Source organism: Zobellella endophytica (assembly GCF_003012775.1).
GTDB classification, from domain to species: domain Bacteria; phylum Pseudomonadota; class Gammaproteobacteria; order Enterobacterales; family Aeromonadaceae; genus Oceanimonas; species Oceanimonas endophytica.
The window spans coordinates 1029250-1084004 of the sequence record NZ_PXYG01000001.1; the positions used below are offsets into that span (position 1 = coordinate 1029250).

Below are 54755 nucleotides of genomic sequence, written 5' to 3' on the forward strand. Positions count from 1 at the left end.
GGGCACCGGTGAGCCCCTGCCAGAAGGCGCCGAACACGTTGCCGGCGGCGAAGCCGATGTGCTGGAACAGCAGCCGGTCGAACTGGTCCAGACCGGCCTGCTCATCCGGGTTGGCCGCCGCTTCCAGCTCCTTCAGCACGAAGGGATGGCAGCGGGTGGCGCCCTGGCCGAAGATCATCAGGTTGCGGGTGAGGATATTGGCCCCTTCCACGGTGATCGCCACCGGAATGCCCATGTAGTTGTGGGCCAGGTAGTTCTTGGGCCCCATCTGGATGGCCTTGCCCGCGTGCACGTCCATGGCGTCGTCCATGGCGGTTCGGGCCATCTCGGTCATATGGTATTTGGAGATGGCGGTGACGATGGCCGGGCTCTCCTTCAGATCCAGGCCACGGGTGGTCAGCCGGCGCGTCGCCTCCAACTGGTAGGTGAGCCCGCCGATACGGGCCAGGGCTTCCTGTACCCCCTCGAACTTGCCGATGGACAGGCCGAACTGCTTGCGCACATAGGCGTAGGCGCTGGTGCTCTGTACCGCCAGGTGACCGCTGGCGGTGCCCAACGCCGGTAGGGAGATGCCGCGACCGGCAGACAGGCATTCCACCAGCATGCGCCAGCCACGACCAGCATAGCCGGGACCACCGATGATCCAGTCGATGGGGATGAACACGTCCTCGCCCCGAGTAGTGCCGTTCAAGAACGCCAACCCCATGGGGAAGTGGCGGTCGCCTATCTCTACCCCCTTGTGGCTGGTGGGGATCAGGGCACAGGTGATGCCAATATCCTTGTTGTCACCCATCAAGCCGTCGGGATCATAAAGTTTGAACGCCAGCCCTAGCACGGTGGCGCGCGGCGCCAAGGTGATGTAGCGCTTGTCCCAGTTGAGGCGGATGCCCAGTATTTCTTCGCCGTGGTACTCGCCCCTGCACACCACACCGGTGTCGGGGATGGCGCCGGCATCGGAGCCGGCTTCCGGCCCGGTGAGGGCGAAACAGGGCACCTCGGTTCCCCTGGCCAGCCCTGGCAGCCAGCGATCCTTCTGCTCCGGGGTGCCGTAGTGCATCAGCAACTCACCCGGCCCCAGGGAGTTCGGCACCATGACGGTGACGGCGGCGCTGATGCTGCGTGTGGCGAGCCTGGCCACTATGGTGGAGTTGGCGTAGGCGGAAAAGTCCCGGCCGCCGTAAGACTTGGGGATGATCAGCGAGAAGAAGCCTTCCTTCTTGATATAGTCCCATACCGGTTCGGGCAGTTCGCGCTCGTCGTTGACGATATGATGATCGTCCAGCATTGCGAGCAGGGTTTCCACCTGGTTGTCGAGAAAGTGCTGCTCTTCATCGGTCAGGTGGGAGGGACCGTAAGCCATCAGTTTGGACCAGTCGGGTTTACCGCAGAACAGCTCGCCGTCCCACCACACCGAGCCGGCTTCCATCGCCTCACGCTCGGTAGCCGACAGCGGCGGCAATATCTTCTTGAAGGTGGCAAAGGCCGGGCCACTGATCCATTTCTTGCGTAAACTCATGATCCCTCTCCTTAGTAACCGGGATGACAATTCAACAGGGCTTGGCGCCGACGCCACTGGCCAGGTAAGGGATCACCTTACGCACCAGCCCTTCCACATCTATCTCTTCGTTGAAATCGGTACGGGCGATGTCCCGCAACGCCTCGCTGGAGGCCATGGTGAACACCACGGTGCCCAGGGTGAAATGCAGCCGCCAGAACACGTCGGCGGAAGACAGTTCGGGTGCCGCCTTGTGGATGGCCAGGGTGAAGTGCTCCAGCACCTCGCCGTAATGATTGACGATAAACCAACGCAGGAAGCCCTGGTTGTCGATATAGCCCCGCCCCAGCAGTTGCAGGAAAATCTCGGGCCCGCGCCGCTTGATCCTGCTCAGCGCCATCAGCGGCGCCACAAAACAGTCGAATACCTGATGCAGGGTGATCGCCGGCTCCGCCAGCAGGCGCTTGAGCGCCTCGTCGGTACCCGGCATGAAGAGCGACAGGTAACGGTCCATCACCGCCTTGATCAGATCCTTCTTGGAGCCGAAGTGATAATTGACCGACGCCAGGTTGACGTCGGCCGCACTGGTGATCAGCCTGAGCGAGGTTTCGCTGAAGCCCTGCTCGGCAAAGAGCACCTCGGCGGCATCGAGTATCTTCTGCTTGGTATCTTTCTTGCTCACTGAGCACCTCGAAATAAAACAACTGTTTAAAATTTACGTTTCACTGCAGGTTGCTGTCAAGTTAAAAACGCATCGAAAATTTTTTACGTCCGGCCACACATTTTGCGGGAACCTTCTGCTTGATCCCCGCCCTAATGTAATGCCACTGCAATTAAGCACTAAGTCTTTGCCCAGCTCCGCTGGGCATTTTTTTGGGTAAAATGTGGTAATGAGTCCGGCTTGAACAGGATGGAGCGCATTATGACCTTGGCCGATGCCCCGGCAGAAGTCCAATTGGCGGTGGATTTGATTGAACTGCTGGAAGTGAATCAGGTAGATCCCGAGCTGGCATTGGCGGCGCTGGCCATCGTCACCCGGGATTTCGAACGTAAACTGGCACAGTTCAGCGACGGCGAAGAGTAGCCTCTTCCTGGTGTTACGCCGTTCCCGCGCCTCCCGGCACGCCAGGTTTCCCTTCCCGATCGGGCTGGCGCATCGGTGCGCCGGAGGATATGCTCTGGTGCACCGATGTTCGTCGAGTCCGCCATGTTCAAGACCTTGCCCGATAACCTGATTTCCCGCTGGCTGCTGATTTTCCTGCTGCTGGTGGCCATTTACTTTTTCCACGACTTTCTGGTGCCGGTGCTGGGGGCCCTGATCATCGGCTTTGCCAGCTGGCCTCTCTACCGCCGGCTCCGTTCCCTGTGCCGGAACAAGGACATGCTGGCGGCCAGCCTCGCCGTGATGCTGGTGATGCTGGTCCTGGTGGTGCCGCTGTCCCTGACCTTTGCCTACGCCTTCGGGGAGATCAAGGGCTGGATTGAGCTGCTGATCGAGGTCAATCGCCAGGGCGCGGACATGCCCGAGTGGATCCGGGCCTTGCCCGCCCTGGGTACCTGGCTGACGCCCTATTGGGAACAGTATGTGGCCGAGCCCCAGGCCCTCAGCGAACTGGTACACCTGCTCAGCGGCGAGCAGCTCGGCAACATCTACCGCTGGATGCTGGCCCTGGGCAGCCGGGCCTTTCATCTGTTCCTGATCCTGGTATTCATGCTGATCACCCTGTTCTTCGTGTACAAGGACGGGGCCCTGCTGGCCCGCCAGCTCGACCGGGTGGGCGAATCGGTGCTGGCCGGGCACTGGGCCCGTTTTTCCCGCATGGTGCCGGCCACCGTCAGTTCCACCGTCACCGGCATGGGGCTGATCGCCCTGGGCGAAGGGGTGGTGCTCGGCATCGCCTACGCCGTGGCCGGGGTCCCTTCGCCGGTGGCGCTGGGCGTGCTCACCGGCTTTATGGCGCTGATCCCCGGCGGCGCCCCGCTCTCCTTCACCCTGGTTTCCCTCTACCTGGCAGGCTCCGGCAACATGGTGGCGGCGGTGGGGCTGTTCCTGTGGGGGGCGGTGGAATTGTTCATCGTGGACAAGACCATCCGCCCCCGGCTGGTGGGCGGCCCCATCAAGCTGCCGTTCCTGCCGACCTTTTTCGGCCTGGTCGGCGGAGTGACCACCATGGGCATCGTCGGCCTGTTCGTGGGGCCGGTGCTGATGGCGCTGCTGGTGGCCATCTGGCGGGAATGGCTGCACAGCCTGGCACCGGCCGCGCAGGAATAAAAAAAGCGTACCGCCGAGGCGGTACGCTTTCGGGAACACGGCGGGCCGGTCCCGGGTTACAGTTCGTCTTCCAGATAGGCGTAACCTTCCAGCCCGGCGGACAGCTCCTTCAGCAACATGGCGCGGGTCTCCTCGTCCAGATCCGGGTGACTGGCCTGCAGCTCGTACTGGGCGTTGATCACACTGGGATCGATGTCCACATAGCGCAACAGCTCGGCCACGTTGCTGCCGGCCTTGATGTTATTGATCTGCACCTGGCCCTGCTCGTCCAGCACCACCTCGGCGCTGTGGGTATCCCCGAACAGGTTGTGCATGTCACCCAGGATCTCCTGGTAAGCCCCCACCAGGAAGAAGCCCAGGTACTGGGGCTGGCCGGGCACGAACTCCGGCATCGGCAGCGTGGTTTCCACCCCCTGGCCGTCTACATACTGATCGATGGCACCGTCGGAATCGCAGGTGATGTCCAGGATCACCGCCCGGCGGGTCGGTGGCCGGTCGAGGCCGTCCAGCGGCAGCACCGGGAAGATCTGATCGATACCCCAGGCATCGGGCAGGGACTGGAACAGGGAGAAGTTGACGAAGCACTTGTCCGCCAGTTTCTCGTTCAGTTCGTCCATGATGGGTCTGTGCGCCCGGTTGACCGAGTCCAGCCTGGCCTTGATGCCGAGGCAGATATTGAGGTGCACCTCTTCCGCCCAGGCCCTGTCCTGCAGGCTCATCAGGCCCATGTTGTACTGCTCGTGCACGTCGGCCAGCTCGGCCACGGTGTCGTGGTAAATCTCGAGCAGGGGCGGATCGTCCCGGCACAGATCTTCCCAGGTTTCCCACATGTTCTGCAGCAGGAAGGGGGCATCGTCCGCCGGCGCCGCCGGCTGGGTCGGGGTGGCCGACTCGATGCTGATCACATTGGCCACCAGCAGGGCGTGGTGGGCGGTAATGGCCCGGCCCGATTCGCTGATGATACGAGGGTACGGCAGGTCGAACTCACGGCAGACGTTACCGATGCCCCACACCACGTTGTTGGCGTATTCGCGTAGGTTGTAGTTGGCGGAACAGTAGCTCTGGGAGCGGGTCCCTTCGTAGTCCACCCCCAGGCCGCCACCCACGTCGACGATATCCACCGGCACATCCAGCCGGCGCAGCTCGGCGTAGAAGCGGCCACATTCGCGGATACCCTTCTGGATATCGCGGATATTGGCGATCTGCGAGCCCAGGTGGAAGTGCAGCAGTTGCAGCCAGTCGATACAACCGGCGGCCTTCAGCTGGTTGACCAGGGCCAGTACCTGGGAGGCGCTCAGGCCGAACTTGGACTTCTCGCCGCCGCTGGACTGCCACTTACCGGCGCCCTGGGACGCCAGCCGCGCCCGCACGCCCAGACGCGGCGTCACATTGATGCGCCTGGCTTCCTCCATCACCAGGGCCAGCTCGGACAGCTTCTCGATCACGATATAGACCTGGTGGCCCATCTTGGTGCCGAGCAGCGCCAGGCGCACGTATTCCTTGTCCTTGTAACCGTTGCACACGATCACCGACTCGGTTTCGTGGGTATGAGCCAGCACCGCCAGCAGCTCGGGCTTGGAGCCGGCTTCCAGGCCCAGCCGGGGCTTGTCCTTGTAGGCCTTGGTGACCGCGTCCAGCACGCCTCGCTGCTGGTTGACCTTGATCGGGTAGACGGTCAGGTAGTCGCCCTCGTAGCCATAGTCCTCGATGGCGCCGTTGAAGGCATTGAACAGGGCGTCGATCCGGCTCTTGATGATATCGGGAAAGCGCAGCAGCACCGGCGCGGCATAGCCTTCGGCCTTGAGCTGTTCGACCACCTCGGACAGCACCACTTTCGCCTCGGGCCGTGTCTTGTCGGGGGTGACAACGACCCGTCCCTGGTCGTCCAGATGAAAGAAACCCGCGCCCCAGTAAGGCAGGTTGTAAACCTTGAGCGCATCGTTTGCGGACCATTCAGCCATATTCTTTGTCCCCATCTATCGTGTAAGGGCCATAGAAGATCCGGGCCTCGGCAGGCCCGGTACGATAATTGTTTGACGCCTCGATGGTATCGAGAACCCGTTGCCCGGGGCAAATGTAACGAAGCTCGTTCGGTTTTATAGTAACGGGTTTTACTGCCATTGCCCCCGAAAGCCATCATGAAAATCGGGGCAGGCGAGTGTACACAGAGACATTCGCCATGACCAGCGCATGGCGGCAGCAGACTGCAATTTTATTGCGCGGCCGGGGACTCCGGTGCCGACCCGGGATATGCGGGAAGCAGGCTTGCCGGCACCGGTGCTCATGCCGCTACCTGTCATTGAATCATCACGGTGGCGCAACGCCATCGTCATCGGTTCCCGCTAGCCTGAGCCCCAATGCAAGGGAGGAACCCGCTATGTTATCCGTCGACACCCTGGCCGCCGAGTACCTGCCCAAGTGGCAGCATGTCCCCGGCTGCAAAGCCGTATTGCGCTATTTATTACACGAGCAGGCATTTATCGAATTTGCCGAACAGTACCCGCACCTGCGCGGCCTCGACTTTGTCGAGCAGGTGCTGGACTACTTCCGCTTTCAGGTGCAGTTGCGGGAGCAGGAGCTGGAGCATATCCCGGCCACCGGCCCCCTGGTGATCATCGCCAACCATCCGATCGGCTCCCTGGACGGCCTGGCGCTGCTCAGGCTGGTTTCCCGCCTCCGGCCGGACGTGAAGATCATGGCCAACCAGTTGCTGGCCAGGCTGCCGCCGCTGGCTTCCCTGCTGCTGCCGGTGGACAACATCAACGGCAAGACCGCCCGCGCCCAGCTCGGCGCCGTCAGCCACCACTTGTCCCTGGGCGGCGTGGTGATCGTGTTCCCCGCCGGCGAGGTCTCCCGCCTAGGGCCCAAGGGCATCCGCGATGGTCGCTGGCATTCGGGGTTCATCCGGCTGGCCACCAAGGCCAGGGCGGCCATCGTGCCCGTCCATATCCACGGCCGTAATTCCGCCCTCTTCTACCTGAGCTCCCTGGCCAGCCGCCCGCTGGGGGGGCTGCTGCTGGTGCGGGAAATGTTCCGCCAGCGGGACAAGCAGATTTCCCTGCGCATCGGCCAGCCCATCCCCTGGGAATCCTGCCGGCAGAGCGGGTTGCACGACAAGGGGCTCTGCCTGCTGTTCCGCCGTCATCTGTACCGGCTGGGCAAGGGCAAGTCCGGCCTGTTCGCCACCCAGGCGGCGATCGCACCGCCCGAACCCCGGCAGCAATTAAAGAAGGCGGTGGAACGATGCGAGTTGCTGGGCCAGACCCACGACGGCAAGCGCATCTACCTGACCCGGGCCAACCGGGCCGGCCATTGCGTGATACTGCGGGAAATCGGCCGCCTGCGGGAGCTGTCGTTCCGCGCCGTGGGGGAAGGCACCGGCAAGCGCCGGGATCTGGATCCTTTCGACGACGACTACTATCAGTTGATCCTGTGGGATCCCCAGGATCTGGAAATGATTGGCGCCTACCGCTTCATCCCCACCGCCGAACAACTGGTCCGGAAAGGGCCGGATGGCCTCTACAGCCATCACCTGTTCAACTACAGCGAGGCCATGCAGCCCTTCCTGGCCGAAGGCCTGGAGCTCGGCCGCAGCTTCATTCAGCCGGCCTACTGGGGCCGGCGCAGCCTGGACTACCTGTGGTTCGGCATCGGGGCCTTCCTCGCCCGCCACCCGCACTATCGCTACCTGTTCGGCCCGGTCTCATTGAGCGCCGCCCTGCCGGTGGCGGCCCGGGATCTGCTGGTGGCCTTCTACCGCCGTTATTTTCCCGCTGCCACGGCGCTGGCCCGTTCCCGTCGCCCACTGCCACCCACCTCGCCCACCCTGCTCGACACCTTCAGCGGCGAGGATTATCAGCAGGATCTGACGCGACTCAAACAGCTGCTGGACAATATGGGCGTGGCCATCCCCACCCTCTACAAGCAGTATTCGGAGCTGTGCGAGCCGGGCGGCGTGCAGTTTATCGATTTCGGCACCGATCCGGACTTTGCCGACTGCATCGACGGCCTGGTGATGGTGGATCTGCACCGGCTCAAGCCAAGCCGCTATCAGCGCTATATCGCGCCCCATTCAGCGGTCGACGTGGCCTAGATCCCGCTCCGGCGCTATCTTGTCCCGCAGCCGCCGCTTGATTTCCTTGGCTTCGGGAAAGCCCTCGTCCACCACCCGGCACCAGATGAGCTCGCCGTCCACGTAAATCTGGAACTGGCCCTTTTCCCCCGGGATCAGGGCCACCTCGCCCACCTCGTCGGCAAAGCTTGACAGTATTTCCTGCGCCAGCCAGGCCGAACGCAACATCCAGCGACACAGGGTGCAATAGCGAATTTCCACTCTGGGTTTCATGATGTCTCCTCCAAAAAGCGCCAGCATGCCCCAGGTCGTCGAGCGGGTAAAGTATCAACGGGCGCCGGCGGCGCCCGTTGATACTCAATACAGTGAATCCTGCGGCCAGACCAGCCAGAGGCTGAGCGCCCCCACCAGCAGGGTGGCGACCACCGCCGCCAGGGAGGCCGGCCAGGCTCCCCGACGGCGCAGGCCCTGTTCGACCAGAGGCGGCACCAGCGCCAGCAACACCAGCCACCAGTCCATGGGGATAAACTGCCAGCACAGGGTCAGCAACAGCACATAGGCACCGGCCATGGCGGCGTCGGCACTCCCCCTGGTCAGCCCCGCCAGCCACAGGAAGCCGGCCAGCACCGCCATGGCGCCCATGACCTGAGCCAGCAACAGGCTGCCGCCGAGGGCCACGACCAGGGCAAACATGCCCGCCCCCAGCACAACGCCCGGGCCCGCCCGCCCGGGCACGCCGCGCCACTCGCGCCAGCCCTGCCACAGCCAGAACGCCACCAGCCCCAGTATCGCCTCGGGATAACGGGGCAACAGCGTCCACAGCGCCAGCAGGAAGACCCCGCTGACCAGCCCCCAGTGGAGCAGCCGTCCCGCCTGGCCCGGTACCAGCGCCGCCAGGGCCGGCGCCCAGAACACGAAAGGCAGCCAGTGTATGCCCCGGCTCGGCCAGAAATACCAGCTGGATGCCCAGCCGATGGTGACCCATACCGCCAATCCTGCCACCCACCAGAATGCAGACGGGCGCCACCAACCGATGACGCCCGCTGCAATGGCCGGTAACAGGGTCTGAATCAGCAGATCCAAGCCCATATCACCCCCTCCGGTTACTGACGAATACCTTCGATGAACAGCTTGAGGGTGACCTCGTCGCCCACCCCGGGCAGACCGTAGGACATGCCGAAGTCACTGCGCTTGATTTGTGCCTGAGCATTGAAGCCGTTGCGGAAACCGCCCCAGGGATCGTCCCCTTCACCGATAAAGCCGACGTCGAAGGTGACCGGCCTGGTCACGCCGTGTACGGTCAGTTCGCCGCTGAGTTTGCCGCTTTCCTTGCTGCCTTCATAGCCGGTGCTCTCGAAGCTCAGGGTCGGATACTGACGGACATCGAAGAAATCGGGGCTGCGCAAGTGCTTGTCGCGCTCTTCATGGTTGGTGTCGACACTCTCGGCCTGAATGGTGAAACTCACCTCGGTGGCGGCGATGTCGTCGTCATCGACACTGTAGGTACCTTCAAATTCATTAAAGCGACCCATCAGGGTGCTGACTCCCAGGTGATTGATTTCAAACACGACGGTAGTGTGTGCCGGGTCCACCTTGAAATCGGCGGCCAGCGCGGTTCCGCTCAGCAATAAGGAGGACAGCAAGAGGGTGGCGGTGGTTTTCATGAAATTCTCCATTTTATTAGTCGGCGCGTTATCCACGCGTTTCTGTTCGTTTTCGATGGTAGAACGCCTTGAAAAAGAGAACAATCTCTTCTTAAATAAAACATTATTAACTATAGGTAAAAAATAATGGATCAGCTATCGGCTATCCGGGTCTTTTGTAAGGTAGTAGAGCTGCAAAGTTTTACCAAGGCCGCCCAGCAACTCGATCTCTCGGTGGCCATGGTGTCGAAGCAGGTCAATCTGCTGGAACAGCATCTCGATGCCCGGCTGCTGATGCGCACCACCCGCCGGGTCAGTGTCACCGAAGCCGGCCACCTCTATTACGAGAAATGCCATGCCATCCTGGCCGAGCTGGAGCTGGCCAACGCCCTGATCTCCGAACACAGTCGCCGGCCGAGCGGCAGGATCCGCATCTCGGTACCGATGGACTTCGGCACCCTCAAGGTGGCCCCGCTGCTGGCGGACTTCAACCGGCGCTATCCGGATATCCGGCTCGACCTGGAATACAGCGACCGGCTGGTGGCCCTGGTGGAGGAAAATTTCGATCTGGCGCTGCGTATCGGCACCCTGGCGGATTCGTCCCTGATCGCCCGTCCGCTGGCGCAGGTGACCATGGTCACCTGCGCCTCGCCCGGTTACCTGGCGCAACACGGCACCCCGACCCACCCGGATCACCTCGCCGAACACAGTTGCCTGCTCTATACCCTGAGCGAACCCCAATGGACCTACAGCCACGCCGGCCGCACCTATCACGTGCGACCCAAAGGCATCATGCGCGCCAACACCGGCCGGGCCCTGGCACTGGCCGCCAGCCAGGGCATGGGAGTGATCATGCAGCCTCATTTCATCGTCGACGACTACCTGGACAACGGCACCCTGGTGCCGTTGCTCGAGCGCTTCAAGCTGCCGGTGCTGACCCTCAACCTGGTCTATCCGCACCGGCACTTTTTACCCAGCAGAGTGAAATGCTTTGTGGATTACATGGAAAGCTGCTTCAGGCAGGCGGCGGGACACTCCCCCACCAATTAGCGAACCGCGCCGCTCAGGAATTCCTGGCGGGTAGCGGGACGGCTCTTGAAGATGCCGCCGAGCGAAGTGGTGGTGGTACTGCTGGTAGCGTCCATCACCCCCCGGGCCTTGACGCAGTAATGGGTCGCGGTGATGCTGACCGCCACGTCTTCCGATTCCAGCAGGGTCTGCAGCGCCACCAGCACCTGCTGGTTCAGCCGCTCCTGCACCTGGGGCCGGCGGGCAAAAAACTGTACGATACGGTTGATCTTGGACAGGCCGATGACTTTGCCCCGGGGGATGTAGGCCACGGTGGCGGTACCGTCTATGGTCACGAAATGGTGTTCGCAGGTGCTGGTGAGGGTGATGTCCCGCACCTGGACCATTTCATCCACCTTCATCTTGTTGTCGATCAGGGTTATCTTGGGGAAATGCGCATAATCCAGCCCCGAGAAAATCTCCCGGACATACATCTTGGCGATGCGCTCGGGGGTTTCGGCCAGGCTGTCGTCTTCCAGATCCAGCCCCAGCACATCCATCATTTCGGTCATCAGCCCGGCAATGCGCGTCTGTTTTTCATCCGGGGTCAGGTCATTGCTCCGCATGGGTGTTTCCAACCCGCGGGCTTCCAGGGCAGAACGGACCCGGATAGCAGCATCGCTCAAAGTGGTCATGGCAGTCTCCGTTGGAGCATTAGAACTGAACAGAATGGTAGTGCATTTGAGGCCCGCTGTGAATGGTGCATTATCATGCCAAGAAATATGACAAAAGTTGTTTGAGTCTGAAATAATAACCCTATGCCTTATATAACCAGGTAACCAAGATGGCCCTTACCGATTGCTGCAGCCAACCCGGCCTGCGCCCCTATCTCGACGCCAAGACCGAGATGCTCAACCGCCTCGACCCCGTCGTCGACACCAACATCATCCCGCTCGAGCAGGCCCTCAATACCATACTGGCCGATGCGGTGACCTCTCCCATCGACGTGCCCTCCTTCGCCAATTCGGCCATGGACGGCTACGCCCTGCGTGCGGAAGACGTGCAGGACGGCGTCGGTCTGCAGCTGGTCGGCACCAGCCTGGCCGGGCATCCCTTCGGCGGCAAGGTCAAGGCAGGGGAATGCGTGCGCATCATGACCGGGGCCGCCCTGCCTCTGGGGGCCGACACCGTGGTGATGCAGGAGAATTGCCATTCGGAGCACAATGTCGTCACTCCCCGCGGGCCGGTGACGGCCGGCCAGCATGTACGCCATCCGGCGGAAGACCTGGCCCAGGGCGAGCGGGTGTTCGAGGCCGGCGCCCGGGTCAATGCCCGGATGTTGTCGGTGCTCTCCTCCCTCGGGCTGGAGCAGCTCAGCGTCTACCGACCGCTGCGGGTGGCGCTGCTGTCCACCGGTGATGAACTCAGGGCCCCCGGCGAGCTGCTGGCCCCGGGGGACATCTACGACTCCAATCGCATCGGGGTGCAGGCGATGCTGGGCCGGCTCGGAATGGAAGTGCTCGATTACGGCATCATCCCCGACGATCCCGCCCTTATCCGCCAGGCCTTCCTGAAGGCTGCCATCGAGGCCGATGCCATCATTACCTCCGGCGGGGTGTCGGTGGGCGATGCGGACTACACCAAGCAGGTGCTGGAAGAGGTCGGTCACATCGGCTTCTGGAAGCTGGCCATCAAGCCGGGCAAGCCCTTCGCCTTCGGCCATGTCGGCGACTGCGCCTTCTTCGGCCTGCCCGGCAACCCGGTGTCCGCCGCCGTGACCTTCCACCTGCTGGTGCGCCCGGCCCTGGCCCGCCTCGCCGGCGAGCGGCTCGCGCCCACCCTGACCCTGCAGGCCCGAGCCCTGATGCCGTTCAAGAAGGCACCGGGGCGGATGGATTTCCAGCGCGCTTTCGCCAGGGTGTTGCCGGACGGCGGCCTGGGGGTGGTCTCGGCCGGTTCCCAGAGCTCGGCGGTGTTCAGCGCCATGGCCGAGGCCAACTGCCTGCTGCACCTGGAGCAGGACAGGGGCAATGTGGCCGAAGGCGAGACGGTCACCCTGGAGCTCATTGACGGGTTGTACTGGTAATGGCCGAACTCGGTGACCAGGAGTGGCTGCGCTACAACCGCCAGATAGTGCTGCGCCAGTTCGATATCGACGGCCAGGAGGCCCTGAAAAATGCCTCTGTGCTGATGATCGGCGCCGGCGGCCTGGGCTGTGCCGCCGGCCAGTACCTGGCGGTGGCCGGGGTCGGCCGCCTTACCCTGGTGGACCACGATGTGGTGGAGCTGTCCAACCTGCAGCGGCAGGTGCTGCACCAGGACGCGGATCTGGGCCGGCCCAAGGTGGACTCGGCCGCCGACAGTCTGCGCGCCGCCAACCCCTATCTTGAGGTGACTACCCATGCGGTTCGGGCCGACGAGGCGCTGCTGCGCTCACTTATCCCGCAACACCAGCTGGTACTGGACGGCACCGATAACCTGGAGACCCGCCAGCTGGTGAACCGGCTGTGTTTCGAGACCAAGGTGCCGCTGATATCGGCGGCGGTGATCCGCATGGAAGGCCAGCTCAGCGTCTTTACCTACGGCGAGGACGAGCCCTGCTACGCCTGTCTGAGCCGGCTGATGGGGGGCGCGGTGCTGAGCTGCGTGGAAGCCGGGGTGCTGGCGCCCATGGTAGGGGTGATGGGGGCGCTGCAAGCCCTGGAGGCGGTCAAGCTGCTGGCGGGCATGGGCCGTTCACCCCGCGGCAAGCTGCTGCTGGTCGACGGCTTGCAACTCGGTACCCGCGAACTGGCCCTGCCCAAGGCGCCGGATTGCCCGGTGTGCGGACAGTCGCCGTACCAGCCCTGACCGGCACGGCGTTCAACGCCCGGGGGCTACCACTTCTGGGCGGCTTGGGTATCGCTGTCTTTCGCCTCCACCCAACGCTCCTCGCCGCCGGCCGTGGTTTCCTTCTTCCAGAAGGGGGCCCGGGTCTTGAGGTAGTCCATGATGAAGTGGCAGGCTTCGAACGCCGCTTCCCGGTGGGCGCTCGCCACCCCGACGAACACGATTTGATCGCCGAGCTCGAGCCGGCCCACCCGGTGGATCACCCGGCAATCCAGCAGCGACCAGCGCCGGTGCGCCTCTTCCACTATCTGCGCCAGCGAGTGCTCGGTCATGCCAGGGTAATGTTCCAGCGTCATGCCGCTGACCGCCGCCCCCTGGTTCATCTCCCGTACCTTGCCGACGAAGGTCACCACGGCGCCGGTCTGGTGCGAGCGGCTGAGGGCGGCGTATTCGGCGCCCAGCTCGAAGTCTTCGGTCTGTACCCGGATCATCTCAGCCTCCCGTGACCGGCGGAAAGAAGGCGACCTCATCACCGGCCTGGATGGGGGTGTCCAGCGGCACTATGGTGTGGTTGACCGCCGCCAGCAGCCTGTCGTCGGACAGCGCCAGCGCCCACTTGTCACCGCGCCCGACCAGGGCCTGGCGCAGGGCCTCGACGTTGCCATAGTCCTCGGTCAGGCTGAGTTCATCCTCGCCCACCAGTTCGCGTACCTGCGCGAAAAATACCACCTTGATCATGACGCTTTAAAGTCTCCCGATTTACCGCCCCGCTTCTCCAGCAGGCGGACGCCTTCGATGCGCATGTCCTTCTGCACCGCCTTACACATATCATAGATGGTCAGGGCCGCCACCGAGGCGGCGGTGAGTGCTTCCATCTCCACCCCGGTCTGCCCCGCCAGCTTGCAGTAGCTCTCGATACGGACCCCGCCCCGCCCGGTGTCGGCATGCAAGTTGACTTCCACCTTGGACAGCGCCAGCGGATGGCAGAGGGGAATGAGATCGGCGGTTTTCTTCGCCGCCATGATGCCGGCGATACGAGCGGTGGCGAACACGTCCCCCTTGTGGTGTCGTCCGCCGAGGATCAGCTGCAGGGTGTCGGGTGCCATCAGCACCCAGGCCTCGGCCCGGGCCTCGCGCACCGTCACCGCCTTGGCACTCACGTCCACCATGTTGGCCTCGCCCGAGGCGTTGATATGGGTAAAGTCACTCATGAGGCTACACCAGGTGCTGCACGAAGTTGCAGGGCTTGTGGCGGGCGTCGAGCTGCTCGGCCAGGATACCGTTCCAACCGGTGCGGCAGGCGCCGGTGGAGCCGGGCATGCAGAACACGGCGGTGCGGTTAGCCAGGCCGCCGAGGGCCCGGCTTTGCACCGTGGAGGTGCCCAGCTCCTGGTAGGTGATATGGCGGAACAGCTCGCCGAAACCGTCGATCACCGTGTCCAGCAGCGGGCCCACCGCCTCGGGGGTGGTATCGCGGCCGGTGAAGCCGGTACCGCCGGTGATCAGCACCACCTGTACCTCTGCGCTGGCAATCCAGCGGGAGACCAGGGCGCGGATGTCATACTTGTCATCCTTGAGGATGACCTTCTCCACCAGATGATGACCTGCACCGGTCAGCGCCTCGGCCAGGAAGCGGCCCGAGCTGTCGGTGTCTTCGTTACGGGTATCGGAAACGGTCAGCACCGCGATGTTCAGGGGCACGAAGGCCGGGCTTGCATGACTCATGGTGTCCTCGCACTAATTTCACATAAAGATAATAATTGAACCATTTTCGCACAGCGTCACGGAAGGTCAATGTGCAAAACAACAAAGCCTGGGGCAATAATGCCACAGGCTTTGACGTCATTCATGAACGGATGCTCAGAAACCTTCGACACCACGCATATTGGGCAACTGATGGGCGATGCCCTTGTGGCAGTCGATGCAGGTCTTCTCGCCGCTGGCCAGGGAGGTGGAGTGGGCCCCGGCGGCACGGCTGCCCTGCACGCTGAAGTCCATGTAGTCGAAGTTGTGACAGTTGCGGCATTCGCGCGAATCGGTTTCCTTCATCCGCTGCCATTCCCGCTCCGCCATGTGGCGGCGATGGGCCTCGAACTTTTCCGGGGTATCGATGATGCCGGTGATCTTGCCCCATACCTCCTTCGATGCCGCTATCTTGCGCACTATCTTGTGGGTCCACTCATGGGGCACATGGCAGTCCGGGCAACTGGCCCGCACCCCGGAGCGGTTGGCGTAGTGGATGGTATCCCGGTACTCCTGATAGACGTTGTCCTGCATTTCATGGCAGCCGATACAGAACTGCTCGGTGTTGGTCACCTCCAGCGCGGTGTTGAAGCCACCCCAGAAGATGACGCCGCCGAAGAAACCGAATACCAACACTACCCCCACCGCCACCTTGCTCGGGGAACGAAAAACTCGCCACAGCCGCTTAAGCAGGCTTTTTTTCTCCGCCATAAAGGCTCCTTACCGCAGGGATTCAACGGGAGTGAAGGTGTTCTCGACCAGCGGCTTGGCGTCGGTCTGCGGCACATGGCACTGCAGGCAGAAATAACGCCGCGGGCTGATGTCGCCCAGGGTCATGCCGTCCCGGGTCTCGAAGTGGGTCGGGCTGACCCGGGGCGCATTGCGGGACGCCGCATTTCTCCAGCCGTGGCAGGCCAGGCAGCGGTTGACCTTGAGATCCACCTCGTAGCCCCGTATCTGATGGGGCACCAGCGGCGGCTGGTGGATGTACTGCCGATCCTGAATGCCCTGATCCTTGACCGGATCTTTGAGCCGCTCCGCATCCTTGTTGAGCTGCAGGGGAGTGTCCCCCTGCAGTGAGTGCAGCTTGCCGGTATGGGCGTCGAGATCTTCGATCTGGGCCTGCACCAGGCCCACCCAGGACGCCAGCAACAGGGTGGCGATTAGCTTCATCGTTTTTATCATCATGTTTCTCCGCCGTTATGCCTTCATCACCTTGACCGCGCATTTCTTGAAGTCGGTCTGTTTCGAGAGCGGACAGGTGGCGTCCAGGGTCAGCCGGTTGATCAGCTGGTTTTCATCGAACCAGGGCACGAACACCAGCCCCTTCGGCGGCCGGTTGCGGCCACGGGTTTCCACCCGGCTCCTCATCTCGCCCCGACGGGAGGCAATCACCACCTCGTCGCCCCGCCGCAGGCCCCGCTCCCGGGCGTCGTCCGGGTGCATGAACACCTGGGCATCGGGATACGCCTTGTGCAGCTCGGGCACCCGCCGGGTCATGGAGCCGGAGTGCCAGTGCTCGAGTACCCGGCCGGTGGACAACCAGAGGTTGTATTCCGCGTCCGGCACCTCGGGAGCCGGCTCGTAAGGCAGGGCGAAGATCACCGCCTTGTTGTCCTGATGGCCGTAGAACTGTACGCCACTCCCCTTCTCCACATAGGGGTCGTGCCCCTCGCGGTAGCGCCACCGGGTTTCCTGGCCGTCCACCACCGGCCAGCGCAGGCCGCGGGCCTGGTGGTACATGTCGTAGGGCGCCAGATCGTGGGCATGGCCCCGGCCGAATTCGGCGTACTCCTCGAACAGGCCCTTCTGCACGTAGAAACCGAAGTGATCCCGCTCGTCATTGAGCTCGTTCTTGCAGTCTTCCGAGGGGAACTGGTCCACCTGGCCGTTGCGATACAGCACCTCATACAGGGTCTTGCCGCGGTATTCCGGGATCTGGGCGATCAGCTCCTCGGACCAGACCTCTTCCACGGTGAAACGTTTTGAGAACTCCATCAACTGCCACAGATCCGACTTGGCCCCCTCGGGGGATTTCACCTGCTGGTACCACACCTGGGTGCGGCGCTCGGCATTGCCGTAGCCGCCCTCTTTCTCCACCCACATGGCAGCGGGCAGCACCAGATCCGCCGCCTGGGCGGTGACGGTGGGATAAGCATCGGATACCACGATGAAGTTGGCCGGGTTGCGGTAGCCGGGCAGCCCCTCTTCGTTGATGTTGGGGGCGGCCTGCATGTTGTTGTTGCACATCACCCAGTAGGCGTTGAGCTTGCCGTCTTTCAGCATGCGGTTTTGCACCACGGCGTGGTAGCCCACCTCCGGATTGATGGTGCCGGCAGGCAGCTTCCAGATCTTCTCGGCGCTCGCCCGGTGCTTGTCGTTGGTCACCACCATGTCCGCCGGCAGGCGGTGGGCGAAAGTGCCTACTTCCCGGGCGGTACCGCAGGCGGAGGGCTGACCGGTGAGCGAGAAAGGGCTGTTGCCCGGCTCGGAGATCTTGCCGGTCAGCAGGTGGATGTTGTAGACCATGTTGTTGGCCCAGGTGCCGCGGGTATGCTGGTTGAAGCCCATGGTCCAGAAGGACACCACCTTGATGTAGGGGTCGGCGTAGGCCTGGGCCAGCGCTTCCAGCTTGTCGGTGGGCACCCCGGAGAGTCTGGAGACGGTTTCCACGTCGTAGTCGGCGACGAAGTCGGCAAACGCTTCAAAGGTCATCGGGGTGGCGGCACCGGAGTCCGGATTTTCCGCCACCTGCTGCAGCGGATGGGTCGGGCGCAGGCCATAGCCGATGTCGGTTTCGCCCTTGACGAAGTTGACGTGCTTCTCGATAAATTCCTGGTTTACATAGCCGTTTTCGATGATGTAGTGGGCGATGTAGTTGAGGATGGCCAGATCGGTCTGGGGATGGAACACGATGCCGTTATCGGCCAGCTCGAAGCTGCGATGTTCGAAGGTCGACAGCACATGCACCTGTACATGGGGCGCACTCAGTCGGCGGTCGGTCAGCCGCGACCAGAGGATGGGGTGCATCTCCGCCATGTTGGAGCCCCACAGCACAAAGGCATCGGTGGCTTCGATGTCGTCATAGCAGCCCATGGGCTCGTCCATGCCGAAGGTGCGCATGAAGCCGGCCACCGCCGACGCCATGCAGTGGCGGGCGTTGGGATCCAGGTTGTTGGAGCGGAAACCGGCTTTCAACAGCTTGGAGGCGGCGTAGCCTTCCATGATGGTCCACTGGCCGGAGCCGAACATGCCCACACCGCTCGGGCCCCGCTCCTTGAGGGCGGCCTTCCACTTCTCGGCCATGATGTCGAACGCCTGATCCCAGCTGATCGGCGTGAAGTCCCCGTTCTTGTCGAATTTGCCGTCCTTCATGCGCAGCAGCGGCGTGGTCAGCCGGTCCTTGCCGTACATGATTTTCGACAGAAAATACCCCTTGATACAGTTCAGCCCCTTGTTAACCGGTGCCTCCGGATCCCCCTGGGTGGCCACCACCCGTCCGTCCTGGGAGCCCACCAGCACCGAGCAACCGGTACCGCAGAAGCGACAGGGCGCCTTGTCCCACTTGATGGCGGTTTGATCCCGGCTGGTGATCAGATTGGTGGCGCCGGCCGGTACGGCCAGACCCGCCGCGGCGGCGGCCGCGGCCACCGCATTGGCCTTCATAAAGGCTCGACGACTCAGCTTCATTGTTGCTCCTCACCTGCTTCCAGTTCAGCAAATTCATGATAAATAAGGGTGGTGGACAAGATACCCTCCAGCAGGGCTATCTCGTCGATACGGCGGACCACCGCAACCTGGGTAGGGCCCTCGATCGCCACCACTATTTTCCCCAGCTCTCCCTTTACCGGCACCTCTACGCCGTCCATGGCACCGATGGCCTGCAATACCGCAGGCAGCTGGGCCGGGCGGCAGTACACCACCAGGCTGGCGACATGCCATTCGTTTGCGTTGCTCATGTGCTCTCCTGAGTCAGTATCTTGATGGCCGTCGCCGGGCAGCCGGCCACGCAGGCACCACAGCCGTTGCAGCGCTCGCGGTCCAGCTCCGGACGGGAAATGGCGCCCAGCTGTGGCTTGAAGCAGATGGCCCGGGGCTCGCAACTGTCTTCACAACTGCGGCAATGCACGCCGTGGTACGCCAGGCAGCTCGCCCCAATCTGAGCGAACTGCCGCCAAGGCCGTTCGGTGGTGGCGGAAAAAATATCCTGCCCGCAGGTCTCGGCACAGCGGCCGCAGAAGGTGCACTCTCCCCGGCCGAAGTCCAGCACAGGAAAGCCGCCGTCGCCCTGGACGATAATCCGCTCGGGGCAGGCCGCCAGGCAGTCGCCACAGCGGGTGCAGCCGTCGGTAAAGCGCAGCCAGTCCTTCGCCCAGGGCAAGGTGTTCTCCGGCCTGGCCGGGGCCAGGCCGCCCTTGAGCCAGCGCCGTCGTGACAAGTCCGGTTCGGATGTCATGGATCCCCGCTCTGTCGTTGATTTTTTGTGTAGCATAGACGTTAAAATGCGGATGAACCCGGGTTTATCCCTTAATGGTTACATGGTATTGGTCGAGACACAGAGGGAGGAATACCACCTAGTGGGTATAAAGGAGGGAGTATTGATCCAGATCAAGCAGACGGGAAGGATGGCAGGAAAAACCTCGCTTTCCTGCCGGAGAACAGTACCTAAAAAAGGGGTCAGCCGCCGATGGAGGCCAGATGGGGGGTCATGCCGGTGTTGCCCTGGTGCAGGAAGTGGGTGGCCTTCTTGTCCGCCAGTGCTTCCCGCAAACGCAACTGCAGCGCCGCCTGCTGACCGTCTTCGGCCAGCAGGTTCCGCAGATCGACCCCGTATTCGCCGAACAGGCACAGGTGCAGCTTGCCGAGCGAAGAGACTCGCAGCCGGTTGCAGCTGGCGCAGAAGTCCCTGGCATAGGGCATGATCAGGCCGATTTCGCCGACATAGTCCGGATGCCAGAACACCTCGGCCGGGCCATCGTTGTGGGCCCGCACCTTCTGCTGCCAGCCCGATTGCAGCAACTGCTCCTTGATGAGGGCGCCGCGCACATGGTGGCGTTCGAACAGCTGATCCATCTCGCCGGTCTGCATCAGCTCGATAAAGCGCAACTGGATGGGATTATCCCTGATCCAGGCCAGGAAACGACCCAGTTCGCCGTCGTTGAGGCCTCGCATCAGTACCGTGTTGACCTTGACCTGCTCGAAACCGGCGACGAAGGCGGCGTCGATGCCGGCCATCACTTCCTGGAAACGGTTTTCCCCGGTGATCTGGTGGAACATGCGCGAGTCCAGGCTGTCGACGCTGACATTGATGGCGGACAGCCCGGCACGGCGCCAGTCGGCCACCTGTTTGGCCATGCGATAGCCGTTGGTGGTCATGGCCACCTTGCGGATCCCCGGGGTGGCGGCCACGGTTTCGATGATGGCAGTAAAGTCCTTGCGCAGGGAGGGCTCGCCCCCGGTGATGCGCACCTTGTTGGTGCCCATGGCGGCAAAGGCCCGGGTCAGGCGACGGATCTCATCCAGGGTCAGAAAGGACTTGCGGCCATCGGGCTTGTAGCCGTCGGGCAGGCAGTACTGGCATTTGAAGTTGCAGACGTCGGTGACCGACAGCCGCAAATAATGGAACTTGCGCGCGAACGCATCCTGTAATTCAAACATAAACACCTTTCCAATACGGGAGGCAGGAACATTTCTCTTCCTACCCTTACAGCCCTTGGCTGAACGGTCTGGCCACCCTATTGCTCGATGAGCAACGTAGGCGAACCCGACTCGGAGTTTGTGAAGTTCATCCTGTTTTCTGGTTACACCTTAGGTAAAAACATAGCTTCAGATCAAGAAAAATCTGCGCAAGCACATAAATTGCCTTCTTAATACAACTATTGTCGTGCCATTTCGCTTTGCATATGCTGATGATCGATTACCATACCCTTCTTTCCACTCACAGAAGTAACCATGCCCATGAAAGACGCTCACGCCGCGACCCTTTTGCTGGTTGATGACCATCCCCTGATGCGCAAGGGGATCAAAACCTGGATTACCGCCGCCGGTCCCTTCAATGTGGTGGCCGAAGCCGACAGTGGGGCCGAAGCACTGCGCCAGGCCGCCCAGATCAACCCCGATCTGATCCTGCTGGATCTCAACCTGGGGGAAGAGCAGGGCTCGGACGTGCTACTGGCGCTGCGCCAGCAGGGTTATCAGGGCAAGGTAGTGATCCTCACCGTGTCCGACAGCCAGGACGATGCCCAGCGACTGCTCGATCTCGGCGCCGACGGTTACCTGTTGAAAGACATCGAGCCGGAATCGCTGATCCCCGCCCTGAAGGAGGCCCTGCAGGGAGAAAAACCGGTCAGCGACAAGCTGCAGGGCGGAACCCGTCATGCCGCCGCCGGGCACCTGGCGGGCCTCACCTACCGGGAGCGGCAGATCCTCGCCTTGCTGGCGGAAGGCTCCAGCAACAAGCAGATAGCCGACAACCTCAATATCGCCGAAGGCACCGTCAAGGTGCATATGAAGGCGCTGATGCGCAAGCTGGATGTACAGTCCCGGCTGGAGGCGGCGTTGATTTACCTGAACGGCAGGGAGCCACAAAAATAGTAATTTGCAAAAAATATCATTATCGATTTGCAAATAATCGCATTATGCGATGGCTTTTTTTCGCCAAAATCATCGACGTCTCAACGCTGGCGGGGGTTTAAAAAGTTGGCACGATAATTTCATATATAATAACAGTCGTTTTTATCCCGTGCTCTCTTCAGCTCCCGCTGAAGTTCGGTCAACCCAGTGGGTTGACCATTTTTTTTGCCTGAAAAACGAGAGCGGCAACCGGCTTTACCCGCCGGGCACTGCATCAGCGCTGCAGCCGTTCCGCCATCTCGTCGAGGGTAGCGGCCAGGGCCTGCTGCCAGACCACCATCATGCTGGCGATGCGGTCGGTGTCGAGCTCGCGGCAGGCCCGCTCGAGCTTCTCGCTCAGAAACTGGCAGCGCAGGGCGCCATAACTGCCACAAGCCGACTTCAGACTATGGCAGTAACGGGCCATCAACGCATAATCCTCGTCCGCGAATGCCTGGCGCAAGGCACTGCCCTGTTGCTGTCCATCCTCTACAAACAGCGCCAACAGCCGGGCCTGCACCTCGGCGCCCAGCTCCTGCTCCAGGCGCATCAGCCGGCTTTGGTCGAGCAGCGGCAGCCGCGCCTGCAGTTGTTGCCAGTCAGACATGCTCTTTCCCCCAGCTTTGCAGCTTGCGATAAATGGTGGAAGGGCTGACCTCCAGCAAGGCCGCCGCCCGCGATACGTTGCCCTGACAGTGGCCGATGGCACGCTCTATCGCCTGCCGCTCCAGTGCCGCCAACGGTATGATCGGGGCCGGAGAAACATCGGCAACGGGATGTGACGGCGCCGCCTGCGAGAGCGGTTTATCGAGCGGCGCCGGCAGCATCTCCGCTTCTATCCATTCCCCCTGGTGCAAGACCACCGCATTGCGGATCACGTTTTGCAACTGGCGCACGTTACCCGGCCAGTGGTAGCCCTGCAGCCGGTCCTTGGCCGCCTCGGACAGGCCGACAAAGGCCTTGCCCTCTTCCCGGGAAGCCTGGCGCACCAGGGCGGTGGCGATGCTGATCACGTCCGCGCCCCGCTCACGCAGGGGCGGCAAATGCACCGGGATCACGTGCAGGCGATAGTAGAGATCCTCGCGAAAACGCCCCTGCTCCACCTCCACCAGCGGGTCCCGATTGGTGGCGCAGACGATGCGTACGTCCACCTTGATCTGCCGGGAGCTGCCAACCGGCTGGATATAACCGGTTTGCAGGAAGCGCAGCAGCTTGCTCTGCAGTTCCAGATCCATCTCGCAGATTTCGTCCATGAACAAGGTGCCGCCGTCGGCCCGGATGACGGCCCCGTCCCTGTCCTGCAGGGCACCGGTGAAGGCACCCTTGATGTGGCCGAACAGTTCGCTCTCCATCAGATCCTTGGGGATGGCGGCACAGTTGAGGGCGATGAAGGGCCCGTCGGTACGGCCGCTGAGCTGGTGGATGGCTTCGGCACAGACCTCCTTGCCGGTGCCGCTCTCACCGGTGATAAAGACGGTGGCGCTGCTGGGCGCGGCGTTTTCAATCAGCCGGTAGACCTTCTGCATCGGCAGGCTCTCGCCGATGAACCCCTGAAAACGCTCCCGCTCCATCTCGTGTCGATACATATCGACCAGTTGATTGAGGCGGCGAAACTTCATGGTGTTGTGCAGGGTAACCTTCAGCCGCTCCGCTTCCACCGGCTTGTTGATGAAGTCGTGGGCGCCCAGGCGCATGGCGTCGACCGCCACGTCGACCGAGCCGTGCGCCGTCATCACGATGGTGGTCACGTCCCGATGCTCCCGGTGCAGCCATTGCAGGATTTCCATGCCGGGCATGTCCGGTAGGATCAGATCGAGCAACAGGATGTCCGGTGGCTGCTGCCGGATTTGTTCCAGAGCCTGCCGACCGTTGTTGACAATCGTCAACGACAGCGGCTCGTCCTGCAGGTAGGCCTGATACAGTGCCGCCAGGGAAGGCGTATCCTCCACCATCAAGACATTCAGTCTTTCCTCAACCATCTCGTTTCTCTCACCGTTATACCGTCCGGATGTCTTTTGGCGCTGCCCATGAAAAAATACTTGCAGCGAATTAACTTCATGTTAACATGAACCCAACATCAGATGTGACTCACTTGTCACTCTTGTCCACTGCTCATCTTGCTGTTAGGAACGACAGTATCATTTTATGCCTGTGTGGCTGCTGCGAAACCAGGGTATCCTTTTACCCTGGTCTTTTTTTATCTGTTATGCCGGATTATCCAGATCCACAAAACTGACGGTCAGACCGTGCTCCGCCGCCAGCCACTCCCCCAGGGCCTTGATGCCGTAACGCTCGGTGGCATGATGACCGGCGGCATAAAAGTGCAGGCCCAGCTCCCTGGCCACATGGACCGTCTGCTCTGATACCTCGCCGCTGATAAAGGCATCCATACCCTGCTCCGCCGCCAGGGTGATAAAGCCCTGGCCACCACCGGTGCAGAGCCCGACCCGGCGCACTTGCTCGGGGCCATTGTCCGCCACGTGCAGCACCGAGCGCCCCAGCTGCTGCTCCAGCCGCCGCGCCAGCTGCTCACCACTCAGGGGCTGCTCCAGCTCTCCGCGCATGGCCACCGACAGGGCATTGCCCGGCTCCAGCGGCCCGGTGGCGGTGATCCCGAGCAGGGTCGCCAGTTGGGCATTGTTGCCGAGCCCGGGGGCGATATCGAGCGGCAGATGATAGGCATAAAGGTTGATATCGTGGCTCAGCAGCGCCTTGAGCCGACGGCGTTTCATACCCTGCACCCGCTCGTCTTCGCCTTTCCAGAAATAGCCGTGATGCACCAGCAACGCATCGGCCCCCACCGCCACCGCGTGATCGACCAGGGCTTGGCTGGCGGTCACCCCGGTCACGATATGCCGGACATCGCTTTTGCCTTCCACTTGCAGGCCATTCGGGCAATAATCCTTGATGGCTCCGGCATTGAGTCGCCGGTTGAGTATCTTTTCCAGCTCCGCGTTATTCATTCTGGCTCCGCGTGATTTGTGTTGGGTCCATTGTAAAACAAAAGGTTCCTGTTATGAGCGATTCGCTCGGCGCCGTGCTGGCCCGCCTGTCCGACCCCGTGGTACGGGATCTGGCCTGGGCACTGGGCAGCCCCAACCTGCTGCACCAGATTCCCCTCGCGCCCGCCAACCCCTGGTACCTGAGTCTGCTGAGCGACTATCAGGACCGCCTTTTTCAACTCGATGCGGCCCCCGGCATACTGCATCGACATTGTCGTCCCTATCGCCGGCTGGGCCAGTATTTCGAGGCGCTGTGGCATTTCTACCTGCTGGATCATTCCCGCTTTCAGCTGCTGGCCTATGACTGGCAGCAAGTGGTGGCGGGCACCACCCTGGGCGCCTTCGATTTTATCGTACGGGACAACCTGTTACAGCGCACCGAACATTGGGAACTGGCGGTCAAATTCTACCTGATCACCGATTCGGATGCTGCTTATGGGGGCGCCGTCGGCATGAACACACGCGACAGACTGCGACATAAACTCGATCATATGCTCAAACGCCAGCTCAGGCTGAGCCGGCACCCGGACGTGCACGAGCGGTTGCGGCGGCTGGGACTCGGGCCCCATGGCCGCCGGCTGATCCTGAAAGGACGCCTTTACTACCCGACCGGCTGCGCGCGCCTGCTGTGCTCCCAGGGGGAGCTCGGTCGCTGGGGAACCACGATGCCGGATACTTCTTTTGTCGCGCAACAAAAACTGGGCTGGTTTACCGGCGGACGGCAATGCGAACGCCTCGGGGCGCAACAGGCCTACCATGATGGTCGGGACAACTGGTATGTGAGGGTTAGCCGGGAATGGTTGGAAAAAACAAGGGACGAAAAACAGATGATGGAGGCGCGTTCCGGAGTCGAACCGGACTAAACGGATTTGCAATCCGCTGCATAACCGCTTTGCTAACGCGCCGTTGCAGAATGTGGAGCGGGAAACGAGACTCGAACTCGCGACCCCAACCTTGGCAAGGTTGTGCTCTACCAACTGAGCTATTCCCGCTTAAAACTTTTAAGTTGTGCATGGGGCCGCGCTGCGACGACCCTCAATCAACGTCAGCAAGGTTGTGCTCTACCAACTGAGCCATTCCCGCCTAACTGGACCGCGTCGCGGCCGATGGGTGCGCATTATAGGCAGGCGGGCGGGCAATACAAGCCATTTTTCTCCCCTACGACTCATTTGCTTTAATTTTCAGCGAGTTGAACATTTTTTGGCAACCGCCCTGGCTAGCCGGAAGCGGTAATGCTGACTAAGCTTGCAGCCTGACCACGCTGGAGTCTGCCCCATGCCCCTGTTGCTGTTACTGTTGCTGTTTACCCCGGCCATCCTGGCCGACGCTCCCGCCCCCGAGACCACCACCGGCTGGCGCGACAACCCGTTGGTCACGGCGGAACGCGCCATAGTGGTGACCGCCAACCCCTATGCCAGCCGGGCGGGGCGCGATATATTGCGCCGTGGCGGCAGTGCCGTCGACGCCATGATCGCCGCCCAGGCGGTACTGACCCTGGTCGAACCCCAGTCATCGGGCATCGGCGGCGGTGGCTTCCTGGTCTACTGGCAACAGGCGGATACCACCCTGACTACCCTGGACGGGCGAGAAACTGCGCCGTTTGAAGCCCCCCCCGAGCTGTTCCTCGACGAGCAGGGCCAGCCGCTGGCGTTTTTCGATGCCGTAGTCGGCGGTCGCTCCGTCGGCACCCCGGGGACCGTGATGCTGATGTGGCAGGCCCATCAGCGCTTCGGCAAGCTGCCCTGGCGGGACCTGTTCCTGCCGGCCATCGAACTGTCCCTGAACGGCTTTACCGTCTCACCCCGCCTGGCACGGCTGGTGGCGGAAGACCGGGAATATCTGATGCGCGATGAACAGAGCCGGCACTACTTCTTCGATGTGGACGGGCGTCCCCTCCAGGCGGGAACGCGCAAAACCAACCCGGCCCTGGCGGCGGTACTGACCCGAGTCAGCATAGAGGGCCCCTCGGCCTTCTATCAAGGGGATATCGCCGAGGCCATGGTCAACAAGGTACGCCAGGCCCGCCCCCCGGGATACCTCGGCCTGGCCGATCTGGCGGATTACCGCGTCAAGGAAAGGCCCGCGCTCTGCGCCCCCTACCGGCAATACCGGGTGTGCGGCATGGGGCCGCCGAGCTCGGGCGCACTGACCCTGGGGCAGATCCTGGGCATGCTGTCCCATTTCGAACTGGCCGGCATGGGGCCGAACTCGCCGCAGGGCTGGCGGCTGATTGCCGATGCCTCCCGTCTCGCCTTTGCCGACCGCAACAGCTACATCGCCGACGGCGATTTCGTCACCGTCCCGGTCGCCGGCCTGCTGGACGGCGATTACCTGGCCGGCCGCGCCGCCCTGATCTCCGCCACCCCTCACGCCCTGGAGGAGGCCCGCCCCGGCATACCGGCGCCGCCCCTGGCCCGCCGGGCCGCGGACACCTCGGCCGAGTTTCCCTCCACCACCCAGCTCAGCATCGTCGATGCCGAAGGCAACGCCCTGTCGATGACCTCGACCATCGAACACGGCTTCGGCTCCCGGCTGATGGTGCAAGGGTTTCTGCTGAATAACGAACTGACCGATTTTGCCTTCAGCCCCAAACGGAACGGCGTACCGGTCGCCAACCGGTTGGAGCCGGGCAAACGTCCCCGCTCCTCCATGGCGCCCACCATAGTGCTGTATCAGGACAAGCCCCTGCTGGTGCTGGGCTCTCCCGGCGGCAGCAGCATCATCGGCTATGTGCTGCACACCCTGCTCAACGTGCTCGACTGGGGCATGGACGTGCGGGAGGCCATCCACCGGCCCCATATACTGCACCGGGGCCAGGTGCTGGAGCTGGAGCAGGGCGAGCCGGGTCGGGCCATGCAGCCGGAGATGGCACAACTGGGGTTCGCCACCCGTCTGACCGAGACCAACTCCGGGCTGCACGTCATCATGATCCGCCCCGACGGCCTGACGGCCAGCGCGGATCCCCGGCGGGAAGGCCAGGCGCTGGCCGCGGATTAGCCACGGACAGCGTCGTGAGGCGCTGCCGGCTGGCGGGTAACCGGATAACATCTCGGTCACATCGGCCTGCCGCCCCTGGTGATTTATGCCACCGGTGGCGTATATTACCCCTCTCATATAACGAGTCGGCTCAAGTTCACTCTGTCCGGGCCGATAACGACAGCACTCTCATAACAAAAATACGAACCAGATGAACAGAAGAAACCAGCAGATCATCGATCAGGAAGTCACCTATCACGACCAGGAACAACTGGTTTCCACCACCGACCTGCGCGGTGTCATCACCTACGCCAACGACGTCTTCTGCCGGGTCGCCGGCTACGAAGCGCAGGAACTGATCGGGAAAAACCACAACATAGTGCGCCATCCCGACATGCCCAAGGCGGCCTTTCAGGATCTGTGGGACCATCTCAAGGCGGGCCAGCCCTGGCGCGGCGCGGTCAAGAACCGTTGTAAGGATGGCCGCTACTACTGGGTGGACGCCTACGTCACCCCCATCTATCAGCAGGGCAAGATTACCGGTTACCAGTCGGTCCGCACCAGGCTCGATGACGCCGTGCGCGACCGCGCCGGCAAGGCCTACCGCCGGTTGCTGAAGCAGGAGCACAGCCGTGCCGGCACCCGCCCCTGGCTGAAACTGGCACAGCCCTGGCTGGGAGGAGCCGGACTGCTGGCCCTGCTGGTCGGTGCCCTGGTCATCGGCGGGGCCGGCCAGCTGTTGTGGAGCCTGCTGCCCCTGCTGTGGCTGGGGCTGTGCTATCGCCGGCAGTGGTTTGGCACCCGCCGCTATTTCGATCGGCTGGGCAGAGACTACGACAGCATCTCCCGGCTGGTCTATTCCGGTGATGCGCCCCACGCCATCGCCGACTACCACCTGAAGATGTGGCAGGCCCGTACCCGCACCATCCTGGGCCGGGTCGACGACGCCACCGGCTCACTGAAATCCCTGGCCGGCTCGCTGATGCACACCATGACCGGCGCCCGGGCGGATCTGAGCCGGCAGGACTCGGATACCCACCAGATTGCCACCGCCATCACCGAAATGTCCGCCACCGCCGTCGAGATCGCGCAGAACACCCAGCAGGCGGCAGCCAATGCGGCGGAAGCCCAGCATCAGTGCCACCTGACCCAGGGGCAGCTGGAGCAGACCAAGCTGCGTATCATCGAACTGGCCCGGGAGGCGGAACACGCCGCCGAAGCCACCCTGGCCCTGACCCAGGAGTCGGATCGCATCGGCACCCTGATGAGTGAAATCCAGGGCATTGCCGACCAGACCAACCTGCTGGCGCTCAACGCCGCCATTGAAGCGGCCCGGGCCGGCGAACACGGCCGGGGCTTTGCGGTGGTGGCGGAAGAAGTGCGGGCACTCTCGACCCGCACCCATGGCGCCACCGAGCAAATCCAGGCCAGTATCGGCCAGATCCAGCAGACCCTGGCCAAATGGCGCTCCATGATGGATGCCAACATGGCGCACAGCAGGGACTGCGTGGAGGCGGCCGAAGCGGGCAGCACCAGCCTGTCGCGGGTGGTCGGCGAAATCGACAATATCGTCGGGGTCACGGTGCAGATCTCCGCCGCCGCCGAAGAGCAGCAGCAAGTGGCCGAGGAAATCAGCCGCAACGTGCATCAGATCTCGGAAGCCTCCTCCGCCAACCTGAGCAAGATTGCCCAGGTCGAGCAGTCCGGACAGCAGTTGCTGGAGCGCTCCCAGGGGCTCAACGACATGACCCGCACCTTCTCCTGAGATGACGCACGCTCACGCCCGCCGGATACTGGCGCTGCTCGCCCTGATCCCATCGGGGCGCGTGGTCAGCTACGGACAACTGGCGGATCTGGCCGGTCTGCCGGGGCGAGCTCGGCTGGTGGGCCGGGTGCTGCGTACCGAGGACACCAGCACTCTGCCCTGGCACCGGGTGGTAGGCGCCGGCGGGCGACTGAGCCTGCCCGAGGGCAGCGACGGCTGGCGGGAACAACGGGAGCGGCTACTGGCCGAAGGGGTCATGCTCAGGGGCAGCAGGCTGGATATGAAAATGTACCAGTGGCAGCCGGATCTGGCTGCCATGCTGATGCTGATGGATCATTAAAAACGAGACCGGGGTGCTAATCGGTCTCTTCCAGCAGATCGCTGACATGGACCTGAAACGGAATGGTCTCGTCTTCCCGTTGCAGCAGCACCAGTTGATTATTGACGTCGACTTCCAGCACGTAGCCTGAGCCGTCGGAGGTATGGCAGATCATGCCCGGTCTCACTTCATGAATATCCATATTCACTCTCCCTTCAGGCAATGCCTGCGATGACTTAACGTCCCTGTGTCATGATCCCGTACCCGTTCGACAACATGATTGGCGGTCAAACCGGGCCATCCTGGCCCGGGCTTTCCGGCGGCAAGGTTACTTGCCCTTGCCTTTCTGGCTTTGCTGCCATTTACCATCAGTATAATGGGCGGTCCAGCCGGTCGCCTTTTTATTGACCTCGGTCATCACGTATTGTTCCTTGTTCTTGCGACTGAAGCGGACCATCGCCTTGTTGCCATCCGGATCTTCGGTGGGAGCTTCGGTCAGGTACAGGAACTTGGGCGGCAGCCGGTCCTTGAAGCGCACCAGCTCTTCCACCAGCGGCGCCCGGGTCTCCCGGGACTTGGGAAAATTGCTGGCGGCCAGGAAGACGCCGGCGGCCCCGTCGCGCAGCACGAAATAGGCATCGGACTGGCTGCAGGGCAGCTCGGGCAGGTGCACCGGATCTTCCTTGGGCGGCGCCACTTCGCCGCTCTTGAGGATCTTGCGGGTATTGCCGCAGGCCTCGTTGGTGCAGGCCATGTACTTGCCGAAGCGGCCGTTCTTGAGCTGCATCTCGGCACCGCAGCGATCGCAGTCGATCACCGGGCCTTCGTATCCCTTGAGCTTGAACTGGCCCTCTTCCAGCTCGTAACCGTCACAGTCCGGATTCTGGCCGCACACGTGCAGCTTGCGCTTGTCGTCGATCAGATAGGCGTCCATGGCGGTCCCGCACTTGCCGCAGCGATGCTTGGCGCGCAGGGCATCGGTTTCCGCCTCCTCGTCGTTGGCCAGCACGAAGTCGTCGCCGGGAACGAGGTTGATGGTCTGCTTGCAGCGCTCCTTGGGCGGCAGGGCGTAGCCGGAGCAGCCGAGGAAGACCCCGGTGGTGGCGGTGCGGATGCCCATCTTGCGACCACAGGTCGGACAGTCGATGTCGGTCAGCACCATCTGGTTGGCGCGCATGCCGCCCTCTTCCGCCGGCTGCTCGGCCTTGTCCAGCTCCTCGCAGAACTCCGCGTAGAAGGCGTCCAGCACCTGGGTCCAGTTCAGGTTACCGCCGGCGATCTCATCCAGCTTGCTTTCCATCTGGGCGGTAAAGTCGTAGTTCATCAGCTCGGCGAAGCTTTCCTGCAGCCGGTCGGCCACGATCTCACCCATTTTTTCCGCATAGAAGCGACGGCTCTCCACCTTGACGTAGCCCCGGTCCTGGATGGTGGAGATGATGGAGGCATAGGTGGACGGCCGCCCGATGCCGCGCTTTTCCAGCTCCCGCACCAGCGCCGCCTCGGTGAAGCGGGCCGGCGGCTTGGTGAAGTGCTGCTTGGGCTCGAGCTTGTCGAGCCCGAGCACCTCGCCCGCCTGCACCGCCGGCAGTTCGGTATCCTCGCCCTTACGGCTCTGGGGACTGAGCACCTTGGTCCAGCCGGCAAAACGCAGGATACGGCCACGGGCCTTGAGCTCGTATTCGCCCGCCTGCACGGTAATGGTGCTGCTGTCGTACCGGGCCGGCACCATCTGACAGGCCACGAACTGGCGCCAGATAAGATCGTAAAGCCGTTTGGCATCGGCTTCCATGCCGTCGAGCTGGTCGGCGCTCAGGCTGACGTCGGAGGGACGAATCGCCTCGTGGGCTTCCTGGGCATTGGCCTTGGCGCCGTAGACGTTGGGGCTATCGGGCAGATAGGACTCGCCGTACCGCTCCTGAATAAAGTCGCGCACCCCGGCCACCGCTTCCTGGCTCAGGTTGGTGGAGTCGGTCCGCATGTAGGTGATGTAGCCGGCTTCGTACAGCCGCTGGGCCAGCATCATGGTGCGCTTGACCCCGAAGCTCAGCCGGGTGCTCGCCGCCTGCTGCAGGGTGGAGGTGATAAAGGGCGCCGGCGGCTTGCTTTGGGTCGGTTTGTCCTCCCGGGACACCACCTCGAACCGGCTGGCCTTGAGCGCGTCCACCGCGGCCATGGCCTGCTGTTCGTTCACCGGCCTGAATTCCTTGCCCCGGTACTTGGCCACCATCATCGCCAGCGCCAGCTGTTGTTCATTGCTTAAGGAAGCCTGGATATCCCAATATTCTTCGGGGACGAACGCCTTGATCTCGCGTTCCTTTTCCACGATAAGCCGCACCGCCACCGACTGCACCCGGCCGGCGGACAGGCCCCGGGCCACCTTCTTCCACAGCAGCGGCGACACCATGTAACCCACCACCCGATCCAGGAAGCGACGCGCCTGCTGGGCATTGACCCGGTTGAGGTTGAGCTCGGAAGGCTGGCTGAAGGCGTCCTGGATGGCGGTCTTGGTGATCTCGTTGAACACCACCCGTCTGAAGCGGCCGTCGTCACCGCCGATCAGCTCCTTCAGGTGCCAGGCGATGGCTTCCCCTTCGCGGTCCAAATCCGTTGCCAGGTAGATGGTGTCGGCCTTTTCCGCCAGGCTCTGCAGTTCGGATACCACCTTTTCCTTGCCCGGCAGCACCTGATAATCGGCCTTCCAGCCGTGCTCGGGATCCACCCCCATGCGTGCGATCAGCGCCTGGTGTTCTTTCTGCTTTTTCAGACGGGCTTTTTCTTCGGCGCTCAGTTGCTTGGTGTCGGTTGCACGGCCATTGCCCTTCTTCGCGCTGGAAGAGCCCGCCGTGGGCAGGTCACGCACGTGGCCAACACTGGATTTGACGATAAAGTCCTTACCCAGGTATTTGTTGATGGTTTTTGCCTTGGCGGGCGATTCCACAATTACCAAAGATTTGCTCATAAAGCGCGTTTAGATCCTTAAAGTCTGGCCCCGTCAGGGGTAACCGGCGGCAAGGTGATGACGGCTGTATAAGTGAAAAAACCGTAAAATGCAAACTTGCCAGGCTCGGGCCGGAAAAAAGTGCGATGAATTTATATTTATTTATTAACACCCTCATGCCCGCCGGAATCAACTGCTTTTTTTATTGTGCTGCCTGTTCGGCCGCTTTTTATGCATTGTTATTTGTTCGGTGAAATCTGTTGTTAAAAACGGGTTACATCTTCCGAAAAAATCCACCTATAATGGCCGCCAACAGGATTTTCTTGGCCCTTTTCACCATTTAAAAGGACAATATAATGGTTCAGTTTGAAGCTAATTTTGACGGTCTGGTCGGCCCCACTCACAACTACGCCGGCCTGTCTTACGGCAATGTGGCCTCTCAAAGCAATGCCCAGGATGTTTCCAACCCCAGAGAAGCGGCCAGGCAGGGCCTGAAGAAAATGAAGGCCCTGACCGAGCTGGGGCTGGTACAGGGGGTGCTGGCTCCCCAGGAAAGGCCCGATATCCATACCCTGCGCCGGCTGGGGTTCACCGGCAGCGATGCCCAAGTGCTGGAAAAGGCCTACCGGGAAGATCCGGTGCTGCTGGCCGCCTGTTGCTCCGCCTCCAGCATGTGGACCGCCAACGCCGCCACCGTGTCGCCCAGCGCCGATACCGCCGATGGCCGCATCCACTTTACCCCGGCCAACCTGACCAACAAGTTCCACCGCTCCATCGAACATGAGGTGACCGGCCGTATACTCGGCCAGGTATTCGCCGACGAGCGCTACTTCCGCCATCACCAGGCCCTGCCCACCAACGATTACTTCGGTGACGAGGGCGCCGCCAACCACACCCGCCTGTGCGCCGACTACGGCCGGGCCGGGGTGGAACTGTTCGTGTACGGGCGCAGCGCCTTCGATCTCGGCGCCTCGGCACCGCGCCGCTACCCGGCCCGGCAGACCCTGGAAGCCTCCCGCGCCGTCGCCCGGCTGCACGGGCTGGACCACGATACCGCCGTCTTTATTCAGCAAAACCCCGAGGTGATCGATCAGGGCGTGTTCCACAACGACGTCATCGCCGTAGGCAACCAGAACGTGTTGTTCTACCACCAGGAAGCCTTTCTCGACACCGCCGCCGCCCTGGCGGAGATCCGCCGCAAGCTGCCCGGCACCGAGCTGCACTTTATCGAGGTGCCCACCGCCGAGGTGCCGGTGCTGGATGCGGTGAAGAGCTACCTGTTCAACACCCAGATAGTGACCCTGAAGCCCGGCCATATGGCGATCATCGCCCCTTCCGAGTGTGCCGAGATGCCCAGCGTGAACGCCTATCTGGACCGGCTGGTGACCCTGAACACCCCCATCCGTGAAGTACACTTCATGGACGTGAAGCAAAGCATGCGCAATGGCGGCGGCCCGGCCTGCCTGCGGCTGCGGGTGGCGATGAACGCAACCGAACATGCCGCCGTCAACCCGGCCTGCCTGATGAACGACACCCTGTTCACCCGCCTGAACCAGTGGGTGGACAAACATTACCGCGATGCGCTGAGCCTCGACGATCTGCGCGATCCGGCCCTGCTGCAGGAATCGCGCGGCGCCCTGGATGAGCTGACCCAAATACTGCAACTGGGCGCCGTCTATCCCTTCCAGCGCTAAGAAAAAGGGCCGGTCTCACACCGGCCCTGCTTTATTTAATCTTTATCCAAAGGGCCGCTGGCCCGCCTCGTAGAGTTTCATCAGCGCCCGGCCGATGCCGGCTTCCGCCGCCTTGCCCAGCCTCTCTTTCAGCCCCTGCTTGGGCTTGTAGCGCAACTGGATAATCCGCTTGTCCGCACTTTGGGCCAGCAGGTAGTCGCTGCTGGTCTGCAGCTCGTCCACCAGGCCCAGCGTCCGGGCATCCGCCGCCAGCCAGTGTTCGCCGGTCGCCACCTGCTCCAGCGCCAGCGCCAGCGCCGGCCGATTCTCGGCGATAAAGTCCTTGAAGCGCCGGTGAATGACCTCCAGCTCCTCCTTGAACTTGGCCCGGCCATGATCATCGTTCTCCCCGAACAGGGTCAGGGTCCGCTTGTATTCCCCGGCGGTGTGCAACTCGACGTCGATATCCTTTTTCCTTAGGAACTTGTTGAAATTGGGCAACTGGGCGACCACCCCGATGGAGCCGACGATGGCGAAGGGCGCGGCGATGATGTGCTCCGCCACACAGGCCATCATATAGCCGCCGCTGGCGGCCACCTTGTCCACCGCCACCGTCAGGTGCAGGCCGTGGGCCTTCAGCCGGGCCAGCTCGGCCGCCCCCAGGCCATAACCGTGCACCACGCCGCCGCCGGACTCCAGCCGCAGCAGCACTTCATCCCCCTCCCGGGCCAGCTGCAGCAGGGCCGTGATTTCCTGGCTCAGACCGCCGACCTCGCGGGCGTCCATGCTGCCCTTGAAATCCAGCACATAGAGCCGGGCCCCCAGCGACGGCGCTTTTTTCTCGGCCTTGGCAGCGGCCTTGAACGACTGCTTCAGCGCCTTGCGTTCGGCGTCGTTCGCGGCCGTGGCCAGCTGCAGCCGCTGCTTTTGTTGACGCAGGCGGCCGCTCAGATCCTCCACCTCGAGCCGGTCGCCCGCCTGTTTTTGTTTGGCCGCCACCCCGGCGATCAGGGCCGCCAGCAGGGCGATCGCCAGCACCCAGGTCAGGGTTTTGGCGGCAAACAGGCCGTATTCGTACAAAAACTCCACCATATGAACTCCTCACACTTGATTTGACGCCCATTGTAGGAGCCCCGAACAGGAACACCAATCGCCTTTTTTGCTTTCAACGCTGGCATCCTCGGCCAGAGTCTGCTTTGATCTGGCCACTTTGAACTCCGCTTTAGAGAAGAGGCACATGCTCGACTACCACGCATCCCCCGAATTGCTCAACGGCAAGGTCATACTGGTGACCGGCGCCGGCGACGGTATCGGCCGCCAGGCCGCACTGAGCTACGGCGCCCACGGCGCCACCCTGATCCTGCTCGGTAAAACCGTGAAGAAGCTGGAGGCGGTGTACGATGAACTGCAGGCTCTGGGCGCCCCCGAGCCGGCGATCGTCCCGCTGGATCTGCAGGGGGCAACCCGCCAGCATTATCTGGACATGGCCGAGACCATCCGCCAGCAGTTCGGCCGGCTCGACGGGGTGCTGTTCAACGCCAGCCTGCTCGGCACCCTGGGCCCGTTCGAGATGATCGGGGAGGACGAGTGGGACAAGGTGATGCAGGTCAATGTGAAGTCCCAGTTCCTGCTTACCCAGGCGCTGCTGCCTTTGCTGAAAGAGAGCGCCCCCTCCTCCGTCATCTATACCAGCTCCGGCGTGGGCAAGCAGGGCCGGGCCTACTGGGGCAGCTATGCGGTATCCAAGTTCGCCACCGAAGGCATGATGGAGGTGCTGGCGGACGAGCTGGAGGGCACCGGGGTGCGGGCCAACTGCATCAATCCGGGGGCAACCCGCACCGGCATGCGGGCCCGGGCCTACCCGGCCGAAAATCCAGCCACCCTGCGCACCCCGGCCGATATCGTGCCGCTCTATCTTTACCTGATGGGCGATGACAGCCACCAGGTCAACGGAACCTCCTTCGATGCCCAGCCGGACCGGATGAGCGGCAAAACATCGTCATCGTCTGACAAGCCGCCCGTCGTCGGCTAAACCTAAGCCATACTCTCGGTGAATCATCGGGGGCCAGGAGCCGGCCCCTGTGAACCGCATCAGCAAGGACGACCATGTATCGACCCAAGAGCACGGTAGAGCAATGGCGTATTTTTCAGGCGGTCGTCGACTGCGGCGGTTATGCCCAGGCGGCGGAAAAGCTCAATAAAAGCCAGTCATCCCTGAATCACGCGGTGGCCAAGTTGCAGCAGGGGCTGGGGCTGTCGCTGCTGGAAGTCAAGGGACGCAAGGCCTTTCTGACCCCGGCGGGCGAGGTCTTTCTGCGCCGCTCGCGCAAACTCACTCTGGACATGGAAAACCTGGAACAGCTGGCGGACGTGCTCGCCACCGGCTGGGAGCCGGTACTGCGCATCGTGGTGGAGGCTTCCCTGCCCCGCCAGCCCCTCTATCAGGCCCTGGCCGACTTCGCGGCCCAGTCGCGCGGCTGTCGCATCCATCTGGTGGAAGCCCAGCCGTCCGGCTGTCAGGCGGTGGTCGCCAAACAGGCGGCCGATCTGGTGCTGGCCTGCCGCGCTTATCCCAAGGTGACGTCCTTGCCCCTGGCCACCACCATCTATGCGCCCGTGTGCTCCCCCGGCCATGTGCTGGCCGGCCTCGGTGAGGTCGGCCAACAGGAGCTGGAGCGAGAGCTGGAGCTGGTGCTGGCCGACGGCAGCGAACAGGAGGAAGGCTGGGCCCGGGCCGAACAGCGCTGGATCATCAATCACCTGCACGACGCCCTGTCGCTGTTGCGCCGCGGCATCGGCTTTGCCTGGCTACCGCTGGAGGTGGTCACCCCCCTGGTCGACACCGGCGCCCTGCAACGACTGCCGATGGCCGACCAGGCGCTGCGCAAGCGCTTTACCCATCTGGTGCTGCCACGCCCGACGCCACCCGGCCCGGCAGCCAGCCTGCTGCTGACCCTGACCAGGCGCTATTATGGCCAGCACCAGCCCGAGGACGGCTAGCCCCTTGCCAGCGGCGGAGCCCTTCCTTATGCTGATGGGCTCGCATCTGATAAGGAACCCCCATGTTTGATTTTGATCAGTGGATAGACCGTCGCCCCACCCGGGCCCTGAAATGGCTGAAGTACGAAGGCAGCGACATCCTGCCGATGTGGGTGGCGGACACCGAGTTCAAGGCGCCGCCGGCGGTGATCGAGGCCCTGAGCGAACGGGTGGAGCACGGCATTTTCGGCTACAGCCGTCCCACCCCCCAACTGACCGAACTGATCATTCAACGCATGGCCGACCGTTACGGCTGGCGGATCGAGGCCGACTGGCTGGTGTATATGCCGGGCGTGGTGCCGGCGCTCAACCTGGCGTGCCAGACCTTCGGCGAGCCGGGCAGTCCCATCCTGATGCCCAAACCGATCTACTATCCCTTCCTGCACGCGCCCGGCTTCCACGGCCGCAAGGCCGCCCATGTGTCCATGGTGGAGCAAGACGGCCGCTGGCTGCTGGATCTGGAAGACCTCGAGCAGCAGGCCCGGAACAGCGAACTGCTACTGTTCTGCAACCCGCACAATCCGGGCGGTACCATCTATACCCGGGACGAACTGCTGGCCATCAACGACATCGCCCGGCGCCATGACCTGGTGGTGTGTTCGGATGAAATCCATTGCGATCTGTTGCTCGACGAGGGCAAGCGCCACCTGCCCTACGCCGCCCTGGACGAGGACGCCGCCAACCGCAGCATCATCCTGATGGCACCGAGCAAGACCTTCAACATCGCCGGCCTGTGCTGCTCCTTCGCCATCGTACCCAATGACGAGCTGCGCACCCGCTTCACCCGTGCCGCCCGGGGAATCATGGCCGACGTCAACCTGCTCGGCTTCGTCGCCGCCGAAGCGGCCTACCGGGACGGCGACGGCTGGCTCGAGGCCCAGCTGGCCTACCTGCGCCAGAACCGCGATCTGCTGGTGGAGCGGCTGAACCGGGTACCCGGCGTCAGGGTGCTGGCGCCCGAGGCCACCTACCTGGCCTGGGTAGACATCAGCGCCCTGCAACTGGAGGATCCCATCGGTTTCTTCGAGCAGGCCGGTGTCGGCCTTTCCCCCGGCGGCCAGTTCGGCGGCAGTGATTTCGTCCGGCTGAACTTCGGCTGCCCGCGGGCCATGCTCGACGAGGCGCTGCACCGCATGGTTGCCGCCATCAACAACCGCTAGGCCCTCCCCTGGCCGGGATTGGGGCCGTCCCAATCCCGCTCTTCGTCTTTCATTCCGCCCTGAAATAACACCAAATGAATCCTACTTTGTGGCCAAGGTCCCGCCATTAATGCCCCCTTCATATGATTTTTTTGCTATCTTTTAATGGCTTAGCTGTCAAAGCTGATTCTTGACCATCGTCAACCTCCCAAGACAAGGAAAAGGAACTATGTCGATTAAAAAAACCATGGGTAGCGCCGCGGCTGTCATTGGTTTGGGCCTCGCTGCCGGCGTGCCCGGCGCCCTGGCCGCCGAACAAACCTTTATCACCATTGGTACGGGCGGTGTCACCGGCGTCTATTATCCCACCGGCGGCGCCATCTGCCGGCTGGTCAACCAGGGCCGGGCCGAACATGGGGTGCGCTGCTCGGTAGAGAGCACCGGCGGTTCACCCTATAACCTCAACTCCCTGCGTTCCGGCGAGCTGGAAGTGGGCGTCGCCCAGTCAGATCTCGAATACCAGGCCTACCATGGGGAAGGTTCCTTCGCCGAGCAGGGTAAGTTTGAGGATCTTCGCGCCGTCTTTGCCCTGCATGGCGAGGCGCTGACCATAGTGGCGCGCAAGGATGCCAACATTCAGAACTTCGAGGATCTCAAGGGCAAACGGGTCAATATCGGCAATCCGGGCTCGGGCCAGCGCGACACCATGGACATCCTGCTGAACGCCTACGGCTGGAGCCACGACGATTTCAGCCTGGTGTCCGAGCTGCGGCCGGCCGAGCATGGCCAGGCGCTGTGCGACAACCGCATCGACGCCTTCGTTTATGTGGTCGGACATCCGAACGGCTCCATCAAGGAAGCCACCACCGCCTGTGAGGCCAACCTGGTCAGCGTGACCGGCGAGGTGGTCGACAAGCTGGTCGCCGACAACGCCTACTACCGCTATATCACCATCCCCGGTGGCGAATATACCGGTGCCGATGAAGACGTGCAGACCTTCGGGGTGGGTGCCAACTTGGTGACCAGCGCCGCCGTACCGGAAAACGTCGTGTACGAACTGACCAAGGCGGTGTTCGAAAACTTCGATCAGTTCGTGCGCCTGCACCCGGCCTTCGGCAACCTGCAGAAAGAGCAGATGGTCAAAGACGGGCTGACCGCGCCCCTGCACGACGGGGCCCGGAAATACTTCACGGAAGCCGGCCTGCTCGAATAACGAGGTGATTAGCTGCCGGCCCGGGTGGGCTTACCTCCCGGCCCGGTTGCTACCCCCGCTCGCTGGCCGCCGGCTACCCGCCGATGACCCCAGCCATGCGGATTGACGGTGAGCCTTGCATCGGAGGAGCTGTTCATGTCCCATCCCCCCCAGAACAATAATGATCACCAACAGGAGCTGGACGACCTGCTGGCGGTCGACACCGGCCCCCGTCACCCCGCCGGCCTCGGCCACTGGGCGCTGCTGCTGGTGCCCTTCGCCTGGACCCTGTTTCAGCTGTGGTACGTGTCGCCCCTGCCCTTCGTGCTGAATTTCGGTATCCTCAACGATACCGAAGCCCGCGCCATTCACCTGGCGTTCGCCATTTTTCTCGCCTTCACCGCCTATCCGGCGCTGAAGCATTCCCCGCGGGACCGGATCCCGCTGCAGGACTGGCTGCTGGCGCTGGCCGGCGCCTTTGCCGCCGCCTACCTGTTCCTGTTCTACCGGGAGCTGTCCACCCGCCCGGGTCTGCCCATCACCCAGGATCTGGTGGTCGGTTGCATCGGCATGCTGTTGCTGCTGGAAGCCACCCGACGCGCCCTGGGCCCGCCGCTGATGGTGGTGGCCGCAGTGTTTCTGACCTACACCTTTGCCGGTCCCTACATGCCGGACGTCATCGCTCATCGCGGCGCCAGCCTCAACCGCACCGTTACCCACCAGTGGCTGACCACCGAAGGGGTGTTCGGGGTGGCGCTGGGGGTGTCCACCTCCTTCGTGTTCATGTTCGTGCTGTTCGGATCCCTGCTGGAACGGGCCGGGGCCGGTAACTACTTCATCAAGGTCGCCTTCTCCCTGCTCGGCCACATGCGCGGCGGCCCGGCCAAGGCGGCGGTGGTCGCCTCCGGCCTGTCCGGCCTGGTGTCGGGTTCTTCCATCGCCAACGTGGTCACCACCGGCACCTTCACCATTCCCCTGATGAAACGGGTCGGCTTTCCCGCCAGCAAGGCCGGCGCGGTGGAGGTGGCCGCGTCCACCAACGGCCAATTGACCCCGCCGATCATGGGTGCCGCCGCCTTCCTGATGGTGGAATACGTGGGCATCTCCTATATCGAGGTGATCAAGGCGGCGATACTGCCGGCGCTGATCTCCTACGCCGCGCTGCTCTATATCGTCCACCTGGAGGCGGTCAAGGCCGGCATGGCACCGCTGCAACAACGCCGGCACGCCACCCTGCTGCAACGGCTGCTCGGCTTCTTCACGACCGTGGTCGGACTGATGGCGCTGTCGGCGCTGGTGTACTACGGCATCGGCTGGACCAAGTCGCTGTTCGGCGCCGCCGCCACCTGGGTATTGGCCCTGGTTTCCTTGCTGGTCTACACCGGCCTGGTGGCCTGGGCCGCCCGGCTGCCGGATCTGGAAATAGACGATCCGGACAACCCGGACATCCACATGCCCGAACCCGGGCCCACCTTCAAGGCCGGTATCTATTACCTGCTGCCAATAGTGGTGCTGGTGTGGTGTCTGACGGTCGAGCGGCTGTCGCCGGGGTTGTCCGCCTTCTGGGCCACTCTGTTCATGATGTTCATCGTGGTCACCCACAAGCCGATGAAGGCGTTTTTCCGCCGGCAGCGCGAGCTGCCAGCGCTGTTGCGGGAAGGGGCGGACGATCTCTTCATGGGCATGGTCACCGGGGCCCGCAACATGATCGGCATCGGGGTGGCCACCGCCGCCGCCGGCATCGTCGTCGGCACCGTAACGCTCACCGGCATCGGCCTGGTGATGACCGAGTTCGTGGAGTTCATCTCCGGCGGCAACCTGCTGCTGATGTTGCTGTTCACCGCGGTGATCAGCCTGTTGCTGGGCATGGGTCTGCCCACCACCGCCAACTACATAGTGGTGTCCACCCTGATGGCACCGGTGATCGTTAACCTGGGCGCCCAACACGGCCTCATCGTGCCGCTGATCGCCGTGCACCTGTTCGTGTTCTACTTCGGCATTCTGGCCGATGATACGCCGCCGGTGGGGCTGGCCGCCTTCGCCGCCGCGGCCATCGCCAAGTCGGATCCCATCAGGACCGGCCTGCAGGGCTTCGCCTACGATATCCGGACCGCCATACTGCCCTTCATGTTTATCTTCAATACCCAGTTGCTGCTGCTGGGAATAGAGAGCTGGTGGGGGCTGCTGATCACCATTCTCAGCGCCCTGGCCGCCATGCTGCTGTTCGCCGCCGCCACCCAGGGATTCTGGCTGGTGAAAAGCCGCTGGTGGGAAACCCTGGCCCTGCTGCTGGTCACCTTTACCCTGTTCCGCCCGGGTTTCTTCTGGGACAGGATGTTCCCGCCCATGGCTGAATACCGGGGCAGCGAGTGGCAGCAGGTCATCGAAGCGCTGCCCCGCAACGAGTCGATCATCCTGCAGCTCGGCGGCAACAACCTGTTCGGCGAGCCGGTGAGCAAAATCGTCAAGCTGAATTTCGATGCCGCACAAACCGATGCCCGGGGCCGGCTGGCCAGCACCGGCATCAGCGCGCTGCGTGCCGAAGGAGGCAAGGTGGTGGTGGACATGGTGGAGTTCGGCAGCCAGGCAGAACGACTGGGGGTCGATTTCGACCTGGAAATCGTCGCCCTGCAGCGTCCCGCCGACCGGCCGCGCAAGGAGTGGATGTTTATTCCCGCCCTGGCCTTGGCGGGCCTGATCGCCTGGCTGCAGCGCCGGCGTCGTTCCCGGGCATCATGAGCAAAAGCCGGCTTGTCGAAGCGGCATAGGTCGAAAGCAAAAACGCCGCTCGAGCGAAACTCGAGCGGCGTTTTCAATCTGGCGGAGGAGGTGGGATTTGAACCCACGGTGGGCTATAAACCCACGCCGGTTTTCAAGACCGGTGCATTCAACCACTCTGCCACCCCTCCGGACAGCGCGCATCATACCCCCGCCTTCGGGGGGCTGTAAATAGCCCGGTATCCAACTGCTTTCTAAATCATCAGTCCGGCGGTTTTTTTGGCGGTACGGTGTCGATATCATGGCCTCGATGCAAAAAATACTGCACCAGAAACTCCTCGTCGAGCGGGGACAGATCGAAATGCCGGCTGGCCTCGCCGATACGATCCCGGTCGATCCCGGGCTGTTGCAGCAGCCAGGACAGCGCCTTGCGCAGGGCTTCGTGTTCGTTCATGTCCGCCTCCCGCTATAAGTTATACACATTTGGCATCAGGACCGTCTTTTAATTTTTATGCATTTTGAATACAATTTAATCCGTTGTTTTATAACCCCTAATAATAAGAATATCTCACTGTCAACGAGGTTCTCATGCATTTAAAACACCGACTGCGAGACGCCACCCTCGCCGGGCTGGCGGCGTTTGTCGCCGTGCTCTGCCTCAGTTACCTGAAGAGTTGGGCGCATTTCATGGTGCTGAGCGCACCGCTCGGCGCCACCCTGGTGCTGCTGCTGCTGCTGCCCTCGGCTCCCCTCTCTCGCCCCAAGCACGTGATCCTCGGGCACCTGCTGACCACCAGCCTGGCGGTGCTGGGCCTGGAGCTGGTGCCGGACCCCGTGCTCGGACTGGCGCTCTGTTTCGGGCTGGGGATCACGCTGATGGTCCTGACCGATACCCTGCACCCGCCGGCCGGGGCCAATCCGATCCTGATCTACCTTTCCGGTACCCACCTGCCGCCCATGGACTTCATCCTGCCGACCCTGACCGGCACCCTGTTCATGGTCGGCTTTGCCAGCCTTTACCACAAGGCCTTCACCCACCGTCGCTATCCCTTCGGCCCCAAGGTCCACGGCCAGCAACGGGAAACCGCTCCTGCCGGCAGCCGGGTGGTGGCGACCGACGGCAAGAAGTGAACGATAAACCTTCATAAAAATAATCTTCACATGAAGATTTATGGAAAATTGTGACACCCTGCACAAAACAGCTGGTTACAGTTAAGTAACATTGCTGCACCGGAAATGTTGTACACATTTTCGGTTTTTATAATTCAATTTACCCGCAACATGGGTACACAACAAAGTGACAGGGAGTCATGATGAAAACAACGGCCTTAGCGCTGCTGGTGGCAGTGGCCGCCACCCCGGTATTCGGCGCGGACTGGAGCACCACCGAGCTGCACTACCAACTGGGCGAGCTGAAGCAAAACCCCTTCGGTGCCGACCCCGACCGCAAGTCCACCACCAATATCTATACCCTGCAGCACGCCAGCGGCTGGACCTATGGCGACACCTTCTTCTTCGTGGATTATTCCGACTGGGAAGACGGCCAGCGGCAACGCGACTGGTATGGCGAAGCCTATTTCAATTTTAGCCTCGGCAAGATCAGCGGAGCCGATTTCGGTTTCGGGCCCATCAAGGATGTGGGCCTGGTGATGGGCGTCAACGCAGGAGGCGACAGCGAGATCCGCAAATACCTGCCAGGTATTCAGCTGGCACTCGATGTGCCCGGCGCCGCCTTCTTCAATACCCTGATCACCGCCTATATCGACGACAGCACCGGCGTGGCCGGTGGCGGCGCCCCGAAAGAAGGCGACAGCTGGATGCTGGACACCGCCTGGGCCTTTCCCTTTGCCCTGGGCAATCACGATTTCAGCCTGGAAGGCCACGCGGAATATATCGGCAGCCGCACCAACGAGTTCGGTGACAAGGTCAAGGCGCATATCCTCGCCCAGCCCCAGCTGAGGTACGATCTGGGCAAGACCCTGTTCAACGATCCCCAACGGCTGTTCGTGGGCATCGAGTACCAGTACTGGCACAACAAGTTCGGCAGCGACGTCAGTGAAAGTGCGGTACAGGGGCTGGCGGTCTGGCGTTTCTGACCATGAAAGAAGAGCGCCTAGGCGCTCTTCTTTATGCGAGTAAACAGGACTCCGGCGGTGGGATTAGAAGTGCCATTCCAGCTGGAAAGTCGGTGCCCGGGTGTCCACCCCCGGCTTGCCGTGGTTGCCGAACTTGTTGTCCCAGTATTCATAGCCGACACCGGCCCAGAGGGTATTGCTCTTGTCGAAGGCCAGTTGGCCCACATCGAGCATCAGTGAGGTGCGAACCAGGATTTCATATTTTGTATCCATCCCCTTGGCGGTGTTGTAGTTGCCGAAGCCCTGAAATTTCATCGGCAGCGGGCCCGCCTGGAACGGCAGCCCCCACGCCAGGTTGAACACGGCATAATCGTCGAAGGTCACGTCCTTTTCACCGGCGGGTTTGAAGCCGTTATGGTTGCGTTCATGGGCATACAGCACGCTGAAATCGACGAAGCCCTTGGGCACGTCGAACTTCAGGGTCGGACCCGCCACCAGCATCTGTTTACGGGGCGCGAAGTCCGTATTCTTGGTGTTGAGATCGAAACCGGCGGTCAGCGCCACCTCCTTCACCGGGCCGAAGCCCAGATCGGTACCGAACACCTTGCCCAGATGCAGCTGGTGGCGATAGGTCAGATAGGCTTCGGTCGCTCCATCCCCCTCACCGCGCGCATTTCCCCTGGCGGGATCCATCTCGTCCGACTGCAGCAGGTCCACGTTGAAAAAGTTCTGGCCGTAGGCGTAGCCGCTGGCATGGGTCAGCTGCAGTATGTGCTTTTGAATATCGTGCGGATTGTTGGGCTCGGTGAACTGGGTGCCGTAGCGGTAGCCGATAAAGGTATCGGACCAGGTAAAGGCCTGGGCCGGCACGGCGGCGACAGACAGGGTGACGGCGGTGGCACAGAGCAGTCCATTGACCGGTGTATTCATCATGGATTCCTTCTTTTATGTTTTTTGTCCTTGGTGTAAACCAGCGCTTTCTGTTTCATGAACACATTGCCACGCCTTATCAATAGACAAAAGCAAAATGTATGCGGTACAAAAAAGCTAAAAAATGTTACTTTTTGATAACACAAAATAATGTGACCGATATCACAACCAACACTTTCGATCACAAAAATGAACACAAAAAATATAAATTATGTAATCAGAAAGGAGGGACGACGCAAAACATGAGGCAAAGACGGGAAAATGGCGCCCGGGCGGGCGCCGGCAGGTGGTCAGTCCAGTAGCAAATCGGTGGCGTCCGTCCGGATGACCAGCAACGCGGCCCGGTGTCCCGCCGCGACCTTGGCATTGGGGAACACCACCGCCTCCTGCTCGTGCTCGACCCGCCATTCCCGTTCCCCGTCCCGGGCCAGCAGGGTGCCGTGGGGAAAGGCGGTAAAATTGGCCACGTCGTCGGCAAAGGTAAAGCCGAACTGCCCGCTGTGCTTGGTCACCTCCCGACACACCCGGAACAGCCGCACCCGTTCGGGATCAAAGGGCGCCGGCTGCCAGTCCGGCCGGCCGATCAGTTGCATCAGGCTCTGCTCCATGGCGGCGAAACGGCGGCTGTCGTTCTGACCAAACGGCATCACCTTGCCCAGCTCGACGGTAAAGGCATGGGCCCCGAACTGGTGGGCACTGAAATAGCTGAAGGTGGTGGTCGGCCCATGGGCCAGCAGTATGGTGTCGACCCCGCCGGCGCTGAGCAACGCCAGTTGCCGGCGGCGGTAGGGCGCACCGTGGGTAAAGGGATAAATCGCGAACTTTTCATACCTGGACGGCCGGATGGCGGTGTGCAGATCATAATGCAGGCGCTCCGCCCCGGCGCCTCCCTCGAAGAAACGCCGGACATACTGCTCCAGCCTGGCGGCCCGCTCCCGCTCCCGGCTGTGCCGGCCACCCCGGGCATGGGCGCCGGAAAACAGGCGGTTCAGGTTTTCTTCCACCTCGCGCACGCCCAGGTTCATGGCCGCCGGGTTCCCGAAAATCAGCAGCAGCCGCTGCCGGCACGCCAGCTCGCCGGCAACGATGGCTCGCAGTATCCGTTCGCACAGCTCGATGGGCGCGGTCTCGTTACCGTGGATACCGCAGGAGATGACGATATCGGTATTGCCCGGCGCAGCGGGCTCGATGCAGAGCACGCCCGTGTCCCACACCTGGATATCGCTGCCGTCGGGCAGGGACTCACGGAAAGGGGCCAGCGCCCAAGGGTGCTCCCTGCTCAGGGTTAAAAAGTCGTTGAGCCGGCTTCCGTTCACATTTACCTCCAATCACACCATCAGAAACAAGATATCACATGGCGATAAAACATGATTTCAGCATCAAAGTCTAGCCACCCCGCCCCCGCCTCCCGGCCTGCTCACTGCCAAACGACGCCGACTCATCAACAGGGATTGCCGCAGTAATCAGCGAAGATGAAAATCTATGCCATTACTTGCCACTCTCGCCGTTTTGTTATGCATCACCCCACCCTGATGGCGCTGCTGAAAAAAGATGTCTGGTGCTATCGTTTCCGTGATTTTCCGCGCTGACCGCTGACCCGGACCGCCGTCAGGATCGACGAAGACGCCTTGTCCATCACGCCGATTGCCGGGCGCGCACAATAAAGGGCACCGCAGTGCCCTCGACGTGCTTATCCATCGGCGAACAGGGCCGGCTCAGACCCCGGCCTTGGCGAAGGTGGCGCCCACCAGCTGCCGGGCCTCGTCGATCAGCCGTTCCAGGTGATCGTCATCCCGAAAGCTTTCGGCATAAATCTTGTAGACCTGTTCGGTACCACTGGGGCGGGCGGCGAACCAGCCCTGTTCGGTGACCACCTTCAGGCCGCCGATGCCGGCCCCGTTGCCCGGAGCCCGGGTCAGCTTGGCGACGATGGCATCCCCGGCCAGGGTATCGGCCTCGATATCGTCGGCGTTCAGCCCGGCCAGCACCCGCTTTTGCGCCAGCGTGGCCGGCGCATCCACCCGGCGATATACCGGCCGTCCCAGCTCCGCCGCCAGCCGCTCGTAGTACTGGTGCGGCGTGAGCCCGGTGACCGCCAGTATTTCCGCCGCCAGCAGGGAAGGAATAAAGCCGTCCTTGTCGGTGCTCCATACCTCGCCGTTCATCCTGAGAAACGACGCCCCGGCGCTTTCCTCGCCCACGAAGCCCAGCTTGCCGTCGATCAGATCCCTGACGTACCACTTGAATCCGACCGGTACCTCCATCAACGGCCGGCCCAGGCCGGCGGCCACCCGGTCGATCATCGAGGAAGACACCAGGGTCTTGCCGACCGCCAGTGTGTCCGGCCACTGCGGCCGGTGGGTAAAGAGGTAATGAATGGACACCGCCAGGTAGTGATTGGGGTTCATCAGCCCGTCGCTGTCGACGATGCCGTGGCGATCGTAATCCGGATCATTGCCGCAGGCGATATCGAAGTCGTCCTTCATCGCCAGCAGGTTGGCCATGCAATGGGGGCTGGAGCAGTCCATGCGGATCTGGCCGTCATGATCCAGGGTCATAAAGGAAAAGGTGGGGTCCTGCCGCGGATTGACCACGGTGATGTCCAGGCCGTAGTGCTCGGCGATGTACGGCCAGTAGGCCAGGCCGGCCCCGCCCAGGGGATCGATGCCGATGCGGATCCCCGCCCGGCGGATGACGTCCATGTCCACCACCTGCCCGAGCTCGGCCACATAGGGCTGTACATAGTCGTACTGCACCGCCCGCGCCACGGCCTCGGCGAAGGGCAGCAGCCTGATGCCGGCACCGCCGGCGGCGATCAGCTCATTCGCCCTGTCCTGGATCCGGGTGGTGGCATCGGTGCCGGCCGGCCCGCCGTCGGGACCGTTGTATTTGATCCCGCCGTCCCGGGGAGGATTGTGGGACGGGGTGATCACGATACCGTCGGCAAGGTGATCGGGATGGGCCCGGTTATGATTGAGAATGGCGTGGGAGATCACCGGCGTCGGGGTATAGCCGCGCCCGGCCTGCACCCGGACCTCGAGTCCGTTGGCCACCAGCACCTCCAGCGCCGAGCCCCAGGCGGCTTCCGACAGGGCATGGGTATCCATCGCCAGGAACAGGGGACCGGTCAGCCCCACGTCGGCACGATACTCCGCCACCGCCTGGCAGATGGCCCGGATATGCGCCTGGTTGAAACTGGCGTCCAGCGCACAGCCCCGGTGGCCGGAAGTACCGAAGGCCACCTTCTGCGCCGGCTGACCCACGTCGGGCTGCAACTGGTAGTAGGCCGCCATCAGCCGCGGAATATTGACGAGATCGGCCTCACCGGCCGGCGTCCCTGCTCTGGGGTGCATGGTCATAGTTCAATCCTTCAAGTGCGTTAGATGCTTTGGCACACCCGCTCGATCAGCCCGTGCGCATAGCCCATGGCCGCCATCAGCTGGGCCACGATGTTGCGCTTACGGCCGGTATTGGTGTTGGTGATCACCCAGTAGGGGCTGCCGTTGATGGCTTTGGGTTTGGTGGTGGTGCCGGAAGCCAGCAGGGCCGCCTCGGAGTCGGCCAGATAAATACGCTTGCGGCCCTTGATGTCGGAAGCCTGGGCAAAGGCGGTCGGGTTTTCACGGTAAAGCACCGACAGAATGTGCATGAAACGGTCGATAGCCGCATCGATCCGGGCCAGTTCACCGCCTTCCAGCATCTCGAGGATGCCCTTGCCGCCGGGCAGGGCCGGGCGGCTCGACGGGCTGGCCGCCACTAGCCCGGCCTGGTCGAGCTGCAGCAGCCGGCGCAGGATATCGGAGGCACTTTCGCCGATATGCCGGGTGTTGCTGGCGATATAACGATAAAGATCTTCATCTACCTCTATGGTTTTCATCATGTTTTCTGGCATGTCCACTCCCAATGACGGAGCTCGATTATACATGGAGCCCGTCCCCGGCCCAAGCGGGTTGCGCCATCGGCGGGAGAAAGCAACAATAAGCGTCCGGGTCAAACGTGAGGAGCTCCCATGCAATTGAATTTTCGCCGCCAGGGCCAGGGCCGGGCGGTCATCCTGATCCACGGCCTGTTCGGCAGCCTGGACAACCTGAACGGCCTCAACAGGGCACTGACGGAGCAGTTTGACGTGATTGCCGTCGACGTGCGCAACCATGGTTTGTCCGCCCGCAGCGAGCGGATGGACTACGCCGCCATGGCCGCCGATATCCTCGAGCTGGCCGACCGGCTGGAGCTTGAGCGACCGGCCCTGGTCGGCCATTCCATGGGCGGCAAAATCGCCATGATGACGGCCGGCCTCGCCCCGGAACGGATCCGGGCCCTGGTGGTGGCGGATATCGCTCCCGTGGCCTACACCCAGGCCCGTCACGAGCAGGTGTTCCAGGGGCTGCAGGCGGTGATCGATGCCGGCAGCCAGAGCCGCAAGGAAGCGGATGAGCTGCTCGGCCGCCATGTGGACACGGCCGGCGTGCGCCAGTTCCTGCTGAAATCCTTCGTCCCCAACAGCGATTCGCCCTGGCGCTTCAACGTCGCCGCGCTGGCGGCCAATTACCGCACCATCATGGGCTGGCCCGGGGTGGTGCAGCCCTATGCCGGCGCCACGCTCTTTCTCAAGGGCAGCGAGTCGGATTACCTGCTGCCGGAATACCAGGCCCGGGTCCGGCAGCAGTTTCCCGCGGCCGGCGCCAAGGTGATCCAGGGCGCCGGCCACTGGCTGCATGCGGAGAAACCCCAGATATTCAACCGCCTGGTTCTGGATTTCCTGACCGAGGTCGGTTAACAGCGCCAAAACCTTTGTGATATAGTGCGCGCAATCTTATCGGTCGGGCAACTGCATGTCATTTGAACAAATCGAGCTGCTGGAAAGCATGGGCCTCAAGTTGTTTTTTTTGGCCATCTTCCTGCTGATCGGGCTGGCCATTCAGGATGTGCTCAAACGGGGAGATGTTCCCAAGTTTGGCCGTTACATCGTGTGGCTGGTGCTGTTTCTCGGCTGTGCCGGCTTTGTCGCCAAAGGGATTATCGAAGTCGCCTGGGAAGGAGGCGGTCTCGGGTAAACCATGGCCAAACAGGACACAGACAGAACCACCCTGGACTTGTTTGCCGACGAGCGTCGGCCCGGCAGGCCGAAAACCAATCCCCTGCCCCGTCAAGCCCAGTTAAAACTCAACAAGCGCAATCAGCTCAGGCGTGATCGCGAACGGGGACTCAGGCGTATCGAACTCAAGGTGGATGAACAGCTGCTGAACAGGCTGAACGTGCTGGCCGCCGAACGCCAGCTCAGCCGGGCCGAGCTGATCCATGCACTGCTGTTGCAACAGCTGGGGCAACAGGACGTCGACTAGGGCGCGGGGTCTGAACAATACATTTTCAACAGGTACAGCATAATTATGGCAAGTGTAGGTCTGTTTTTTGGAAGTGATACCGGCAATACCGAAGCCGTGGCAAAGATGATCCAGAAAGAGCTGGGCAAGCACCTGGTCGAGGTGCACGACATCGCCAAAAGCACGAAAGAGGACATCGCCGGCTTCGATTTGCTGCTTCTGGGCATACCCACCTGGTATTATGGCGAGTCGCAGGCGGACTGGGACGATTTTTTCCCGGAGCTGGAGCAGATCGACTTCAATGACAAGCTGGTGGCCCTGTTCGGTTGCGGCGATCAGGAGGACTACGCCGAGTACTTTCTCGACGCCATGGGTACCCTGCGTGACATCATCGAACCCAAGGGCGCCATCATCATCGGACACTGGTCGACCGAAGGCTACGACTTCGAAGCGTCCCGCGCCCTGGTGGACGACGCCCATTTCATCGGCCTCGGCATCGATGAAGACAGGCAGCCCGAGCTGACCCAGGACAGGGTCAAGGCCTGGTGCAAACAGATTTATGAAGAGATGTGCCTGAAGGAGCTGGAGTCCTGAGCTCCCTTCATCAGGTCTGTCAGGGACGCGCGGGCGCGTCCCTTTTTTGTGCCCGTATCGTTGTCAGGCCGATTAATGTCATAATATGAGCGGAACAGAAACCGAGAGACAGTGACAATGCTGAAATACCTACTTTTGATCCTGCTGCTGCCCGCCTGGCTGGCTCAGGCCAATATCAGCCCCATTCCGTTGCCGGAAGACAAGGGCCAGCCAGTCGGGCAGATAGTGGTGCACACGGTGCAGGAAGGCGACAGCCTGGCCGCCCTGGCACGCTACTACGGCGTCAGCCCCATCCTGATGCTGGCCGCCAACCCCGACCGGGACCTGTTCCTGCTGCGGGCCGGTGACCAGGTGCTGATCCCCAACCAGCTGTTGCTGCCCAGGGCGGCCACCAAGGGGATCGTCATCAACCTCGCCGAATTGCGCCTCTACTACTATCCCGAGCAGAGCAACGAGGTCTATGTGTTCCCCATCGGCATCGGCCGGGTGGGGCGGGCCACGCCGGAGATGATCACCCGCATCACCGAAATGCGCAAGAACCCTACCTGGACGCCCACCGCCAATACCCGTCGCGAGTATGAAGCCAAGGGCATCCCCCTGCCGGCGGTGGTGCCGGCCGGCCCGGACAACCCGCTGGGTGAATACGCCATGCGCCTGGCCTATGGCAGCGGTGAATACCTGATCCACGGTACCAACGATCCGCTGGACGTCGGCCTGCGCGCCAGTGCCGGCTGCATCCGCATGTACCCCGAGCATGTGGAGTGGCTGTTTGCCCAGGTCGACAGTGGTACCCAGGTGCAAATCGTCAACCAGGCGCTCAAGGTCAGCACCGATCAATACGGACAGACCTTTGTGGAAGCGCACGAGCCGCTGACTCCGGAAGGCCTGGCCGACACCCGGCCGCTGGATATGAGCGCCCTGACCCCGCTGCTGGAACAGGGGGCGGATCAGTCGGCCATCGAGCAGGTTATCCGCCAGCAACAGGGCCTGCCCCAACTGGTGGGCCAGCTGTACTGATCCCCTCGCTTCCCGGCCGGCTCCGGCCGGGAAGTCACTCGATAAGCTCGCCTCCCAGCAGTTCCACGCTCTCCACCCGCAGATAGGCATTGCCCAGCTCCAGCCCCAGGGTAGCCAGCAAGGGCTCGAGCAGCTCGACCAGCAGGTTTTCCAGCAAGGGCGTCACTATCGGCGTGATTAGCTCCGACAACAGGGCGGCAACCAGACCTCCTACCGGAAGTACGCCCAATGCGGTCACCTGGATGGTAGAACCATCAAGCTGTCCCAGTGCACCCTCTAGCAAGTTGTCCAGACTTTCACCGGCTGGAGCGGAAATCCTCTCTTCGTCGGAAGGTAATACCAGCGGAGATAGACTGACCAACAATGGCGCCTCCGGGGCCGCAACGTCTTCGACCGGCCCCAGAGTGACATCGGCAAGAGGAATCCTCAGCCCCAACAGCATGGCGCTGAGTCTTAAGGGGCTAGGCGTGTTCATTCCCAATCCGGCAATAACAGGCTGAACGTCGAAATCCACCGTCAGTTGCTCCTGCAGTGAACAACCGGAAGCCAGGAGCAGGTTGCTGCGGGCTTTTCCGGCGTCAACCCAAAGATTCAGACGGAAAGGATCGACCCTGGCTCCGATCAGCCCCAAAACGTTCAAATCCAGTGGAACCGACAAAATGTCTACGGTCAGCTCCAGCCTTAACTGAGCCGTTTCCAGATACATATCACCGCTATCGCCCGGGAGTCGGCCCAGCCGGTAACGGGGCGGCGCTATGACCCGGGCCCTGACCGAGAGTCCGGCCAGGTCGCTGATCAGGGGAAGATCACCGGTATCCAGCCCCAGATCCACCGCATTGTCGATATTGGACAACATGACCGCCCCCTTGATCAACTCCAGGGCATTGAGCCGGGTCTGCAGTGCCGCCCGGCGCAATTGCCGCGCCTCATCCTCGTCTCCCGGGGTTGCCAGCAACAGCAGATCACCGAGGCGCACCATGACCTCATTCACCTCGGCGGCCGTCCGCAGGCTGTTGCCGACAAGGCCGAGATCCAGCCCGGCGGCCTGCTCCTGGTCCGCCGCCGCCAGCATCAGTTGCAGCAGCTCACCCAGGGGCACTTCCGCCTCCAGCAGTTCATCGACCGAGCCCAGGGTCAGTTCGGTTCCCCGCGTTTCCCCCAGCAGTTGCAACAGGTGCCCCAGGTTCACCCGGGTAACGGCCAGCCCCTGGTAATGTACCAGATCCAGGTCGAGTTCGGCACCGAGCAGGCCGCCGAGCAGGGCGTTGAGCAACCCGTCGTCCAACGCCGCCAGCCCGGAGCCGAGGGAATAGCCCACCGTCATCTGCTTGTCGATGCCGGCTTGGGCGGCCAGGGTGATGTCCTGCCCGAACAGGCCGCCGGCCAGCAGGCTGGCCGGTACCGGCCGCCGGAGCACCACCCGCCCCGCACCGTCCGGGGTGGCCCCGGTGTCGATCCGCCAGTGGCTGTCGACGATGCCCGCGCGGCCGAACTGCAGCTGCATATTGACCTCGTCGGGGGCGAAACCATTGGCGATCAGAGCATCACGCACCAGGATTTCCATCTCCGCCGCCCGCTGCTCGCCATCGATATAGCAGGCGCCACGCCCCAGGGCCAGCGCCGCCAGATCCGCCTGTTTCTGCAGCCGACGCTGCTCGACGAAGAGCCGGCCGGCGTCGATCGCCAGGGCGGCAAACAGCAGCAGGCTGATAAACAGCAGCAAAAAGGCGATGGCGGCGGCCCCGCGTTGCCGGCGCATACCTATTCCTTGAAATCCGGCTTGATATAACGCTCCGGCACCGGATGGGCGAAGCTTTCCACCGCCCTGCGTTTCGCCTCGGCGGTGGCTTCCGGCAGCAGCCGGTCCCGATGCGGACTGGCCTCGGCTTGGTTGCGCTGCAACTCCAGCCAGCGGCGGGTCTGCTGGCCGAAGGGATCCGGCGCAGGTTCGGCGGCAACGACGGTGTCGCTGGCCGCCACCATGAACAGCAACAGCAGATAAGGTATCATAGCGGTCCTCCCGGCAAGGGCTGAAAACGGCGCGCCGCGGCAATGACGCGGTCGCGTTCCTGACTGTCCCAGCCAAAACGCCGGGCCAGCGCGTCGGCCTGGTCGGTGTGCCCCTGCTTAAGCAGCAGGAACCAGAGGTTGCGGGCCGCCACCCGATGGGCGGGAGCCAGTTCCAGGGCGGTCATCAGCTGGGCCCGGGCTTCCCGCTCCTGCCCCACCGCCAGCAGGGCGAAGCCGAAGTCGTTACGGATATCGGTATCGGTAGGGGCCAGGGCTACCGCCCGGCGAAAGTGATCCAGGGCCCCGGCCAGCTCATGCTGCTCGGCTTGGAGCAGGGCCAGCCCGTGGTGGGCCGCTCCCGCCACGCAGCCCC

Annotated in this window: 55 protein-coding genes, 3 tRNA genes and 1 riboswitch (2 of these 59 only partly in view); of the genes, 24 read left to right on the forward strand and 34 right to left on the reverse strand. The window is 62.5% G+C overall.

What is annotated here, in order from left to right:
- Together C7H85_RS04655 and psrA are read right to left on the reverse strand one after the other, a co-directional pair.
- Positions 1–1516 carry the 5' portion of an acyl-CoA dehydrogenase gene (locus C7H85_RS04655; protein ID WP_106728495.1) on the reverse strand. It extends 749 nt beyond the left edge of the window, so only the first 1516 of its 2265 coding nucleotides appear in the window; the start codon lies at positions 1514–1516; its stop codon lies off the left edge, out of view.
- A gap of 31 nt (positions 1517–1547) precedes the next feature.
- Complete coding sequence (psrA, locus tag C7H85_RS04660; RefSeq protein ID WP_106728496.1) at positions 1548–2177, reverse strand: TetR family transcriptional repressor PsrA; 630 nt, start codon at positions 2175–2177, stop codon at positions 1548–1550.
- Positions 2178–2417: 240 nt separating this feature from the next.
- Between psrA and rsmS the strand changes: the two genes are divergently transcribed.
- Both rsmS and C7H85_RS04670 read left to right on the forward strand, forming a co-directional pair.
- Positions 2418–2579, forward strand: coding sequence for a pleiotropic regulatory protein RsmS (rsmS, locus tag C7H85_RS04665; protein ID WP_106728497.1), 162 nt, complete (start codon positions 2418–2420; stop codon positions 2577–2579).
- Between the two features lie 105 nt (positions 2580–2684).
- Positions 2685–3767, forward strand: a complete 1083-nt coding sequence (locus tag C7H85_RS04670) for an AI-2E family transporter (protein ID WP_210433556.1) — start codon at positions 2685–2687, stop codon at positions 3765–3767.
- Positions 3768–3823: 56 nt separating this feature from the next.
- Here the strand turns inward: C7H85_RS04670 and speA are convergent, their stop codons facing one another.
- Entirely contained in the window at positions 3824–5728 is a 1905-nt protein-coding gene (gene speA / locus C7H85_RS04675) for a biosynthetic arginine decarboxylase (RefSeq protein ID WP_106728498.1), read from the reverse strand.
- A 416-nt stretch (positions 5729–6144) separates the two neighbouring features.
- On the opposite strand from speA, the gene olsF reads away from it, so the two are divergent.
- Complete coding sequence (olsF, locus tag C7H85_RS04680) at positions 6145–7860, forward strand: bifunctional ornithine lipid synthase OlsF (protein ID WP_106728499.1); 1716 nt, start codon at positions 6145–6147, stop codon at positions 7858–7860.
- On the opposite strand, the gene C7H85_RS04685 is transcribed toward olsF, so the two are convergent.
- The 3 genes from C7H85_RS04685 to C7H85_RS04695 form a co-directional block, all read right to left on the reverse strand.
- Complete coding sequence (locus tag C7H85_RS04685; RefSeq protein WP_106728500.1) at positions 7840–8112, reverse strand: Rdx family protein; 273 nt, start codon at positions 8110–8112, stop codon at positions 7840–7842. The genes olsF and C7H85_RS04685 overlap by 21 nt on opposite strands.
- Positions 8113–8196: 84 nt before the next feature.
- The gene (locus C7H85_RS04690; RefSeq protein ID WP_106728501.1) at positions 8197–8928 is read right to left on the reverse strand and encodes a hypothetical protein; all 732 of its coding nucleotides are present in this window, start codon (positions 8926–8928) and stop codon (positions 8197–8199) included.
- A gap of 14 nt (positions 8929–8942) precedes the next feature.
- A complete protein-coding gene (locus C7H85_RS04695; RefSeq protein ID WP_106728502.1) occupies positions 8943–9503 on the reverse strand; it encodes a YceI family protein in 561 nt (186 codons plus the stop codon).
- Between the two features lie 126 nt (positions 9504–9629).
- On the opposite strand from C7H85_RS04695, the gene C7H85_RS04700 reads away from it, so the two are divergent.
- Positions 9630–10532 carry a LysR family transcriptional regulator gene (locus C7H85_RS04700; protein ID WP_106728503.1) on the forward strand — a complete coding sequence of 301 codons (903 nt, stop codon included), beginning with the start codon at positions 9630–9632 and terminating at the stop codon, positions 10530–10532.
- On the opposite strand, the gene folE is transcribed toward C7H85_RS04700, so the two are convergent.
- Entirely contained in the window at positions 10529–11185 is a 657-nt protein-coding gene (gene folE, locus C7H85_RS04705; RefSeq protein ID WP_106728504.1) for a GTP cyclohydrolase I FolE, read from the reverse strand. The two genes, C7H85_RS04700 and folE, sit on opposite strands and share 4 nt — an antisense overlap.
- Positions 11186–11334: 149 nt before the next feature.
- On the opposite strand from folE, the gene moeA reads away from it, so the two are divergent.
- Entirely contained in the window at positions 11335–12576 is a 1242-nt protein-coding gene (gene moeA, locus C7H85_RS04710) for a molybdopterin molybdotransferase MoeA (RefSeq protein ID WP_210433557.1), read from the forward strand.
- Entirely contained in the window at positions 12576–13340 is a 765-nt protein-coding gene (moeB, locus tag C7H85_RS04715) for a molybdopterin-synthase adenylyltransferase MoeB (protein WP_106728505.1), read from the forward strand. Before moeA ends, moeB begins: the two co-directional genes overlap by 1 nt.
- A 26-nt stretch (positions 13341–13366) precedes the next feature.
- Here the strand turns inward: moeB and moaE are convergent, their stop codons facing one another.
- The 10 genes from moaE to moaA all read right to left on the reverse strand — a co-directional run bounded on the left by moaE (position 13367) and on the right by moaA (position 20720).
- Positions 13367–13810, reverse strand: a complete 444-nt coding sequence (moaE, locus tag C7H85_RS04720) for a molybdopterin synthase catalytic subunit MoaE (RefSeq protein WP_106728506.1) — start codon at positions 13808–13810, stop codon at positions 13367–13369.
- A gap of 1 nt (position 13811) precedes the next feature.
- Complete coding sequence (gene moaD, locus C7H85_RS04725) at positions 13812–14057, reverse strand: molybdopterin synthase sulfur carrier subunit (RefSeq protein ID WP_106728507.1); 246 nt, start codon at positions 14055–14057, stop codon at positions 13812–13814.
- Entirely contained in the window at positions 14054–14530 is a 477-nt protein-coding gene (gene moaC / locus C7H85_RS04730; protein WP_106728508.1) for a cyclic pyranopterin monophosphate synthase MoaC, read from the reverse strand. The genes moaD and moaC overlap by 4 nt, the downstream gene beginning before the upstream one ends.
- Positions 14531–14534: 4 nt before the next feature.
- Positions 14535–15044, reverse strand: a complete 510-nt coding sequence (moaB, locus tag C7H85_RS04735) for a molybdenum cofactor biosynthesis protein B (protein ID WP_106728509.1) — start codon at positions 15042–15044, stop codon at positions 14535–14537.
- A 135-nt stretch (positions 15045–15179) separates the two neighbouring features.
- Positions 15180–15773 (reverse strand): cytochrome c3 family protein, encoded by a 594-nt coding sequence (locus C7H85_RS04740; RefSeq protein ID WP_106728510.1) that lies wholly within the window; start codon positions 15771–15773, stop codon positions 15180–15182.
- 9 nt (positions 15774–15782) lie between these two features.
- Positions 15783–16235, reverse strand: coding sequence for a nitrate reductase cytochrome c-type subunit (locus C7H85_RS04745; RefSeq protein WP_106728511.1), 453 nt, complete (start codon positions 16233–16235; stop codon positions 15783–15785).
- Between the two features lie 27 nt (positions 16236–16262).
- Positions 16263–18752 carry a nitrate reductase catalytic subunit NapA gene (napA, locus tag C7H85_RS04750; protein ID WP_106728512.1) on the reverse strand — a complete coding sequence of 830 codons (2490 nt, stop codon included), beginning with the start codon at positions 18750–18752 and terminating at the stop codon, positions 16263–16265.
- Positions 18749–19021: a chaperone NapD gene (locus C7H85_RS04755; protein WP_106728513.1), complete on the reverse strand. Its 273-nt coding sequence runs from the start codon at positions 19019–19021 to the stop codon at positions 18749–18751. Before C7H85_RS04755 ends, napA begins: the two co-directional genes overlap by 4 nt.
- Positions 19018–19518 (reverse strand): ferredoxin-type protein NapF, encoded by a 501-nt coding sequence (gene napF, locus C7H85_RS04760; protein WP_106728514.1) that lies wholly within the window; start codon positions 19516–19518, stop codon positions 19018–19020. The genes C7H85_RS04755 and napF overlap by 4 nt, the downstream gene beginning before the upstream one ends.
- Before the next feature lie 221 nt (positions 19519–19739).
- Entirely contained in the window at positions 19740–20720 is a 981-nt protein-coding gene (gene moaA, locus C7H85_RS04765) for a GTP 3',8-cyclase MoaA (protein ID WP_106728515.1), read from the reverse strand.
- A riboswitch (molybdenum cofactor riboswitch) is annotated at positions 20708–20849 on the reverse strand. Its footprint overlaps the gene before it by 13 nt.
- A gap of 165 nt (positions 20850–21014) precedes the next feature.
- Between moaA and C7H85_RS04770 the strand changes: the two genes are divergently transcribed.
- Positions 21015–21656, forward strand: coding sequence for a response regulator (locus C7H85_RS04770; RefSeq protein WP_245879562.1), 642 nt, complete (start codon positions 21015–21017; stop codon positions 21654–21656).
- A 253-nt stretch (positions 21657–21909) separates the two neighbouring features.
- Here C7H85_RS04770 and C7H85_RS04775 read toward each other — a convergent pair whose 3' ends face one another.
- The 3 genes from C7H85_RS04775 to C7H85_RS04785 form a co-directional block, all read right to left on the reverse strand.
- Positions 21910–22281 carry an Hpt domain-containing protein gene (locus C7H85_RS04775; RefSeq protein ID WP_106728516.1) on the reverse strand — a complete coding sequence of 124 codons (372 nt, stop codon included), beginning with the start codon at positions 22279–22281 and terminating at the stop codon, positions 21910–21912.
- Positions 22274–23653: a sigma-54-dependent transcriptional regulator gene (locus C7H85_RS04780; RefSeq protein ID WP_106728517.1), complete on the reverse strand. Its 1380-nt coding sequence runs from the start codon at positions 23651–23653 to the stop codon at positions 22274–22276. Before C7H85_RS04780 ends, C7H85_RS04775 begins: the two co-directional genes overlap by 8 nt.
- 225 nt (positions 23654–23878) lie before the next feature.
- Entirely contained in the window at positions 23879–24637 is a 759-nt protein-coding gene (locus C7H85_RS04785) for a Nif3-like dinuclear metal center hexameric protein (RefSeq protein WP_106728518.1), read from the reverse strand.
- A gap of 53 nt (positions 24638–24690) precedes the next feature.
- On the opposite strand from C7H85_RS04785, the gene C7H85_RS04790 reads away from it, so the two are divergent.
- A complete protein-coding gene (locus C7H85_RS04790; protein ID WP_106728519.1) occupies positions 24691–25539 on the forward strand; it encodes a DUF1853 family protein in 849 nt (282 codons plus the stop codon).
- Here the strand turns inward: C7H85_RS04790 and C7H85_RS04795 are convergent.
- Together C7H85_RS04795 and C7H85_RS04800 are read right to left on the reverse strand one after the other, a co-directional pair.
- Positions 25508–25581 (reverse strand) — tRNA-Cys (locus C7H85_RS04795). The genes C7H85_RS04790 and C7H85_RS04795 overlap by 32 nt on opposite strands.
- An 11-nt stretch (positions 25582–25592) precedes the next feature.
- A tRNA-Gly gene (locus tag C7H85_RS04800) sits at positions 25593–25668 on the reverse strand.
- Positions 25669–25951: 283 nt separating this feature from the next.
- Here C7H85_RS04800 and ggt point away from each other — a divergent pair.
- The 3 genes from ggt to C7H85_RS04815 all read left to right on the forward strand — a co-directional run bounded on the left by ggt (position 25952) and on the right by C7H85_RS04815 (position 29757).
- Positions 25952–27673, forward strand: coding sequence for a gamma-glutamyltransferase (gene ggt / locus C7H85_RS04805; protein ID WP_106728520.1), 1722 nt, complete (start codon positions 25952–25954; stop codon positions 27671–27673).
- A gap of 190 nt (positions 27674–27863) precedes the next feature.
- Positions 27864–29417 (forward strand): methyl-accepting chemotaxis protein, encoded by a 1554-nt coding sequence (locus C7H85_RS04810; RefSeq protein ID WP_106728521.1) that lies wholly within the window; start codon positions 27864–27866, stop codon positions 29415–29417.
- A gap of 1 nt (position 29418) precedes the next feature.
- Positions 29419–29757 carry an MGMT family protein gene (locus tag C7H85_RS04815; RefSeq protein ID WP_106728522.1) on the forward strand — a complete coding sequence of 113 codons (339 nt, stop codon included), beginning with the start codon at positions 29419–29421 and terminating at the stop codon, positions 29755–29757.
- 16 nt (positions 29758–29773) lie between these two features.
- Here C7H85_RS04815 and C7H85_RS19800 read toward each other — a convergent pair whose 3' ends face one another.
- Complete coding sequence (locus C7H85_RS19800) at positions 29774–29938, reverse strand: hypothetical protein (RefSeq protein ID WP_168388230.1); 165 nt, start codon at positions 29936–29938, stop codon at positions 29774–29776.
- 126 nt (positions 29939–30064) lie between these two features.
- Positions 30065–32695, reverse strand: coding sequence for a type I DNA topoisomerase (gene topA, locus C7H85_RS04820; protein ID WP_106728523.1), 2631 nt, complete (start codon positions 32693–32695; stop codon positions 30065–30067).
- A gap of 335 nt (positions 32696–33030) precedes the next feature.
- Between topA and astB the strand changes: the two genes are divergently transcribed.
- Positions 33031–34368, forward strand: a complete 1338-nt coding sequence (gene astB, locus C7H85_RS04825; RefSeq protein WP_106728524.1) for an N-succinylarginine dihydrolase — start codon at positions 33031–33033, stop codon at positions 34366–34368.
- A 42-nt stretch (positions 34369–34410) separates the two neighbouring features.
- On the opposite strand, the gene sohB is transcribed toward astB, so the two are convergent.
- A complete protein-coding gene (gene sohB, locus C7H85_RS04830; RefSeq protein ID WP_168388239.1) occupies positions 34411–35436 on the reverse strand; it encodes a protease SohB in 1026 nt (341 codons plus the stop codon).
- Between the two features lie 148 nt (positions 35437–35584).
- Between sohB and C7H85_RS04835 the strand changes: the two genes are divergently transcribed.
- The 5 genes from C7H85_RS04835 to C7H85_RS04855 all read left to right on the forward strand — a co-directional run bounded on the left by C7H85_RS04835 (position 35585) and on the right by C7H85_RS04855 (position 42456).
- Positions 35585–36379 carry a YciK family oxidoreductase gene (locus C7H85_RS04835; protein WP_106728526.1) on the forward strand — a complete coding sequence of 265 codons (795 nt, stop codon included), beginning with the start codon at positions 35585–35587 and terminating at the stop codon, positions 36377–36379.
- A gap of 74 nt (positions 36380–36453) precedes the next feature.
- Entirely contained in the window at positions 36454–37347 is an 894-nt protein-coding gene (locus C7H85_RS04840; protein WP_106728527.1) for a LysR family transcriptional regulator, read from the forward strand.
- Between the two features lie 62 nt (positions 37348–37409).
- Entirely contained in the window at positions 37410–38546 is a 1137-nt protein-coding gene (locus C7H85_RS04845) for a MalY/PatB family protein (RefSeq protein ID WP_106728528.1), read from the forward strand.
- Between the two features lie 208 nt (positions 38547–38754).
- Positions 38755–39738: a TAXI family TRAP transporter solute-binding subunit gene (locus C7H85_RS04850; RefSeq protein ID WP_106728529.1), complete on the forward strand. Its 984-nt coding sequence runs from the start codon at positions 38755–38757 to the stop codon at positions 39736–39738.
- A 135-nt stretch (positions 39739–39873) separates the two neighbouring features.
- Entirely contained in the window at positions 39874–42456 is a 2583-nt protein-coding gene (locus C7H85_RS04855; RefSeq protein ID WP_106728530.1) for a TRAP transporter permease, read from the forward strand.
- Between the two features lie 79 nt (positions 42457–42535).
- On the opposite strand, the gene C7H85_RS04860 is transcribed toward C7H85_RS04855, so the two are convergent.
- Together C7H85_RS04860 and C7H85_RS04865 are read right to left on the reverse strand one after the other, a co-directional pair.
- Positions 42536–42626 (reverse strand) — tRNA-Ser (locus C7H85_RS04860).
- Positions 42627–42697: 71 nt separating this feature from the next.
- Entirely contained in the window at positions 42698–42889 is a 192-nt protein-coding gene (locus tag C7H85_RS04865; protein WP_106728531.1) for a hypothetical protein, read from the reverse strand.
- A gap of 134 nt (positions 42890–43023) precedes the next feature.
- Between C7H85_RS04865 and C7H85_RS04870 the strand changes: the two genes are divergently transcribed.
- Both C7H85_RS04870 and C7H85_RS04875 read left to right on the forward strand, forming a co-directional pair.
- Positions 43024–43566 (forward strand): HPP family protein, encoded by a 543-nt coding sequence (locus C7H85_RS04870; RefSeq protein ID WP_106728532.1) that lies wholly within the window; start codon positions 43024–43026, stop codon positions 43564–43566.
- Positions 43567–43748: 182 nt separating this feature from the next.
- On the forward strand, positions 43749–44531 hold the full coding sequence (locus tag C7H85_RS04875) for a nucleoside-binding protein (RefSeq protein WP_106728533.1): 783 nt from the start codon (positions 43749–43751) through the stop codon (positions 44529–44531).
- Between the two features lie 63 nt (positions 44532–44594).
- Here C7H85_RS04875 and C7H85_RS04880 read toward each other — a convergent pair whose 3' ends face one another.
- From C7H85_RS04880 to seqA, 4 genes are all read right to left on the reverse strand, one after another.
- Complete coding sequence (locus C7H85_RS04880; RefSeq protein ID WP_106728534.1) at positions 44595–45440, reverse strand: outer membrane protein OmpK; 846 nt, start codon at positions 45438–45440, stop codon at positions 44595–44597.
- A 290-nt stretch (positions 45441–45730) separates the two neighbouring features.
- Entirely contained in the window at positions 45731–46756 is a 1026-nt protein-coding gene (gene astE / locus C7H85_RS04885; protein WP_106728535.1) for a succinylglutamate desuccinylase, read from the reverse strand.
- Between the two features lie 399 nt (positions 46757–47155).
- A complete protein-coding gene (gene pgm, locus C7H85_RS04890; RefSeq protein ID WP_106728536.1) occupies positions 47156–48799 on the reverse strand; it encodes a phosphoglucomutase (alpha-D-glucose-1,6-bisphosphate-dependent) in 1644 nt (547 codons plus the stop codon).
- A gap of 20 nt (positions 48800–48819) precedes the next feature.
- Complete coding sequence (gene seqA, locus C7H85_RS04895; RefSeq protein ID WP_106728537.1) at positions 48820–49317, reverse strand: replication initiation negative regulator SeqA; 498 nt, start codon at positions 49315–49317, stop codon at positions 48820–48822.
- 132 nt (positions 49318–49449) lie between these two features.
- Between seqA and C7H85_RS04900 the strand changes: the two genes are divergently transcribed.
- The 5 genes from C7H85_RS04900 (at position 49450) to C7H85_RS04920 (ending at position 52372) form a co-directional block, all read left to right on the forward strand.
- Positions 49450–50217: an alpha/beta fold hydrolase gene (locus C7H85_RS04900; RefSeq protein ID WP_106728538.1), complete on the forward strand. Its 768-nt coding sequence runs from the start codon at positions 49450–49452 to the stop codon at positions 50215–50217.
- 55 nt (positions 50218–50272) lie between these two features.
- A complete protein-coding gene (locus C7H85_RS04905) occupies positions 50273–50494 on the forward strand; it encodes a DUF2788 domain-containing protein (RefSeq protein ID WP_106728539.1) in 222 nt (73 codons plus the stop codon).
- A gap of 3 nt (positions 50495–50497) precedes the next feature.
- A complete protein-coding gene (ybfE, locus tag C7H85_RS04910; RefSeq protein ID WP_106728540.1) occupies positions 50498–50782 on the forward strand; it encodes a LexA regulated protein in 285 nt (94 codons plus the stop codon).
- Between the two features lie 45 nt (positions 50783–50827).
- Positions 50828–51355, forward strand: coding sequence for a flavodoxin FldA (fldA, locus tag C7H85_RS04915; RefSeq protein ID WP_106728541.1), 528 nt, complete (start codon positions 50828–50830; stop codon positions 51353–51355).
- A 117-nt stretch (positions 51356–51472) separates the two neighbouring features.
- The gene (locus C7H85_RS04920; RefSeq protein WP_245879563.1) at positions 51473–52372 is read left to right on the forward strand and encodes a L,D-transpeptidase family protein; all 900 of its coding nucleotides are present in this window, start codon (positions 51473–51475) and stop codon (positions 52370–52372) included.
- Between the two features lie 34 nt (positions 52373–52406).
- Here the strand turns inward: C7H85_RS04920 and C7H85_RS04925 are convergent, their stop codons facing one another.
- The 3 genes in view from C7H85_RS04925 to C7H85_RS04935 are tightly spaced (at most 2 nt apart) and all read right to left on the reverse strand, a layout consistent with a single transcriptional unit that may run on beyond the window.
- Entirely contained in the window at positions 52407–54131 is a 1725-nt protein-coding gene (locus C7H85_RS04925) for a pilus assembly protein TadG-related protein (protein ID WP_106728543.1), read from the reverse strand.
- 2 nt (positions 54132–54133) lie between these two features.
- On the reverse strand, positions 54134–54382 hold the full coding sequence (locus C7H85_RS04930) for a DUF3613 domain-containing protein (RefSeq protein ID WP_106728544.1): 249 nt from the start codon (positions 54380–54382) through the stop codon (positions 54134–54136).
- Positions 54379–54755 carry the 3' portion of a tetratricopeptide repeat protein gene (locus C7H85_RS04935; RefSeq protein ID WP_106728545.1) on the reverse strand. Its footprint extends 286 nt past the window's final position, so the window shows 377 of its 663 coding nt (coding positions 287–663); the start codon falls outside the window, past its right edge — the gene reads right to left on this strand; its stop codon occupies positions 54379–54381. Before C7H85_RS04935 ends, C7H85_RS04930 begins: the two co-directional genes overlap by 4 nt.

Coding starts and splice junctions, on each gene's coding strand:
- speA (WP_106728498.1), bottom strand. CDS start 5,728: ATGGCTGAATGGTCCGCAAACGATGCGCTCAAGGTTTACAACCTGCCT.
- C7H85_RS04685 (WP_106728500.1), bottom strand. CDS start 8,112: ATGAAACCCAGAGTGGAAATTCGCTATTGCACCCTGTGTCGCTGGATG.
- C7H85_RS04780 (WP_106728517.1), bottom strand. CDS start 23,653: ATGGTTGAGGAAAGACTGAATGTCTTGATGGTGGAGGATACGCCTTCC.
- moaB (WP_106728509.1), bottom strand. CDS start 15,044: ATGAGTCATGCAAGCCCGGCCTTCGTGCCCCTGAACATCGCGGTGCTG.
- seqA (WP_106728537.1), bottom strand. CDS start 49,317: ATGAAAACCATAGAGGTAGATGAAGATCTTTATCGTTATATCGCCAGC.
- C7H85_RS04835 (WP_106728526.1), top strand. CDS start 35,585: ATGCTCGACTACCACGCATCCCCCGAATTGCTCAACGGCAAGGTCATA.
- astB (WP_106728524.1), top strand. CDS start 33,031: ATGGTTCAGTTTGAAGCTAATTTTGACGGTCTGGTCGGCCCCACTCAC.
- C7H85_RS04775 (WP_106728516.1), bottom strand. CDS start 22,281: ATGTCTGACTGGCAACAACTGCAGGCGCGGCTGCCGCTGCTCGACCAA.
- C7H85_RS04695 (WP_106728502.1), bottom strand. CDS start 9,503: ATGAAAACCACCGCCACCCTCTTGCTGTCCTCCTTATTGCTGAGCGGA.
- C7H85_RS04815 (WP_106728522.1), top strand. CDS start 29,419: ATGACGCACGCTCACGCCCGCCGGATACTGGCGCTGCTCGCCCTGATC.
- C7H85_RS04785 (WP_106728518.1), bottom strand. CDS start 24,637: ATGAATAACGCGGAGCTGGAAAAGATACTCAACCGGCGACTCAATGCC.
- C7H85_RS04925 (WP_106728543.1), bottom strand. CDS start 54,131: ATGCGCCGGCAACGCGGGGCCGCCGCCATCGCCTTTTTGCTGCTGTTT.
- folE (WP_106728504.1), bottom strand. CDS start 11,185: ATGACCACTTTGAGCGATGCTGCTATCCGGGTCCGTTCTGCCCTGGAA.
- C7H85_RS04700 (WP_106728503.1), top strand. CDS start 9,630: ATGGATCAGCTATCGGCTATCCGGGTCTTTTGTAAGGTAGTAGAGCTG.
- C7H85_RS04845 (WP_106728528.1), top strand. CDS start 37,410: ATGTTTGATTTTGATCAGTGGATAGACCGTCGCCCCACCCGGGCCCTG.
- C7H85_RS04855 (WP_106728530.1), top strand. CDS start 39,874: ATGTCCCATCCCCCCCAGAACAATAATGATCACCAACAGGAGCTGGAC.
- moeA (WP_210433557.1), top strand. CDS start 11,335: ATGGCCCTTACCGATTGCTGCAGCCAACCCGGCCTGCGCCCCTATCTC.
- moaD (WP_106728507.1), bottom strand. CDS start 14,057: ATGATCAAGGTGGTATTTTTCGCGCAGGTACGCGAACTGGTGGGCGAG.
- C7H85_RS04790 (WP_106728519.1), top strand. CDS start 24,691: ATGAGCGATTCGCTCGGCGCCGTGCTGGCCCGCCTGTCCGACCCCGTG.
- C7H85_RS04770 (WP_245879562.1), top strand. CDS start 21,015: ATGCCCATGAAAGACGCTCACGCCGCGACCCTTTTGCTGGTTGATGAC.
- C7H85_RS04875 (WP_106728533.1), top strand. CDS start 43,749: ATGAAAACAACGGCCTTAGCGCTGCTGGTGGCAGTGGCCGCCACCCCG.
- C7H85_RS04905 (WP_106728539.1), top strand. CDS start 50,273: ATGTCATTTGAACAAATCGAGCTGCTGGAAAGCATGGGCCTCAAGTTG.
- napF (WP_106728514.1), bottom strand. CDS start 19,518: ATGACATCCGAACCGGACTTGTCACGACGGCGCTGGCTCAAGGGCGGC.
- C7H85_RS04810 (WP_106728521.1), top strand. CDS start 27,864: ATGAACAGAAGAAACCAGCAGATCATCGATCAGGAAGTCACCTATCAC.
- pgm (WP_106728536.1), bottom strand. CDS start 48,799: ATGACCATGCACCCCAGAGCAGGGACGCCGGCCGGTGAGGCCGATCTC.
- olsF (WP_106728499.1), top strand. CDS start 6,145: ATGTTATCCGTCGACACCCTGGCCGCCGAGTACCTGCCCAAGTGGCAG.
- C7H85_RS04670 (WP_210433556.1), top strand. CDS start 2,685: ATGTTCGTCGAGTCCGCCATGTTCAAGACCTTGCCCGATAACCTGATT.
- C7H85_RS04755 (WP_106728513.1), bottom strand. CDS start 19,021: ATGAGCAACGCAAACGAATGGCATGTCGCCAGCCTGGTGGTGTACTGC.
- C7H85_RS04870 (WP_106728532.1), top strand. CDS start 43,024: ATGCATTTAAAACACCGACTGCGAGACGCCACCCTCGCCGGGCTGGCG.
- rsmS (WP_106728497.1), top strand. CDS start 2,418: ATGACCTTGGCCGATGCCCCGGCAGAAGTCCAATTGGCGGTGGATTTG.
- moaC (WP_106728508.1), bottom strand. CDS start 14,530: ATGAGTGACTTTACCCATATCAACGCCTCGGGCGAGGCCAACATGGTG.
- napA (WP_106728512.1), bottom strand. CDS start 18,752: ATGAAGCTGAGTCGTCGAGCCTTTATGAAGGCCAATGCGGTGGCCGCG.
- C7H85_RS04850 (WP_106728529.1), top strand. CDS start 38,755: ATGTCGATTAAAAAAACCATGGGTAGCGCCGCGGCTGTCATTGGTTTG.
- moaA (WP_106728515.1), bottom strand. CDS start 20,720: ATGTTTGAATTACAGGATGCGTTCGCGCGCAAGTTCCATTATTTGCGG.
- topA (WP_106728523.1), bottom strand. CDS start 32,695: ATGAGCAAATCTTTGGTAATTGTGGAATCGCCCGCCAAGGCAAAAACC.
- C7H85_RS04840 (WP_106728527.1), top strand. CDS start 36,454: ATGTATCGACCCAAGAGCACGGTAGAGCAATGGCGTATTTTTCAGGCG.
- C7H85_RS04880 (WP_106728534.1), bottom strand. CDS start 45,440: ATGAATACACCGGTCAATGGACTGCTCTGTGCCACCGCCGTCACCCTG.
- C7H85_RS04900 (WP_106728538.1), top strand. CDS start 49,450: ATGCAATTGAATTTTCGCCGCCAGGGCCAGGGCCGGGCGGTCATCCTG.
- ybfE (WP_106728540.1), top strand. CDS start 50,498: ATGGCCAAACAGGACACAGACAGAACCACCCTGGACTTGTTTGCCGAC.
- C7H85_RS04690 (WP_106728501.1), bottom strand. CDS start 8,928: ATGGGCTTGGATCTGCTGATTCAGACCCTGTTACCGGCCATTGCAGCG.
- C7H85_RS04920 (WP_245879563.1), top strand. CDS start 51,473: ATGCTGAAATACCTACTTTTGATCCTGCTGCTGCCCGCCTGGCTGGCT.
- C7H85_RS04745 (WP_106728511.1), bottom strand. CDS start 16,235: ATGAAGCTAATCGCCACCCTGTTGCTGGCGTCCTGGGTGGGCCTGGTG.
- C7H85_RS04740 (WP_106728510.1), bottom strand. CDS start 15,773: ATGGCGGAGAAAAAAAGCCTGCTTAAGCGGCTGTGGCGAGTTTTTCGT.
- C7H85_RS04930 (WP_106728544.1), bottom strand. CDS start 54,382: ATGATACCTTATCTGCTGTTGCTGTTCATGGTGGCGGCCAGCGACACC.
- moaE (WP_106728506.1), bottom strand. CDS start 13,810: ATGATCCGGGTACAGACCGAAGACTTCGAGCTGGGCGCCGAATACGCC.
- fldA (WP_106728541.1), top strand. CDS start 50,828: ATGGCAAGTGTAGGTCTGTTTTTTGGAAGTGATACCGGCAATACCGAA.
- C7H85_RS19800 (WP_168388230.1), bottom strand. CDS start 29,938: ATGGATATTCATGAAGTGAGACCGGGCATGATCTGCCATACCTCCGAC.
- ggt (WP_106728520.1), top strand. CDS start 25,952: ATGCCCCTGTTGCTGTTACTGTTGCTGTTTACCCCGGCCATCCTGGCC.
- moeB (WP_106728505.1), top strand. CDS start 12,576: ATGGCCGAACTCGGTGACCAGGAGTGGCTGCGCTACAACCGCCAGATA.
- C7H85_RS04865 (WP_106728531.1), bottom strand. CDS start 42,889: ATGAACGAACACGAAGCCCTGCGCAAGGCGCTGTCCTGGCTGCTGCAA.